The organism is Paracoccus sp. S4493, assembly GCF_000967735.1.
GTDB classification, from domain to species: Bacteria; Pseudomonadota; Alphaproteobacteria; order Rhodobacterales; family Rhodobacteraceae; genus Paracoccus; species Paracoccus marcusii.
The window spans coordinates 1-54,781 of record NZ_JXYF01000022.1 but is presented as its reverse complement, the minus strand read 5'-3'; the positions used below and the strand labels follow the sequence as shown (position 1 = coordinate 54,781).

The following is a 54,781-nucleotide window of genomic DNA, read 5'->3' as shown; positions in this document are numbered from 1 at the left end:
GGCGGGAACTGGGTCGCGGATGATCACCTTTGACGATTTCCTGAAGGTTGACATCCGCGTCGGCACCATCACCCGCGCCGAACCCTTCCCCGAGGCGCGCAAGCCCGCGATCAAGCTGTGGCTGGACCTGGGCGATCTGGGAGAGCGCAAGTCCTCGGCCCAGATCACCCGTCATTACGACCCCCAGACGCTGGTCGGCACGCAGGTGCTGTGCGTCGTGAACTTTCAGCCCCGCCAGATCGGCCCCGTCATGTCCGAGGTGCTGGTCCTGGGCGTGCCCGACCCCGACGGAGAGGTCGTGCTGATCCGCCCCGACCTGACCGTCCCCAACGGAGGCCGCCTGTATTGAAGGTTCTTGTCACCCGCCCGATGACCGACCGCGCCACCGCCGCCATCCGCGCGGCCTGCGACGCGACATTCCGCGACAACACGCCCCTGACCCTCGATCAGGCGGGCCAGGCGATGCGCGATTATGACGCGATCATCCCGACGCTTGGCGACGCCTTCGGGGCCGAGGCCTTCCAGGGCGATCTGCGCTGCAGGCTGCTGGCCAATTTCGGCGCGGGGTTCAACCATATCGACATCGCCGCGGCCCGCGCCGCCGGTGTGGCGGTCACGAACACGCCCGACGTGGTGACCGACGCTACCGCCGACATTGCGCTGACGCTGATGCTGATGGTGCTGCGCCGCGCGTCCGAGGGCGAACGCCTGCTGCGCGCAGGCGGCTGGACCGGGTGGAACCCCACGCAGCTGCTGGGCGCGGAGATGTCGGGCCGCACCGTGGGCATCGTCGGCATGGGCCGGATCGGTCAGGCCATCGCGCGGCGCGCGCATCTGGGCTTCGGGATGGAGGTCGTGTTCTTCAACCGCTCGACCGTCGCGGGGCTGGACTTTCCGGCCCGCCAGATCGGCGATCTGCGCGCCATGCTGGCGGCCTCCGACGTGGCGGTGATCGCCGTGCCGGGGGGTGCGGCCACGCGCGGCCTGATCGGCGTGGCCGAACTGGAGGCCCTGGGCCCCCAAGGCGTGCTGGTCAACATCGCCCGCGGCGACGTGGTGGACGAGGACGCCTTGATCGCAGCCCTGGTGGACGGCCGCATCGCGGGCGCAGGCCTGGACGTCTATGCGCAAGAGCCTCATGTGCCCCAGGCCCTGCTGGATGCCCCCAATGCCACGCTGCTGCCGCATCTGGGAACGGCCACCGACGACACGCGCACCCGCATGGGCCTGCGCGCGCTGGCGAACCTGCAGGCCCATATCGACGGCGGCGTGCCGCCCGACCTTGTCCGCTAGGAACCTGCCACGGCTGCGGGCGTTATTCCGGCATATGAACGTCTGAAAAGGAGGCGGAAATGAACTGGGATATCATCGAAGGCAAATGGAAGCAGCTGAAAGGCGCGACCAAGGTCAAATGGGGCGAACTGACCGACGACGAGCTGGATCAGATCGACGGCAACAAGGACAAGCTGGCCGGCAAGCTGCAGGAAAAATACGGCTGGACCAAGGACCAGGCCGACCGCGAGATCGACGATTACTATCGCGACAAGTGATCGCGCTGCCGCAACGGTTGATCAGAGGCGTCCCATCCGGGGCGCCCCTTTCCACATCCGCTTGATCGTTTGTCCGCGGTAGGGCACCACGGGGGCGAACCGACCGGAGCGTCGCATGTATTACGCCTATTCCATCGAGAACGGTCGCCTGGTGCGCCTTGCCGCAGAACGCGATGTCGCGGACGCGGCATGGATCGACCTGATCCAGCCGAACGACGCCGAGATCGCGCAGCTGCGCGTGCTTGGCGTGCCTGTTCCCAGCCTGGCCGAGATGGAGGAGATCGAGCTGTCCAACCGCCTCTATCGCGAGGACGGGCTGGACTACATGACCGCGATGCTGCCGGGAGAGCGCGCCGGGGGTGACCGGATCTCGATGCCGGTGACGTTCATCCTGTCGACGGACCGGCTGGTGACGGTGCGCCACCATTCGCCGCGGCCGTTCCTGACCTATCCCGAACGCGCCGAACGCTCGACCTTGGGCTGCGGCACGCCCGACCGCCTGTTCCTGGGCCTTGTCGAGGAGATCATCGCCCGGCTGGCCGACATCCTGGAAGGGGCGGGCCGCACGCTGGACCAGACCACCGCCGCGGTGTTCGAACGCCGCGCGGTCGCCGCGGCCTCGGACCGGTTGCAGGCCGCACTGCAAGATGTCGGACGCGAGGCCGAGACGATGGCACGCGTCCGCCTGGCGCTGCTGACGGTCGAGCGGATGCAGGCGTTCTATACCGCCACGCTGGAGGACCGCCCCGAGGAGGGCCGCCTGCGCGCCGCCACCCGTGCCCAGATGCGCGACATCCAGGCGCTGGAGGTGCATGCCGATTTTCTGGGCGGGCGGGTCAGCCTGGCGGTGGACACCACGCTTGGCCTGATCAACCTGCAACAGAACAACACGGTCCGCATCCTGTCGGTCGTCGCGGCGTTGTTCCTGCCGCCGACGCTGATCGCCAGCGTCTATGGGATGAACTTCACGAACATGCCAGAACTGGACGAACCCTGGGGCTATGCCTTCGCCCTGATCCTGATGGGCGGGACGACCCTGGGGACGTGGCTGTTCCTGCGTTGGAAGGGCTGGATCTAAAGATCGTCCAGCAGGTCTAGCATCTCGGGGGGCATCTGGCCCTCGGAGAGGGTGATGGCGTGCGGGCCGGTCGCGTCCGTCACGGTGATCGCATAGCGCATCCGATCCGGGCAGCCGGGACAGGGGGTGGCCGCCATGTCGGCCAACGCCTTGGGGTGGAAGGCCGCGCACAGTTCCTGCGCCCGGGGTTCGGGTTGGGCGTCGGTGTCGATGCGGCGCGAGGTGGCGGCAGTGATACCGCCAAAGCCGCCATGGCTGCGGATCTCTATGATCATGCGGTCCTCCGGTCCGCGGATCATAGGATCAGACCGCGATTCCCACAAGTTTCCACGCGCGCCGCAGCAGCAGCGCCTGTTGGCTGCCCGCGCCCGCCAGTGCCGCCGCGCTGCGCAGGGTCTGGTCGGCAAAGTCGGAAAAGCTGGCCATCGGGTTGTTCAGGTCCTGCAGCGTCCGGTACCAGATGCGGCCCGGCAGCTCCCACGCGTTGCCGCCCAGATAGCTGCAGAACAGGTAGAAGGCGTGGTTCGGAATGCCCGAATTGATGTGCACGCCGCCATTGTCGTCGGTCGTGGTGTTGAACTGATCCATGTGCCAGGGCTGGGGGTCGGTGCCCAGCAGGTCGTCGGCATAGGCCGTGCCCGGTGCCTTCATGCTGCGCAGCGCCACGCCGTTGATGCCCGCGCCCAGGATGCCGCGCCCGATCAGCCAGTCGGCCTGATGCGCGGTCTGGCCAAGCACGCGCTGTTCGGCCAGCGCGCCGAAGACGTCGGCCACATGTTCGTTCAGCGCACCGGACTGGTTCTCGTAGATCAGCCCGCCGGAATGCTGGATGACACCATGGGTCATCTCATGCGCGATGACCGACAGCTGCAGGAAGGTCCGGAAGATCTTGCCGTCGCCCGTGCCATAGGCCATCTGCTGCCCGTCCCAGAAGGCGTTGTTGTAGTTGCGGCGGTGCTGGACCGTCGCCACCAGCGGCATGCCGCGTCCGTCCAGCGAATTGCGGCCGTATTCCTCGGCGAACATCGCGAAGACCTGGCCGGCGCTGTCATAGGCCAGGTCGGCATCCGCGATGCCGGACGGCGCGTCGCCTTCGGCCCGGACCAGGCGGCCGGGAAGGGCGGCGCGGAATTCGCCGTCATGGATGCGGCGGTCGGGGCAGCACAGCTCGGGATCGGGGACGATGCCCTGCAGCGCGGGCGGCAGGCTGGCCCAGGCCGCGCGCTCCTCGCGCAGCTGTTCGTCATGGCGCAGCAGCGTGCGCGCCATGTCCGCCGTCGCGGGGTCACCCCGCAGCGCCAGCACCCGCAGCATATAGGGCGGCACGATGCAGGCGATGGGATTGTGGTGAGAGCAGCCGAACGACAGGCACATGGGGCGACCTTTCCGCGTTGGTTCACCCCAAGGTAGCACGGAACGCCCGACCCGCAAGGGTCGGATGTTCACGTTTCATTCTAGTCAGTCCATGCGCTTGCCGCTGACCTTGTCAAACAGGTGCAGCCCGCCGGGGCGATAGGACAGGCGCATGTGATCGGACAGGGGGGCATCGGACGGCAGGGTGATGGTGATGCGGGCATCGCCGGTCTTGCCGTGGACCAGCCGCTGCGCGCCCAGTTCCTCGACCGCCAGCACCGACATCTCGATCGGGCCGTCGGCGGTGACGCTCAGATCCTCGGGGCGGATGCCCACATGGCCCGCATGCCCGGTTCCGGGCAGGTGCGGGACGGCGCTGGCCTCGATCAGGTTCATGGCCGGACTGCCGATGAAGCTGGCGACGAAGGCCGATGCCGGGCGGCGATAGACCTCCAGTGGCGTGCCGATCTGTTCGATCTGCCCGCCGTTCAGCACCACCAGCCGGTCGGCCAGCGTCATCGCCTCCAACTGGTCGTGGGTCACATAGATCGAGGTCGTGCGCAGGCGCTTCTGCAGCTCCTTGATCTCAAGGCGCATGGCGACGCGCAGTTTCGCGTCCAGGTTCGACAGCGGCTCGTCGAAGAGAAACGCGGCCGGTTCGCGCACGATGGCGCGGCCCATGGCGACGCGCTGACGCTGGCCGCCCGAAAGGGCGCGCGGCTTGCGGTCCAGGAACGGGCCGATCTGCAGGATGTCCGAGGCGATTCCCACGCGCCGCTCGATCTCGGCCTTGGGGGTGCCGCGGTTCTTCAGGCCGTATGCCAGGTTCTGGCGCACCGACATGTGCGGGTACAGGGCATAGTTCTGGAACACCATGGCGATGTCGCGATCGGCGGGCTCGATCTCGTTGACCACGCGGTCGCCGATGCGGACCTCGCCCTCGGTGATGCTCTCCAGCCCCGCGACCATGCGCAGCAGGGTGGATTTTCCGCAGCCCGACGGGCCGACCAGGACCAGGAATTCGCCATCCGCGATGTCGATATTGACGCCGCCCACGGCGCGGGCGCCGCCGGCATAGACCTTGCCGACATTGTTGAGGGTGATGGATGCCATCTTATTTCTCCGTCTCGACAAGACCTTTGACGAACAGGCGCTGCATGGCGACCACCACGATCACGGGTGGGATCATCGCCAGCATCGCGGTCGCCATGACCAGGTGCCATTGCGGCAGACCGTCCACGGCATCCGCCATGCGCTTGATCCCCGCAACGATGGTGTAATAATCCGAACTGGTCGTGATCAGCAGCGGCCAGAGATACTGGTTCCAGCCATAGATGAACAGGATCACGAACAGGGCTGCGATATTGGTGCGCGACAAAGGCAGCAGGATGTCGCGAAAGAACTTCATGGGCCCGGCGCCGTCGATGCGGGCGGCCTCGGTCAGCTCGTCCGGGATGGTCAGGAAGACCTGGCGAAACAGGAACGTGGCCGTGGCCGACGCGATCAGCGGGATCGACAGGCCGGCATAGCTGTTCAGCATGCCCAGATCGGCGACCACCTGGAAGGTGGGCACGATGCGCACCTCGACCGGCAGCATCAGCGTGATGAAGATGCACCAGAAGGCCAGGCCGCGCAGCGGAAAGCGGAAATAGACCACCGCGAAGGCCGACAGGACCGAGATGACTATCTTGCCGATGGCGATGGCCAGCGCCATGATCAGGCTGTTCAACATCATCACGCCGACCGGGGGCGTGCCGCTGGTGGACACGCCCGCGCCCAGCATCTGGCTGTAGTTCTGGATCATCTGGTCGCCCGGCCACATCGGGATGGTGCCCGACATGAAGGCGGTCGCGCTGTGGGTCGAGGCCACGAAGGCCACCCAGACCGGCAGCGCCACGACGCAGACGCCCAGGATCAGCGTCAGGTGGGCGGCCAGGTTCAGGAAGGGACGGTTCTCGATCATCAGTAGGCCACCTTCTTCTCAACGAACCGGAACTGGATCACCGTCAGCACCAGGACCAGCGCCATCAGGACCACCGACTGCGCGGCGGACGAGCCCAGGTTCTGCCCGACGAAGCCGTCGAAATAGACCTTGTAGACCATGATGTTGGTGGCCTGTGCCGGGCCGCCCTCGGTCGTGGCGTCGATCACGCCGAACGTGTCGAACATCGCATAGACGATGTTGACCACCAGCAGGAAGAACGTCGTCGGCGACAGCAGCGGAAAGGTGATGTCGAAGAACCGCCGCACCGGACCCGCCCCGTCGATGGCCGCGGCCTCGCGCAGGCTGGCCGGGATCGCCTGCAGCCCTGCCAGGAAGAACAGGAAGTTGTAGCTGATCTGTTTCCACGCGCTGGCGATGACGACCAGCGTCATGGCGTCGCCCTTGTCCTGGATGTGGTTCCAGTCATAGCCCAAGCCCCCCAGCAGATAGGGCATGATGCCGATGGTCGGGTTGAAGATGAACCACCACAGGATGCCCGCGACCGCAGGCGCCACCGCATAGGGCCAGACCAGCAGCGTCGTATAGACACGCGTGCTGCGGATCATCCGGTCCACCGCGATCGCCAGCAGCAGCGACAGCCCCATCGACAGCACCGTGACCGAGATGGCGAAGACCGCTGTCACCTGCAGACTGTTGAGATATTCGGGGCTGCCCCACAGGCGGGCGAAATTCTCCAGCCCTACAAAGGTCGTCCGGGTGCCGAAGGCATCCTCGCGCAGAAAGCTTTGACGGATGGCCTGACCGGCGGGCCACAGGAAAAAGATGAAGGTGATGATCAGCTGGGGGGCCAGCAGCAACCATGGCAGCAGCTGGTTTCGGAAAATGGTGCGCTTCATCGCGGGACCTTGGGCGAAAACGGGAAAAGACCGGGGCCGCGCGTGATGCGCGGCCCCGGCCGAATGGGGTGGGGCGGTTACTGGTTCTGCGCCTGGAACTCTTCCAGCAGCGCGTCGCCGCGGCTGACGACCGCGTCCAGCGCGCCCTGCGCGTCCTTGTCGCCCGACAGCAGCTGCTCGAACTCCTCGTCGATGATGCCGCGGATCTGGACATAGCTGCCAAAGCGCAGACCCTTGGAGTTCTCGGTCGGCTCGTTCAGGGTGATCTGGTTGATGCCGGTGTCGGCGCCGGGGTTCTCGGCATAATAGCCGGCCATCTGCTCACGCGCGGCGGCGGTGATGGGCAGGTAGCCGGTGAAGGACGCCCAATCGGCCTGCACCTCGGGCTGGGTCAGGTATTCCAGGAATGCGGCGGTGGCCGCATATTCCTCGTCCGTCTTGCCCGACAGCACCCACAGCGAGGCGCCCCCGATGATCGAGTTCTGCGGCGCGCCCTCGACGTCGTCGTAATAGGGCAGCATGCCATAGCCGACCTCGTACGCGGTCGAGTTGGCGATGACGCCGGCACGGCTGCCCGAGCTGCCCATCAGCATCGCGCATTCCTGCGAGTACAGCATCGGCCCCGCATTGTCGGCGCCCACCGGGCCACCGTACTTGAAGATGCCCTCGTCGGACCAGCGCTTGAGGTTCTCCCAGTGCTTGACCTGAACGGCCCCGTTCAGCGACAGGCGCGCATCAAGGCCACCCATGCCGTTCTCCAGCGTGCCGATCGGCTGGTTGTGCCAGGCCGACAGGTTCTCGGTCTGGATCCAGCTGATCCATTGCGTGGTGAAACCGCAGGTCGCGGCGCCCGATTCCATGATCTGCTTGCTGAACTGCTCCAGCTCGGCCCAGGTCTTGGGAGGAGTGTTCGGGTCCAGGCCCGCCTTCTCGAACACGGTCTTGTTGTAGTACAGGATCGGGGTCGAGCTGTTGAAGGGCATCGACAGCATGTTGCCGTCGGAATCGGTGTAATAGCCGACGACGGCCGGCAGGAACGCCGCCTGGTCGAAGGCCTGGCCGTGCTGCTCCATCAGTTCGTGGACCGGGACGATGGCGCCTTGGGCGGCCATCATGGTGCCGGTGCCGACCTCGAACACCTGGACGATGGCGGGCTGCTGGTTCGCGCGGAACGCGGCGATCGCGGCGGTCATCGTCTCGGGGTAGGTGCCCTTGTAGGCGGGGGTGACGGTGTATTCGTCCTGGCTGTCGTTGAAGCCTTGGGCGATCTCCTCCAGCTTCGCGCCCAGCTCGCCGCCCATGGCGTGCCACCATTCGATGTTCGTTTCTGCCTGCGCGGCAGTCAGCGACGCCACCAGCGCCACCGCGGATGCGGTTCCGTATCGGATCATGTTGTCTTCCCTCCCTTACAGAGTTGCGATGCTGACCCCGCCTATCGGCGGTTCACGACAGCATCGCAACGCTCATGTGACAGTCTTGTGACGTCGGGAGGTTTGGGTCAACGGGTTTCGTTGGCGTTCGGTTTTTTACGAAGTTGCGCGAATGCCCCCATCACCGCGCCGATGATCGGGTTGATGACCTTGGTCGCCACCGGCAGCAGGGCCAGTCCCAGGATCAGGCCGATGACGCCGTCGCAGAAGGCGGTGACGACCCATGCGACCACGCCGGGGGCGGCGGGCACGGCGGCGGCGGCGGCCTCGGCCCAGTCATGGATCAGGTGATAGGGCGCGCCCCAGCCCAGTTGCTCCAGGCCGTGCACGATGATCTGCCCGCCGACCCAGATCATCGCGGCGGTGCCGACCACGGTCAGCGTCTTCATGAAGCCGGGCATGACCTTGACGATGCCGCGGCCCAGGGCGGCGACGGCGCCGGTGCGGCGCTGTGCCAGGTGCACCCCGACATCGTCGGCCTTCACCACCAGCGCCACGAACCCATAGACCGCGACGGTGATCGCCACGGCGACCAGCGCAAGGATGACGGCCTTCATCAGCAGGCTGTCGTCGGTCGGGATGGTGGACAGGGCGATTGTCATGATCTCGGCCGACAGGATGAAGTCGGTCTTGATGGCGCCTGCGACGCGGGCCTCCTCCAGCGCGGCACCGTCGGTGTCGGGATGGGTGTGCTTTTCGCTGTCATGGGTGTCGGTCTTGTGGAACAGGTGCGCGACCTTGTGCGCGCCCTCGTAGCACAGATAGGCGCCGCCCAGCATCAGCAGGGGCGGAATGGCCCAAGGCGCAAAGGCCGACAGCAGCAGCGCGACCGGCAGCAGGATCACCAGCTTGTTGAACAGCGATCCGCGGGCGATCTTCCAGACGATGGGGATCTCGCGGCTGGCGTCGAAGCCGTGGACGTATTTCGGCGTCACCGCCGCGTCGTCGATGACCGCGCCCGCGGCCTTGGCGCCCGCCTTGGCCGCCTGGCCCGCCACGTCGTCGATCGATGCCGCCGCCACCTTTGAAATTGCCGCTACGTCGTCAAGAAGCGCGATCAACCCGCTCATGCAGTGTCCCTTCGGAAATTGGCCCGATGCGGCGCCGTGCCGCAGCCCATCAGCACCCGGCAACGCGCGTCGAGGCAAGCGGTTTCACCATCACCCACGGATCGGCATGCAAAAAGGCCCGCGCAGAGGGGACTGCGCGGGCCATGACCTGCCTGTCGGGGGACGGCAGGTCCTGCGGGGCGTCTTAGGACGCCGGCAGCAGCACGGTGTCGATCGAGTGGATCACGCCGTTCGACTGGTCCACGTCGGGGATCAGCACGGTGGCGACGTTGCCGTTCTCGTCGGTGATCTGCAGGGCGTTGTCGCTGGTGCGGATGCTGGCGGTCAGCGAGCAGCCACCCACGGTCTCCAGCGCGGCCGAACCGCCGCCCTGCTGGATCATGCGGCCCACGGCGGACGACATCGCCTCGGTCGGGACGACGTGGCATGTCAGGATGGTCTGCAGGGTCTGCAGGCTCTCGGGCTTCAGCAGGTCCTCGACGGTGCCGTCGGGCAGCTTTTCGAAGGCCGCGTTGGTGGGGGCGAAGACGGTGAAGGGGCCGGGGCCCGACAGCGTCTCGACCAGGCCTGCGGCCTGCACGGCGGCGACCAGCGTGGTGTGGTCGGCCGAGTTCACGGCGTTTTCGACGATGTTGCGGTTCGGGAACATCTCGGCGCCGCCCACCATGGTGTTCTGGGCAAAGGCCGGTGCGCCAAGCGCGATGGTGGCAGCGATGATCGAAGCGCCGACTTTGGTAAAGCGGGTGGTCATGGACTTCCTCCGGTTTTGGTTCTGGGCGGCATTTCTGCGCCCGACAGTCCCAAACACGCGGCAGGCGCGGGTTAGTTGCGCAACCCCCCGGTCAATCCGCGATCACAAGGACGTGAGCGGCGCGATGGCCACGACCGGCCCGGTCGCCTGGCCGGTCGGCGATCCGCCCGCCGGTTCGTCCGACAGCGCGATCTGGATGTCGGCCGAGGGGTCCAGCCCGTCCGGCAGTGTCATGCGCAGGGTGCCGTCGCGCGGGACCAGCCCGATCGATACCGGGGCCGAGCCGTCGGGTTTCACCCACCAGATCTCCCAGTCGCGGTCATCGGGGGCGGTGCCGCTTTCCAGCGCGATCTCCATGTCGCGCCCGTTGATGCGAGCAGCGACGCGCAGGGCCTGATCCTGGGTCGCAAGCTGTGCCTGATAGGCGGGCGCCGCGGGCTGCTGCAGCCCGGGCAGCCACAGGAATGCGGCGGTCGCGGCAACGACCAGCAATCCGGCCAGCGCGCCCATCGGACCGCGCCACCAGGCCCGCCGTTCGGTCGGGTCGTTGGCCAGGGGCGGGGTGACGTGGCCCAACCGTTCGCGGATCGCTTGGCGAGCGCGGGCAGGGGCCATGACCGGGGTCAGCGCCTCGGCGATGCCGGCCATGCGTTCGTACCAGTCGTGGACGATGCGGGCGAAATCCGGGTCGGTGGACATGCGGGCCGTCGCGGCGGCGGCCTCGGGTCCGTCCAAGAGGCCAAGCGCCAGCTCGGCCGCCAGCGCCTGGTCTTCCTGGGACGGGGTCAGCGGGGCGTCGTCGGTCATTGGCTTACGCAATCCTTCAGTCGCAGCAGGCTGCGGCGCAGCCAGCTGCGCACGGTGTTGATGGGCAGCCCCTCGCGCGCGGCCAGGTCGGCATAGCTGACCCCCTCGAGGTAGACGGCACGCACGGCGCCCGCCTGCGCCTCGGCCAGCCTGGCCAGGCAGTCGTCCAGCATGCGGCGTTCCTGGGCCATGATCGTCGCCGATTCGGGACCCGGCGCGCTGCAGGCGACGAAGGCCGCGGCATCTTCGGGCGCGGTCACCGGTCGTGATCCGCGGGCGCGCAGCCTGTCGATGGACCGGTTGCGGGCGATGGTGATCAGCCAGGTCATCGGCGACAGCCCGTTCGAGGCATAGCGCGCGGCGCTTTGCCACACGCGGATATAGACCTCCTGCAGGGTCTCCTCGGCCTCGGGGCGGTCCTTGAGAACGGACAGGCACACGGCGTGCAGCTTGGCCGATGTCGCGTCGTACAGGCGGTCAAAGGCGTCGCGATCACCCATGGCGGTACGGGCGATCAGGGTTTCCAGTTCGGAACGGCGTGCGTCTGTCAAAACCGGGGCATCCTTCCAAGGGTTGTGGGCACCTTATGAAGCACACCCTCGCGCGTCAACGCGCGCACGGGGTGGCGGCCGCCCGCGCCGTGCCTTGCACCCGTTGCTCGAATGCGCGATCAATGCGCCGATGTGATGGAAAGGGCTAGGGCCGATGCTGGACATGAACGCGAAACCCACCGAAGAGATCGACCTGCGCGAGGTGTTCGGTCTGGACAGCGACATGAAGGTCAAGGGCTTTGCCGACCGCACGGATCGCGTCCCCGAGATCGACAGCACCTACAAGTTCGATCCCGACACGACGATGGCGATCCTGGCAGGCTTTGCCTACAACCGCCGCGTCATGGTCCAGGGCTATCACGGGACGGGCAAGTCCACCCATATCGAACAGATCGCGGCGCGCCTGAACTGGCCCTGCGTGCGCGTGAACCTGGACAGCCATGTCAGCCGGATCGACCTGATCGGCAAGGACGCGATCAAGCTGGTCGACGGCAAGCAGGTCACCGTGTTCCACGAGGGCATCCTGCCTTGGGCGCTGAGGAACCCGACCGCGATCGTCTTTGACGAATACGACGCGGGCCGCGCGGACGTGATGTTCGTGATCCAGCGCGTACTGGAGGCCGATGGCAAGCTGACGCTTCTGGACCAGAACGAGGTCATCACGCCGAACCCCTATTTCCGCCTGTTCGCCACCGCCAACACCGTGGGCCTGGGCGACACGACCGGCCTCTACCATGGCACCCAGCAGATCAACCAGGGCCAGATGGACCGCTGGTCGCTGGTCGCGACGCTGAACTATCTGCGTCACGACGCCGAGGCCGCGATCGTGCTGGCCAAGGTGCCGCATTACAACACCGAGAAGGGCCGCAAGACCATCAACCAGATGGTGACGCTGGCCGACCTGACGCGGACCGCCTTCATGCAGGGCGACCTGTCCACCGTCATGAGCCCGCGCACGGTCATTTCCTGGGCGCAGAACGCGCGCATCTTTGACAACGTGGGATACGCGTTCCGCCTGACCTTCCTGAACAAATGCGACGAGTTGGAGCGTCAGACCGTAGCAGAGTTCTATCAGCGCCTGTTCGACGAGGAATTGCCGGAAAGCGCAGCCGCCAAGGCGGGCTGAGGCCCGCGCGGCCAAGGGGGCCATCCGCAGATGAAGAAATCCGACAACCCCGCCGACCCGTTCAAGAAGGCCCTGACCGAGGCGACGCGCGCGCTGGCGGGCGAACACGAACTGAACGTGACCTTCAGCGCGGACCCGGCCGGGGTTGCGGGCGACACGATGCGCCTGCCGCAGATCAGCCGCCGCATGGGCCGCGACGAGGTGCTGTTGGCGCGCGGCACGGCCGACGCGCTGGCCATGCGGATGCGCCACCACGATGCGGGCACCCATGCCCGCTATTCCCCCGCTGGCCCGATGGCCCGCGAGCTGTACGAGGCGCTGGAAACCGCGCGCTGCGAGGCGCTTGGTGCGCGGGACATGCCGGGGGCGCTGTCCAACATCGACGCCAAGATCGGCGCCGAGGCCGACAAGAAGGGCTATGCCCAGATCAAGGCCCCGGCCGATGCGCCGCTGTCGGTGGCGGCGGGTTACATCCTGCGCCAGGCGGCGACCGGGCGGGCGCTGCCTGCGGGCGCGCAGCATGTCGCCGACCTGTGGCGGCCCTTTGTCGAGAGCCAGGCCTCGGGAGCGCTGGCGGACGTGAACGACGCGCTGGCGGATCAGGCCGCGTTCTCTCGGCTGTCGCGGCGGATCATCACCGACCTGGGCTATGGCGACCAGCTGGGCGAGGATCCGGATCAGCCCGAGGATGATGACAGCGACGAGAACGCCGAGCAGGACGAGGAATCCGGCGACAGCGAATCGCAGGATCAGGACGACAGCGAGGAGAGCGACGCCAGCCCCGAGCGCAGCCAGGAGCAGACCCAGGACAAGCGCCAGGCCCAGGTCGGCATGGACGACACCGCCGAGGACGAGATGGCGGACGAGGCGGAGATGCCCGATCAGGACAGCCCGCCCGACCTGCCGCCCCCGGTCAGCGAGGCCAGCCCCGATTACCGCGTCTTTGCCCAGACCTGGGACGAGGAGATCCGCGCGGAGGATCTGGCCGACATCGCCGAGCTGGAGCGCCTGCGCGCCTATCTGGACAAGCAGCTGGAGCCCCTGCGCGGGGCCGTCAGCCGCCTGGCCAACAAGCTGCAGCGCCGCCTGCAGGCCCAGCAGAACCGCAGCTGGGAGTTCGACAAGGAGGAGGGCGTCCTGGACGCCGGCCGCCTGGCCCGCGTGGTGGCAAACCCGACCATGCCGCTGTCCTTCAAGATCGAGAAGGACACCGAGTTCCGCGACACGGTCGTCACGCTGCTGATCGACAATTCCGGGTCGATGCGCGGGCGTCCGATCAGCATCGCGGCGATCTGCGCCGACGTGCTGGCCCGCACGCTGGAGCGGTGCAACGTCAAGGTCGAGATCCTGGGCTTTACCACGCGCGCCTGGAAGGGCGGGCAGTCGCGCGAGGCGTGGCTGGCCGCGGGCCGTCCGGCCCAGCCCGGCCGCCTGAACGACCTGCGCCACATCGTCTACAAGTCCGCCGACGCGCCCTGGCGCCGCGTCCGTCCCAATCTGGGGCTGATGATGAAGGAGGGGCTGCTGAAGGAGAACATCGACGGCGAGGCGCTGGAATGGGCGCACAAGCGCCTGACCCGCCGCCCCGAGGCACGCAAGATCCTGATGGTGATCTCGGATGGCGCGCCGGTCGATGACAGCACCCTGTCGGTCAACCCTGCCAACTTCCTGGAACGCCACCTGCGCGACGTGATCGCCATGGTCGAGAAGCGCCGCGCCGTCGAGCTGCTGGCGATCGGCATCGGCCATGACGTCACCCGCTATTACCAGCGGGCCGTGACGATCACCGATGCGGAGCAGTTGGCCGGGGCGATCACCGAGCAGCTGGCGGCGCTGTTCGACAGCGATCCGCGCAAGCGGGCGCGGGTGCTGGGCATGGCGTCGATCCGGCGAGGCTGATTGCGTCCCGCGACGCCGGGGGGCGCTGCCCCCCGGACCCCCCGAAGGCGTCGCTGATCCGTGACCTAGTCCCGCAGCAATCGACGGATTGTGTGGCGCAGCAGGCGATCACCCCCGGGTTGCCATCCGGCGCCGATCAGTGCCGTGCAGTCCGGTACGCGCAGGCGTGACACATCGGCGCGCGGGGGCAACGGGTGACGGCTGCCGGTGGCGTCGCGGACGATCGCCAGCAGGTCGTGATGATCCAACACAAGATCACTGCAATTGACAGTGGATGGCAGCACCCCCGTCGACAGAAGCAGGACCAGCGCCCGGGCGAGGTCGGCAGCGTGGACCTCGGTCGCGATGCGCGAGTCGATGGGGCGACCGGACAGGTAGTCGGCGAACAACGTCCGCCATTTATGCGCGGGGCCGGGACCATAGACGCCGGTCGCGCGGATCGCGCAGCCGGCCAGCGGCAGCGATGCCAGACACGCCTCTGCCCCGGCCTTGACCTGGCCGTAGAGCGTGGTCGGCGCGGCGGGCAGGTCGTCGGGCAGGCGCATCCCCGGCGGATGACCGTCATGCACCGCGCGCGAGGACAGGAACAGCACCCGCCCCACCCCCTGCCGCACGGCTTGATCGAACAGGGCACGCGTGCCGTCCAGGTTGGCAGCGATGAAGGCCGCGGGGTCATCACCCTCTCCGCCGCGATAGCGGCCCGGCGCGTGGGCGAAGGCACAGTGGATCAGGGCGTCATGGCCCTGCAGCGGCGCAGGGTCGCCCAACGCCCAACCATGGGCCCGGTCCAGGGGCGTGACGTCGTGGCCCGCCCGGCCCAGGGCGCGCGCGGCATAGCGACCGACGACCCCGGACGCGCCGGTCAGGGCCACGCGCATCAGACGGGCGGGCCGGGCAGGGCGTTCAGGTCGGGCAGGGGTCCGCCTGCCGCGATCTGGCGCCAGAGGTCGATCAGCGGGTGCAGACTGTCGGCCTTGGGGTGATCCTGCCACGGCTTTTCGTACTGGAAATGCAGGATGCGGATCTGGGTCCAGTCCCAAAGCTGCGGCATGTGCGTCCAGACGTATTGCAGCAGGTTATGGTGGATCGACAGCCCCTGCCAGTCGGGAAAGTACTCTTGCAGGAAGGTCTGGTCCGTGCGCCGCCAGAAGGCGCCCGGCCGGTCCAGACGGGCCATCATCGCGGCGAAGGTCGCGGGATCGGGGCGTGCGGTGAAGACGCCCGAATTCATCCGGCCGAACCCGTCCAGCCCGTCATAGACGTTGGGCGCGGCGCAGAATTCCGGGAAATCGAACAGCTTGTCGACCGGGCGCAGCACGATCGCGTCGGCGTCGATGAAGACGCAGGCGTCGTAGTCCAGCTGCCACAGCCGCAGCTTGATGAAATTGTCCAAGGGGGTATGGAAATCCGGCTTTCCGCCCTTGAGGAATGCGGCCCGTGCATGCAGCGCGTCGCGGGCGTGGGCCTGGTCGAAGGCGTCCGACGTGGGCAGCAGGTCGGCGCGGATCAGCCTGGCCCCAAGCGCCGACAGGCGGGCCTGCGCATCCGCATCGAGGCCGCGGTGCATCACCGCCAGATCGGCGGAGGTCCCGGTCAGCCTGAGGGAACGCAGGAGCGCCTCGGCGCCGGGCAGGTAGGCGGCATTGCTGACCAGGGTGACGAAGGCGCGGCGTGCTGTCGCAGGTCCGTCCGCGACTAGTCCGGGGGGGAGCGTGGGATCGGTCATCGGCGCGGGTCCTGATCGGGGCGTGTGTCGGGCCTTCATGGCAGACGGGCGCGGGGTTTGCCAAGCTGTTGCGGAACCGCCCACCCCCGGCCACGTTTCCTTGCGAGTCCAACAGGAAAGTGATCCCATGTCCCACAACCACGAGCCGGAAAAAGCCGCGCGCAACCACAAGCCCGCGATCATCGCCATCATCGTCGCGCTGGTCGTGGCGGCACTGGTGTTCTTCGTCTTCACGCCCGGCGTGGACGAGCAGGAAGACGGCATCGCTACGACCGCCCCGCCCGCCGACACGCCGATCAGCGATGCCGAGGGTCTGGGCGAGGATGTCGGCGAACCCACCACGCCCGGCGCGGATACCCCGGCCGACGCCACGACCGCCCCCACCGGCACCGCCGACCGGCCCGCAGGCGACGACGCCCCCGCCCCCGCGAACTGAGCCGCGCCCACATCCCGCATTCCCCGCGCCCGGACCCGAAATGGTCCGGGCGTTCTTCTGACGCAACCGTGACCGGCTTGGGCCGATGACATTGCCTCACGGGTTTGAGATAACGGCCACAGAATGGCGCGCAAAGCGCCGCGGGCGGTATCTTCGGACAGAAGAAGGGGCAGGCATGAAATTTCTGACAAAGCTGTTGCTGGGGTTGGCGGTGGTGACATTCGCCGTCTCCTGCGGACGGACGCCGCCGCGGGGGCAGGCGCCCGGTGGCTACCAGGTCGCGCCCGGACCCGGGGCGAACCCGCAGCTGGGCGACCGCGCGCCGCACCAGTGGCGCAACGGCGCGCCCTATGGGCATGCGGTGCACGGCATCGATATCTCGCGCTGGCAGGGGGACATCGACTGGAACCGGGTGCGCGGCGCGGGCATCAGCTTCGCCTTCATCAAGGCGACCGAGGGAGGCGATCACGCCGACCCGAACTTCCGCCGCTACTGGTACGAGGCCGCGCAGGCCCGGATCCCGCGGGGCGCCTATCATTTCTACTATTTCTGCCGATCTGGCGCCGAGAACGCCTATTGGTACATCCAGAACGTCCCGCGCGAGGCCGGATCGCTGCCGCCCGTGCTGGACATGGAATGGACCAATTCGCGCAACTGCCCCCGCCGCCCCCCGGCCGCCGAGGTCCTGCGCGAGGCCGAGGTCTTCATGCAGATCGTCGGCCGTCATTACGGCCAGCGCCCGATCATCTACACCACCGTCGATTTCTATCGCGAGAACCAGATGGGCCGCATGAACGCCGAGTTCTGGCTGCGCTCGGTCGCGGATCATCCCAGTGTCACCTATCCGGGCCAGCGCTGGACGTTCTGGCAGTATACCGGCACGGGCATCGTTCCGGGCATCCGCGGGGACACGGACATCAACGCCTTTGCGGGCTCTGCTGCGGATTGGGCGCGATGGTTGCAGGCGCGTCTGGTTCGCTAGCCCCGCGGCGCTGGCTGCAGGTCGAGTTCGCGGCGCTCTATGTCGGGGCGCCGCTGGCCATCGCACTGTTCCTGCCGCCCGATCAGCTGTTCACCGCGCTGGCGGTGTTCAGCTTGGCCGGAATGGCGCTGCTGTGGATCACCGGCGGGTTCCGCTGGCGCGTGCTGGTGCGGGGCTGGCGGCGGATGCCCTGGCAGGAGCTGGCGGGCATCGCGCTGGCGACGCTGGCGGCGGGCTGGCTGATCCTGGTCTGGATGCGCCCCGAAGCGCTGTTCTCGATCCCCCGCAACCGGCCCGAATTCCTGCTGGTCATCTGGACCTTCTATCCGATCCTGTCGGCGCTGCCGCAGGAGCTGATCTTCCGACCGCTGTTCTTTCACCGCTACGGCGCGATCCTGCCCCAGGGGCGGGCGGCCATCGCGCTGAACGCGGCCATCTTTTCGTTCGCGCATCTGATGTACTGGTCCTGGATCGTGGCGATCATGACCTTCGTGGGCGGCTGGTTCTTTGCCCGCGCCTATCTGCGGCACGGCTTTCCGGCGGCCTGGGCGCTGCACGCGGTGGCCGGGAACGTGCTGTTCGCCGCCGGCATGGGCGTCTATTTCTACAGCGGCAACGTGGTGCGGCCGTTCTGAAGGCCCGCTCTAAGAGGTTGACTTCCCGCCCGGCCCGCGCTTTGTGCGGGGGCTGAAAAACTGGGGAAAACGCTCATGCACGCCTATCGCAGCCATACCTGCGGCGACCTGAAGGCCGCCGATGCCGGAACCACCGTCCGCCTGTCGGGCTGGGTCCACCGGGTCCGCGACCACGGGGGCGTGCTGTTCGTCGACCTGCGCGACCATTACGGCATGACGCAGGTGCTGGCCGACAGCGACAGCCCGGCCTTTGCCGCGATGGACAAGCTGCGGGCAGAGACGGTCATCCGCATCGATGGCCGGGTCAAGATGCGTGACGCGTCGCTGGTTAACGCCAAGCTGCCCACCGGCGAGATCGAGGTCTATGCCACCGAGATCGAGGTGCTGGGACCCGCGGACGAACTGCCCCTGCCGGTCTTCGGCGATCAGGACTATCCCGAGGAGACGCGGCTGGCCTATCGCTTTCTGGACCTGCGCCGCGACAGCCTGCACAACAACATCATGCTGCGGTCCAAGGTGGTGCGGTCGATCCGCAACCGCATGTGGGACCAGCACTTCACCGAGTTCCAGACGCCGATCATCACCGCCAGCAGCCCCGAGGGCGCGCGCGACTTCCTGGTGCCATCGCGGCTGCATCCGGGCAAGTTCTATGCCCTGCCGCAGGCGCCCCAGCAGTTCAAACAGCTGATCATGGTCGCGGGCTTCGACAAGTATTTCCAGATCGCCCCCTGCTTCCGCGACGAGGACCCGCGCGCCGACCGCAGCCCGACCGATTTCTATCAGCTGGACATGGAGATGTCCTTCGTCCGCCAGGAGGACGTCTTCGCCACCGTCCAGCCGGTCATCCAGGGCCTGTTCGAGGAGTTCGGTGGCGGCCGCCGCGTGGACGCCGACTGGCCGCTGATCCCCTATGCCGACAGCCTGCTGAAATACGGCACCGACAAGCCGGACCTCCGGAACCCGATCGAGATGCAGGTGGTCAGCGATCACTTCCGCGGGTCGGGCTTCGGCATCTTTGCCAAGCTTCTGGAACAGGAAGGCACGCAGGTCCGCGCCATTCCCGCGCCCACCGGCGGCAGCCGCAAGTTCGCCGACCGCATGAATGCCTTTGCCCAGAGCCAAGGCCTGCCGGGCATGGGCTACATCATCTGGCGCAAGGCCGAGGATGGGTCCACCGAGGCCGCCGGTCCCATCGCCAAGGCGCTTGGCGTCGAGAAGACCGAGGCGATCCGCACGCAGCTGGGCTTGGCCGAGGGTGATGCGGCCTTCTTCCTGGGCGGCCGTCCCGACCAGTTCGAGGCCGTCGCGGGCCGCGCCCGCACGGAAATCGGCCGTGAATTGGGCCTGATCGACGAAAACCAGTTCAAGTTCGCCTGGATCGTCGATTTCCCGATGTACGAGAAGACCGACGACGGCAAGATCGACTTCAGCCACAACCCCTTCAGCATGCCGCAGGGCGGGATGGAGGCGCTGAACGGCGACCCGCTGGAGGTGTTGGGATACCAGTACGACCTGGCCTGCAACGGCTATGAGCTGATCAGCGGCGCGATCCGGAACCACAAGCCCGAGATCATGTTCAAGGCGTTCGAGCTGGCCGGCTATCCGGCATCCGAGGTCGAAAAGCGGTTCGGGGGCATGGTCAAGGCGTTCCGCTATGGCGCGCCGCCGCACGGGGGCTGTGCCGCGGGCATCGACCGCATCGTGATGCTGCTGGCCGACGAGCAGAACATCCGCGAGGTCATCATGTTCCCGATGAACCAGCGCGCCGAGGACCTGATGATGGGCGCCCCGTCAGAGCCCACCAACGAGCAGATGCGTGACCTGCGTCTGCGCGCGTTGCCGAAAGAGTGACCTGACCCCGGGCGGCGGGCATGGCATGATGCTGCACAGCAGCACCAGCCGGAGCCTGTCGCCCGATGCCGTCCTATGCTGAAATCGCCGCGATCCGCCTTGGCTTTGGCCTGTCGCCGCGCCTGACACCGCCGGCCGACCCGGCGGGAATGGCGGCATCGGTTGCGGCGGCCACGCGGTTCGGCCCGCAGGCCGTGACGCTGGACAAGGTCCGCGCCTGGCAGGACAAGGGCCTTGACCTTGGCGCCGCCGCCCGCGCCGGCGATCCTGCCGCCCGCGATCGCGATGTCGCCTATCGGCGCAGGCTGGGCGGCATCTATCGTGCGGCGATCCAGAACCGTTTTGCGCGCGCAGTCGATGACCGTTCCGGCTTTGGGGAACGTCTGGTCTGGTTCTGGGCCGATCATTTCACCGTCACCGGTGGCACGGTCTATTGGAACCTGATGACCGACGCCTTTGTCCAGGATGCGATCCGTCCGCATCTGACCGGTCGGTTCGCCGACATGATGCTGGCGGCCGAAATCCATCCGGCGATGGTGCGCTATCTGGATCAGGACCGGTCGGTCGGCCCCAACTCGGCCCGCGCGCGCAGAAATCCCGACAAGCCGTTGGGATTGAACGAGAACCTGGCGCGCGAGATGATCGAACTGCACAGCCTTGGCGTGGGGGCCGATTATTCCCAGCAGGACGTGACGCAGCTGGCCGAACTGCTGACCGGACTGGCCTATCACCCCCGGCAGACGGGCATCTTCCGTCCCGGCCAGTCCGAACCGGGGGCCGAGACGGTTCTGGGCGTCCGCTATGGCGGGGGGCGCGCCAGTCTGGACGACATTCGCGGGGTCATCGCCGACCTGGCCCACCATCCGGCGACCGCCCGGCATATCGCCCGCAAGATGGCTGTGCATTTCGTCGCGGACGAACCGCCGCAGCCGCTGGTCGACCGGCTGGCGGCCGTGTTCGCCGATACCGGCGGCGATCTGGGCGCGATGAACCTGGCGCTGGCAGAGGCGCCGGAACTGCGGCAGCAGTTCCGCCAGAAGATGCGGCAGCCCTTCGACTTTCTGGTGGCCGCCCTGCGCGGCCTTGGCGTCGACGGGCGGCAGGTCCGCGACATGAAGCCGGGCCAGCTGCAGCGTCTGTTGCTGCAGCCGATGACCGCGATGGGGCAGGCCTGGGGCAGCCCCCTGGGGCCCGACGGCTGGCCCGAGGATCAGGCGGCCTGGGCCAGCCCCCAAGGTCTGGCGATGCGCATCACCTGGGCGCTGAGCGCGCCGTCGCGGCTGACCGACCCGCTGCCCGACGCGCGGCAACTGCTGCGTGCGGCCTTGGGCGACACCGCGTCCGAGGCGCTGTCCTGGGCGGTCCCGCGCGCCGAAAGCCAGGCCGAGGGCGTGGCCCTGATCCTGGCCTCGGCCGATTTCAACCGGAGGTGACGCGATGCTCTCTCGGCGGCTGTTCCTGAAATCGACGGCGCTGATCGGCTGCTCGGCCGCCGCGCATCCGCTGCTGTCGTCGGCGACCTTCGCGGCGGCGCCGGGCGACAATCGCCTGGTCGTCATCATCCTGCGCGGCGCGATGGACGGGCTGGACGCGTTTCAGCCCTATGGCGACCCCGCACTTCGGGGGCTGCGCCAGACCCTGTCGCTTGGACCCGATCACGGCGCCACCGATCTGGACGGGTTCTTTGCGTTGCATCCGGGCCTGTCGGACCTGTTGCCGCTGTGGCAGGCAGGGCAACTGGCCTTCGCGCCTGCCGTCTCGACGCCCTATCGCGACAAGCGCAGCCATTTCGACGGCCAGACCATGCTGGAGGCCGGCACGGGCACCGACCTGGACCTGGATGCCCAGCAGGACGGCTGGCTGAACCGGCTGCTGCAGGCCATGCCGGGGCAGGCGTCGGAGACCGCCTATTCTGTAGGGATCTCGCAGATGCGCATCCTGCAGGGGCAGGCCCCGGCCAAAAGCTGGACCCCCAAGGCGCAGATGGACCTCAGCCCGCAGGCCGAGCAGCTGCTTACACGCATCTATCACGATGACCCGCTGTTCCGCGACGCCAGTGCGCAGGCGATGGAGATCGTGGCCAGCCTGTCGCCGGACCTTGCCACCGGCAAGCCGGGTCAGGACCACCTGGAGATCGCGCGTTTTGCCGCGGACCGCCTGAACGGCCAGACGCGGATCGCCAGCTTTTCAATCGGCGGGTGGGATACCCATGCGGGGCAGGCGGGGACGCTGCCGTGGATGCTGGGGCGGCTGGCCGACACGATCCTGACGCTGAAGGCGGATCTGGGCGCGAACTGGGACCGCACCACCGTCATGGCGATGACAGAGTTCGGACGCACCGTCCGCGAGAACGGATCGGCGGGGACCGATCACGGCACCGGGGGCACGCTGCTGGTGGCGGGGGGCGCAGTGCACGGCGGGCGGATGATGGGCGATTGGCCGGGTCTGGCAGAGGGCGATCTGTACGACGGGCGCGACCTGATGCCGCTTCGCGACATTCGCGCCTATGCGGCCTGGGCGATGCACGCCAAGTTCGGCATCGATCGTGCCACCCTGGAGGGGTCTGTCTTTCCTGGACTGGACATGGGGTCCGATCCGCGGATGACCGCCTGATCCTACATCTCGGCCACGCGGGACAGGCGGTCCTGAACCATGCCGCTGATGCGGGCCAGATCCGTCGCAAGCGCGTGGCCCGCGTTATAGTCGCGTGCAAGTGCGGTGGCCGCAGCCTCCAGCGCGGGGTCGTGCGCCGAGCGGGCCACGCCGGCCAGGAAGCGGGCGATATAGTCGATCTCGGTCGTGTCATGGGCGCTGGACAGCACCTCGGCCACATGGGCCAGGTCGTCGCGCAGGCCCGAGGGGTCGGGCTGGATCACGTCGTCGGGCAGCGCCCGCAGCGTCATCGCCCCGGTATCGGCGGGCAGCACCCGCAGGATCGCCTGCTGGAACACCGCCAGGCTCTCGACCGGCTTGGGCAGGAACCCGTCCGCACCCGCCGCCAGCGCCTCGGACGCGCGGTCGGGATCGCCGGACATCGCCAGGATCACCGGCACCCGCAGTTCGGCGGCGTGCAGTTCCGCGATCAGCGCGACCCCGTCGCCATCGGGCAGGCCCAGGTCGATCACCACCACCGCAGGACGATAGCTGCGCAGATGACGCGCCGCGGACCGCAGGCAATCCGCGCGGCGAATCCGCGCACCGGACTTGAGACACAGCAGCCGCACGGCCTCGCTGGCAAAGCGCGAATCCTCGATCACCAGCACCGTCAGGCCTGTCAGTGGTCTGTTGGGCAGCGACAAACGCCATTGCGGCAAGGGCTTGGGCGTGTCGGCCGTGATATCCGTCAGCATGTCTGTGTCCCCATCCACGTCTTCACGCCCAGTTAAGCCCCGATTCGCTAAGAACCGGTTAACGGCGATGCTTTTCCTTTCCCGCGGCGCGCCCAAGGCTTAGAACCGCCTGAAACGGAGGATGTGACGATGATCGGTCGCCTGAACCATGTCGCCATTGCCGTCCCCGACCTGCAGGCGGCGGCGGCACAGTACCAGACCACCTTGGGGGCCACCGTCGGCCCGCCGCAGGACGAACCCGACCACGGCGTGACCGTGGTGTTCATCGAACTGCCGAACACCAAGATCGAGCTTTTGTACCCTCTGGGCGACGACAGCCCGATCCGCGGGTTCCTGGACAAGAACCCGTCGGGCGGCATCCATCACATGTGCTTCGAGGTGGATGACATCATCGCCGCGCGCGACCACATGAAGACACAAGGCGCCCGCGTGCTGGGCACCGGAGAGCCGAAGATCGGCGCCCATGGCAAGCCCGTGCTGTTCCTGCACCCCAAGGATTTCAACGGCTGCCTGATCGAACTGGAGCAAATCTGATGAACTTGACCGGCGGTATCGTTCTGTTCGCCTCGCTGTGGTTCCTAACCCTGTTCTGCGTCATGCCCATCGGGCAGCGCAGTCAGGCCGATGCCGGAGAGGTCATTCCCGGCACCCATGCGGGCGCGCCGTCGGGCGTGAACTGGCGGCGCAAGCTGATCTGGACCACGGCCATCACCAGCGCCATCTGGGCCGTTCTGGCGTGGATCATCCTGGGCGGCGTGATCACGCGCGCGGATATCTCGAACCTGGACCAGTGGATCCGCTGATCATCTGGAACAGGTGAGTGAAGGCCGCCGCCGCCAGCAGCGGCACGGCGATGTTGACCACGGGGATGACCAGGCCCACCGCGACCAGCACGCCCGTCAGGGTCACGCGCGCCGAATGGGCGCGGCGCAGGTCGCTGGCCGGGCCTTCGTCCAGGTGGCGACGGGCGGCCATCTGAAAGAACTCGCGCCCCAGCAGCCAGCCGTTCGCGCCCAGGAACAGCAGGGGCGCAAAGGGGCCGATGAAGGGCGTCAGGAGCAGGCTGATCACCAGCACCCCCAGGACCGCCAGCACGACCGCCACGGATTCCAGCAGCCCGTCGAAGAAGTCCAGCGACGTGCCGCGGCGGTCCGGGTAATGGATCGCCTCGACCTTTTCGGCAACGGTTTCCGCGAAGAGGCCCGCAAAACCGGCGGCGACCGGGGCCATCAGGAAGATCCCCATCACCGGAAACAGCGCCAGCGATCCCCAGGACAGCACCTGACCGAACTCGATCTGGCCCAGCCAGGGCAGCGTGACCCCGCCCGGCAGCCACAGCCGCAGCGCCCAGAAGATCGCCGCCTGCAGGGCCACGAACAGCACCAGCGTCAGCCCGATGCCCAGCAGCACCAGCCGTAGCACCGATGGGCGCAGCAGGTCGGCCCAACCCCGCAGCAGGGCACGAAGGGGCATCATGGACGCCACTCGGTCTTGGCGGCGATGTCGGGGCGCGGGCGTTCCGGGGGCGGCGCGCCGCGGGTGCCGATATGGATCAGCCCCGCGACGCGCTCATGCGCCGCGATGCCCAGATGCGCCTGCGCGAAGGATTGGTCCAGCGCCGCAAAGCCCGTCAGCCAGGCGGCGCCCCAACCGGATGCCAGCGCCGCGTTGACCAGCCCCAGGCACAGCGCGCCCGTCGACAGGACCTGTTCCCATTCGGGAACCTTGGGGCTGTCGACCGGGGAGAAGACCACTGCCACGATCACCGGCGACGCCATGGCCGAGGCCGCCTTGTCCGCCGCCGCCTGATCCTGCCCCGCGGCCAGGACCGCGTCGCGCAGCCGCGGCGCCATCGCCTCCAGGGTCTGGCGACCCAGCACGACAAAGCGCCACGGCTCCAGCTTGCCATGATCGGGAACGCGGGCCGCCAGGGTCAGCAGATCGGCCAGCTGGTCAGGGTCCGGGCCCGGGCCGGTCATCATCTTGGGCGGGTGGGACCGGCGGGTGGCCAGAAACTGCAGGGCGGCGTCGTTGCGGTGGTCCATGCGGATCTCCTGTAAGATCAGGGGCGGAGGCCGAGAGGCTGGCCGCGGGCGGGCGGTCAGCCTTCCTTTTCGATGCGGTAATTGCCCTCGGGCAGGTTCAGCGCAAGGCGCAGTTCGGTCAGCTGATGCATGGACAGGGTAATGCGCACGACCTCTTCGCCGTCATCGCTCATCTGTTCCAGAATCACCCGGTCGTCAAAGCCCAGGATGACGACGTCCTCGTTCAGAGGGCGTGTCTGGGCCTCGGCCTCGTCGATCAGGGTGATCACGGTCGCGTCGAAGTCGTGTTCGATGGTGAACATCCGAATCTCCTTGGGAAAGGCCCGACAATCGCGTGAAAGGGGGGCTGCGGCAAGCGGTCGGGGTTTACGCCGGACGGGCAGGGGGTATTCTGCGCCGACAGGATCGCGCCGACGCCGGGGCGGCGCAACAGGGCAGGGACGATGGGACAGATGATGGCGCGCAGCTGGCTGGCAGGGTTGATCGCGGCAGTGGCCGTCGCGGGCTGTGCGCCGCTGCCCGCACCCGGCACCGCCACCATGCCCGCGCCCGTCCCGCAGGTCCCGGTCCTGCCGGCCCCGTCGGCCCCGCACGCGGCGACGCCGGACGGCGCTGCGCGCAGCTTTGTCCAGGTGATGCGCCGGATGGAGCCGGCCGTCCGCCAGGACTGCCTGAACCGCCGCACCGCGCCGATCAGCTGCGATTTCCTGTTCGTCGTCGACGACCGCCCGGGGCTGGAGCCGAACGCGTTCCAGACCGTCGACCGCAACGGGCGCCCGGTCGTGGGCTTTACCCTGTCACTGATCGCGCAGACCCAGAACCCGGACGAGATCGCCTTCGTCGTGGGGCACGAGGCCGCGCACCACATCCTGAACCACCTGGATCGCAAGTCCGGGGCGGCCACCGCCGCGGCCGTCGTCCTTGGCAGCCTAGCCTCCGCCTATGGCGGCGACACCGGCGCCATCGCCCGCGCGCAGGAGATCGGTGCATCGGTCGGCGCACGCTACTATTCCAAGGAATGGGAGCTGGAGGCGGACTATCTTGGCGCGATCATCACGCTGAACGCAGGCTATGATCCGATCTCCGGTTCGGGCCTGTTCCAGCGAATCCCCGATCCCGGAAACCACGTCCTGGGCACCCACCCGGCACGCGCGCAACGCCTGGCGCAGGTCCGCCGCGCGGTCGCCGACGTGCAGGCGGGGCGCATCCGCTAGGGCTGGTGGTGGGGTTGTGCCTGCGCCGCAACGCGACAACCTCCGGCTGCAATAAAATTCACGTGGTGAAAGGAAAAAGCTGGCATACCGGCGGTTTTCTGCTTTAGTCGGCAAAGGTTTGCACAAGACAGATCCTTGAATCGATACCATCCGGCGCTTCGGCGCCTTTTCTATGAAGGGGCGCCCATGATCGGGGTTGTCGTATGGAGCAGCGGGTCGCGTGAAAAGGCGATCATCTGGTGCGAAGATCAAGCAACGCTGGCCTATCTGCAGGGAACCGCGAATTTCGCCGGGCCCGGCGAATGGCCCCAGCCCGGTGATCTGGTCGAACTGGAAACCCGGACCGTCGGCAACCTGCGCCATGCCCTGAACGTGACCATGCTGTCGGAGAAAAGCTGTCTGCAGCTGCCGCGGATCCTGGCCGATTCGCAGCAGCAGCCGTCGCGGCCAGCCCTGCGCGTCGTGGCGCATCAGGATGCGGTCCCGAGCGGATCCGTGGCGTCGTCCACGCGGCGCCCGGCGACGACCTATGCGCGACCCCGCAGCGGGGCCGCACGCTAAGGGGGCGATCAGGCGCCGCGTGACAGTGCGGCGACCCCTGTGCGCGCCAGGTCGGTCAGACCTAGGGGACGCATCAGATCGGCAAAGGCCTCCAGCTTGGACGGCGTGCCGACCAATTCGAAGACAAAGCTTTCCAACGTTGAATCGACCACGTTCGCGCGAAAGATCTCGGCGATGCGCAACGCCTCGACGCGCTTGTCGCCGGTGCCACGCACCTTGAACAGGCCCAGTTCGCGTTCCACCACCGGCCCCTCGACCGTCAGGTCGTGGACCTCGTGGACGACCACGATGCGGCCCAGCTGCGCCTTGATCTGCTCGATCACCTCGGGGGTGCCGCGCGTGACCACCGTGATGCGCGAGCGGTGGCCGCTGTGGTCGACCTCGGCCACGGTCAGGCTGTCGATATTGTAGCCGCGCCCTGCGAACAGGCCGATCACCCGGGCCAGAACGCCCGGCTCGTTCTCGACCAGGACGGCCAAGGTATGGCTCTCCTCGCGCGGGGCGTGCGGATCGCGCAGGTCGTAGGCCGAATGGCTGGACATGCCCTTCTGGATGTTCAAAGCGTTCATGGTTCTGCTCTCTTTCCGGCCGGTCTCAGACCAGCACCGCGCCTTCGGATTCGATGACGCCCTGCGTCTCGGCCTCGCCCAGCAGCATCTCGTTATGCGGCTTGCCCGAGGGGATCATCGGGAAGCAGTTCTCGTGCTTCTCGACCAGCACGTCCAGGATGAAGGGGCCGTCGTAATCGATCATCTGCTGGATCGCGGCGTCCAGATCCTTGGGGTCGCGCACCTGCGCGCCGGCGCAGCCGAAGGCCTCGGCCAGCTTGACGAAATCGGGCAGGCTGTCGGACCAGGACTGGCTGTAGCGTTCGCCGTGCAGCAGCTGCTGCCACTGCCGCACCATGCCAAGGCGCTCGTTGTTCAGGATGAACTGCTTGACCGGCAGGCGGAACTGCACGGCCGTGCCCATCTCCTGCATGTTCATCAGCCAGCTGGCATCACCGGCGACGTTGATCACCAGTGCCTCGGGGTGGGCCATCTGCACGCCGATGGATGCAGGCAGGCCATAGCCCATCGTGCCCAGACCGCCCGAGGTCATCCAGCGGTTCGGCCCTTCAAAGCCCAGGTACTGTGCCGCCCACATCTGGTGCTGGCCGACCTCGGTGGTGATGTAGCGGTCGTGGCCCTTGGTCAGCGCCTCAAGCCGTTCCAGCGCGTGCTGCGGCTTGATGATCGTGTCGCTAGGGCGATAGGCCAGGCATTTTCGGGCCCGCCATTGCTCGATCTGGCCCCACCATTGCTGGACCGCGGCGCTGTTCGTCTTGCGGCCGCGCGATTTCCAGACCTTCAGCAGATCCTCCAGCACATGGCCCACGTCCCCGACGATCGGCACGTCGACGCGCACGACCTTGTTGATGGACGACGGGTCGATGTCGATATGCGCCTTGACCGATCCGGGGCTGAAATCCGCGATCCGCCCGGTGATCCGGTCGTCGAAGCGCGCGCCGATGTTGATCATCAGGTCGCAGCCGTGCATGGCTAGGTTCGCCTCGTAGGTGCCGTGCATCCCCAGCATGCCCAACCACTTGTCGCCCGATGCCGGATAGCAACCCAGCCCCATCAGCGTCGAGGTGACCGGAAAGCCCGTCGCTTCGGCCAGCTCGCGCAGCAGTTGGCTGGCGCCGGGACCCGAATTGATGACACCGCCGCCGGTATAGAGGATCGGACGCTCGGCCTGCTCGATCAGTTCGACCAGGCGGGTGATCGCGCCCAGATCGCCCTTCTTCGTCGGCTGATAGCGGCCGGTGTCGACCTGCTTTGGCCCGACATAGGTGCCGGTCGCGAACTGCACGTCCTTGGGGATGTCAATCAGCACCGGACCGGGACGGCCCGAGGTGGCGACGTGGAAACCCTTGTGGATGGTCGCGGCCAGCTTGTCCGTGTCCTTGACCAGCCAGTTGTGCTTGGTGCAGGGGCGGGTGATGCCGACCGTGTCGGCCTCCTGGAAGCCGTCGGTGCCGATCATGAAGGTCGGGACCTGGCCCGACAGCACGACCAGCGGGATCGAATCCAGCAGCGCGTCGGTCAGGCCGGTGACCGCGTTCGTGGCGCCGGGGCCCGACGTGACCAACACGACGCCCGGTTTCCCGGTCGCTCGGGCATAGCCCTCGGCCATGTGGACGGCGCCCTGTTCGTGGCGGACCAGGACGTGGGTGATGTCGTTCTGCTGAAAGATCTCGTCATAGATGGGTAGGACGGCCCCGCCCGGATAGCCGAATACGGTATCGACGCCCTGATCGCGCAGCGCCTCGACCACCATTCTCGCACCCGTCATTGTTCGGGACATCGTCTTGCTCCATCCATCAAAAACACCCGCAAAGCGCACCCGTCGCGGCCCCGCGTCGGCGCAACCTAGGGTCAGGTTCGGACAGGGTCAATGGCATTTGGTGGAGAAAGTGACGCAGGCACGCCGACAATTGAAACTTTATTTCGCGGTTTGACGGACGCTATCGGTCGAATTGCGGCAGCGCGATACGGGCGACCTGTTCGACGATCGGATCGACGGACAGGGGATGCGCTTCGTTCGAATGATCCTCGGGGTTGCCGATATCCTGCCAGACGCCACCCTTGTAGATCTCTAGCGCGCTGAAGCGGGCCTTGTAGTCCATCTTGCGGCTGCCCGGCACCCAATAGCCCAGATAGACATAGGGCAGGCCCGCGGCCCGCGCGATCTCGATATGGTCCAGGATGATGTAGGTGCCCATGCTGGCCGGCCGCAGCAGCGGATCGTAGAAGCTGTAGACAAGGCTCAGCCCGTCATCCAGCACGTCGGTCAGGCACACACCGGCCAGGTGATCGTCGCCCTGCGCCAGCGCCGGCATCGCATCGTCGCTGCACCGGTATTCGATGACGCGGGTCTTGACCGGCGTCTCTTCGATCATCGCGGCGAATTCAAAGATGTCCATGTCCGCCATGCCACCATCCGCATGGCGGCTGTCCAGATAACGGCGGAACAGTTCGAACTGATCCTCGGTCGCCCAGGCACTGGTGGCCAGGCGGCGCAGGGCGGCGTTGCGGGTGGTGATGCGGCGCTGCGTCTTGGAGGCGCGGAAATCGGCCACCCGGATGCGCGCCGACATGCAGGCCACGCAGCTTTCACAGCTGGGTCGGTAAAGCACGTTCTGCGACCGGCGGAATCCTTGCCGCGACAGCGCGTTGTTCAGTTCCGCCGCATTGTCGCCCTGCAGCGCGGTGAACAGCTTGCGTTCGGCCCGCCCGTGCAGGTACGGGCAGGGTTGTGGCGCGGTCACATAGAACTGCGGCGCATGGGGCAGCGTATGGCGCATCAGGTGCGCCCCTTGCAGCATCTGGTCAGGTCGCGACTGATCATGCGGGCGCAGAAGGTTCCGTATCGCGGGTTGGTGTGCGCGAAAGCCTAGCAACGATTTCCCGGCAGGCCAAGCGTGGAAAGCAGCGGGCCCGCCGGTTCCGCGCAACATGGTTTACCGCGCGTTGCGTTGACGGGCCGGGGCGACCCCGGCAAGGTGGCGCGCATGAGCTTTCAGACCCGCATCACCCGCCTTCCGCTGCCTGTCGACGCCGCCCGCGGGGCGGATGCGGCGGCGCTGTTCCCGACCCTGTCCGACCGGATGCGCGACCTGATCGCCGGCGCCGCGGGCAGCAGCCCCTATCTGGCTGGCCTGCTGCGGTCCGAGGCCGACTGGCTGCCCGATGCGCTGGACCATGACGACGTCGTCGCGCGCGAGACTGCGGGCCTGCAATCGCTGGACGCGGATGCCCTGGGCGTGGCGCTGCGCCGCGCCAAGCGGCGGGTGGCGCTGCTGGCGGCGTTGGCCGATCTGGGCGGCGTCTGGACGCTGGAGCAGGTGACCGGCGCGCTGTCCGACCTGGCCGACCGGGCCGTCGATCTGGCCCTGCGCGCCCATGTCGCGACCGAGATCCGTCGCGGCAAGCTGCCCGCCACGGACGCCGATGCGGGCGGCATCTTCGCGCTGGCGATGGGCAAGGGTGGCGCGCGCGAACTGAACTACAGCTCCGACATCGACCTGATCGTCCTGTTCGACGAGACCGCCTATGCCGAGGCCGACCAGATGGAGGCGCGTGCCGCCCTGATCCGGGCCACGCGGCGGATGGCCGCGACCCTGTCCGACGTGACCGATCACGGCTATGTCTTTCGCACCGACCTGCGGCTGCGGCCCGACGCGGCGGTGACGCCGGTCTGCATCTCGACCGCCGCGGCGCTGGCCTATTACGAGGCCGAGGGGCGGACCTGGGAACGCGCCGCCTTCATCAAGGCGCGCGCGGCGGCGGGCGACATCGCCGCGGGCGAACGGCTGCTGCGCGAATTGCGGCCGTTCGTCTGGCGCAAGCACCTGGATTTCGCGGCCATTCAGGACGCCCATGACATGCGGTTGCGCATCCGCGAACACAAGGGTCTGGGCGGGCGGCTGGAGGTGGCGGGCCACAACCTGAAACTGGGCCGCGGCGGCATCCGCGAAATCGAGTTCTTCACCCAGACCCGCCAGCTGATCGCGGGCGGGCGCGACCGCGACCTGCAATGCCGCGACACGGTCGGCGGGCTGGCGGCGCTGGCGGCCAAGAACTGGATCCCCCGGGACGTCGCAGAGGAACTGACGGCGCATTACCGCGACCATCGCGACATCGAACACCGCATCCAGATGGTGAACGACGCCCAGACCCACAGCCTGCCCAAGGACGATCAGGGGTTGGCCACGATCGCCGCCCTGATGGGCGAGGACGATCTCCAAGCCTGGTGCGCCCGGCTGAAATCGCGGCTGGAACGCGTGCATGCGCTGACCGAACGGTTCTTCGCCCCGACCGAACCGACCGAAAGCCTGCCCGACCTGTCGGACGAATCGCGGGCGGTGATCCAGCGCTGGCAGACCTATCCCGCGCTGCGGTCCGACCGGGCGCGCCAGATCTTTCGCCGGATCGAGGCGCCGCTCTTGTCGCGCATGGCCCGCGCGGGCCACCCGGCCGAGGCGTTGGCCCGCTTCGACAGTTTCCTGTCCGGCCTGCCTGCGGGGGTCCAGCTGTTCTCGCTGTTCGACGCCAATCCCCAGCTGATCGACCTGATCGTCGACATCTGCGGGACGGCGCCCGCGCTGGCCGCCTATCTGGCGCGCCATCCGTCCGTTCTGGACGGCGTGCTGGCAGGCAGCTTCTTCGCACCCTGGCCGCGGGAGGCCGGGTTGATTCAGGAACTGGACGCGGTCCTGCAACGGGCCCTGAGCCAGCCTGGCGGTGGCTATGAACGGGCGCTGGATGCGGCGCGGCGGTGGGCGCATGAATGGCAGTTCCGCATCGGCGTCCATCACCTGCGCGGCCTGATCGGCGCGGACGAGGCGGCGGTGCAATACGCGGACCTTGCGGGCGCCTGCGTGGCGGCGCTGCTGCCGGTGACCGCCGCAGATTTCGCGCGCCGCCATGGCCCGCCGCCGGGCCGTGGCGCGGTCGTGGTGGGCATGGGCTCCCTGGGCGCGCGGGTGCTGAACGCCGGGTCGGACCTGGACCTGATCGTGATCTATGACGCGGATGGGGTCGATGCCTCGGACGGGCCGCGCCCGCTGGCCGCGCGCCCCTATTACGCCCGGCTGACGCAGGCGATGGTCACCGCCCTGTCCGCGCCCACCGCCGAAGGCCGGCTGTACGAGGTCGACATGCGGCTGCGCCCGTCGGGGCGGCAGGGGCCGGTGGCGACCTCGATCGACAGCTTCGGCACCTACCAGATGACCGAGGCCTGGACATGGGAGCATCTGGCCCTGACCCGCGCGCGCTGCGTCGCGCAGATCGGACCCGATGCGGATATGCTGTGCCAGCAGATCGAGACCCTGCGCCTGAAAGTGCTGGCCGAACGCGGCACCGATCCGCGTGTTCTGCCCGACACAGGCCAGATGCGTGACCGCCTGTTCGCCGCGAAGCCGCCGGGCGGGGCCTTCGACGTGCGACAGGGGGCCGGGCGGCTGCAGGACATCGACCTGCTGGCGCAGAGCTGCGCCTTGCGGGCGGGCGATCCGGCGCGGTCGACGCTGGCGCAGTTGCGGGCGGGTCGCCGGGCGGGGCTGCTGACGACGGAACAGGCGGATCGCCTGTCGTCGATCTGGCGGGGATTGTGGCGCGTGCATGCCGCCGCCCGCCTGTTGACGGACAGGGCGCTGGACATGGACGTGATCGGGCGCGGAGGCCAGGATTTCCTGCTGCGCGAGGTGGAGGCCGACAGCCCCGATACCCTGCGTGATCGGCTGTCCGACGATTTCGCCACGGTGCAGGCCCTCGTCCAGGGACATCTGTCGGACGAAAGTCCGCCCGACTAGCCGCTGGCGGCGCGGTCCTGAGGATAGCGCATGGCATCCGGTTCGACTGCCGGCGCATCGATCTGGACCAGGTTGGGCTGTCCCGCGGTGGCCTGTCCGGCGCTGCTCTGCAGGTCCGCCGCCACCTCTGCCAGGGACCGGCCGCCGATCTGGCCCAGGACCGGGATCGAGACCATGCCCGGTGCCAGGGGGATGACGGGGGCATCCGCCGCCTCGACGAACAGGCCGTGGGCGGTCTTGTCCCAGTAGAAGGGCTTGGCCACGACCTCGTAGATGGCCTTCCATCCGGCCAGGCATCCAAGCGGAAAATAGAGATGGAGCGTTGGCACCCAAGGCATCAGATGGCGGTGCTTTGCCCCACTGACCGCACGCATGCCGACGAAGATGCTCAGCGCCTCGGACGCGACGAACAATCCGAACAGGCCGACGATCGCCCAAGAGCCTACCCCGGTTTCCAGCGGTGCGCGCAGCGGATGCGGCAGGCCAAAGGTCAGCAGCCAGAAGCTCCACAGGATCGGTGCCAGAAGGTATTGCGACAGCGCCCCCAAGAACTGGACCTGAAAGCCCCAGAAGCGCCACGCCCCCAGATCGCGGTAGAGCGCCGCAGGATCGCGCATGTGCACCGTCCAGGTCATCGCGTATCCCTTGAGCCAGCGCGACCGCTGCTTGACCCAGGGCAGGGCGCGGCAGTTCGCTTCCTCATCGGTCGTGGTCTCGATGATCTCTGTCCGGTATCCGCGCCGGGCCAGGCGGACGCCCAGATCGGCGTCCTCAGTCACGTTCCATGCATCCCATGCGCCGACCTGTTCCAGCAGGTGGCGGCGAAAGAACAGGGTGGTGCCGCCCAGGGGCACGATCAGCCCAAGCCGCGCGACCCCCGGCAGCAGGATGCGGAACCAGCTTGCGTATTCGATGGTAAAGCACCGCGCCAGCCAGTTGGTGCGCGGGTTATAGTAATCCAGCGCGCCCTGCAGGCATGCGACGTCCGCAGGCGCAACATGAAAACGGCGCGCGACCTTGTGCAGCTGATCGGGATCGGGTCGGTCCTCGGCGTCCCAGATGCCCACGATCTGGCCGCGGCAGAAGTTCAGCGCATAGTTCAGCGCCCGGGGCTTGGTCTTGATCGGCCCGTCCGGCACCCGCACGACGCGGATCCAATGCGGCAGGCGCACGCCGTCCAGCGCGCCCTCGGTGATCTCGTCGCTGGCCTCGATCACCAACAGGATGTCGGTCAGTTCCCGCGGATAGTCCAGACGTGCCAGCCGTGCGACCAGCTTGCCCGCGACGTCCTTTTCGTGAAACAGCGGCACCATGACCGAGATCAGCGGCAGCGCAGCCTCCATCAGCGGGGGGACGGGATGACCCTGTCGAATGGCCAGCGCATGGGCATCCTGCTCGCGCAGGGCCCGCCGCGCCGCCAGGAACGACGCCAGCTTCAGCCCGCTTTGCGTCAGCAGGGTCAGCACCGCCCAGAAGGTCAGAAGCCCCACGATCAGCGTCGGGATCAGGATCAGGCCGGCCGCGGTCAGGGCCAGCGCCGCGATCGCCAGGCGTGCCGTCCGGGCCTGATCCTGCGTGCGACAGCTTTCGATGGCGGGGACGCGCGTCTCCGCCTCGCGGATCAGGCGGGTCCGGCGGGAGTTCAGCACCCCGCCCTGGGCCTGGTCCGCACTGCACAGCAACATGCGGACCTGGCCGAACTGGCGCGGCAGCAGGGGCAGCACGGCCGCAAAATCATCGGGCCGCGCCGTCGCGATCCAGGTCACCCCGCCGATTCGCCGCCAAGGCAGCAGCCCGTGCGTCAGGCAGAACCCAGCCCCTGCGTCGTCGATCAGCCGCGGGTCGGCGGGCGTCACGTCGGGGTCGATGGCGGTGGTGCGCCACTGCCGCGACAGCGCGCGGGCCAGGGCGGCGGGCTGGACCATCCCTTGGGCCAGCAATACCTGGTCCAGCCGCAGGCTCAGCTTTTGCTGGATCACCGTCGCCTTGAGCAGGTCCCCCGCGTCGACCGCCCCGTCTTCCAGCAGGATCTGCCCAAGCGACCGGCGGTCGCGCGGCGCCAGCGTCGGCCCGCACAGGACCGCGCTGCCGGCGGTGGCCGGATCGGGCAGGTTGGCAGGCCGGGGCAGGGGGGCAGGCTGCGCCATGGTCGTTTCCCATCAGGATCGACCTGTCTTGGCACGTGATGCGTTAACAGAAGATTAAGCGATCCCGCGCGACCGGCAAAAACCGGTCGCACGGGACGAATTCGTCATCAGGCGCGGCGCGCGCGCATCGAATCGGTGAACCTCTTGAACAGGTACAGGCTGTCCTGGGGACCGGGTGAGGCCTCGGGGTGGTGCTGGACCGAAAAGACCGGCTTGTCCTGCATGCGGATGCCGCAGTTGCTGCCGTCGAACAGGCTGACATGGGTCTCGATCACGCCGACCGGCAGGCTTTGCGAATCGACGGCGAAACCGTGGTTCATCGAGGTGATCTCGACCTTGCCGGTCTCGACGTCGCGCACGGGGTGGTTTGCGCCGTGATGGCCGTGGCCCATCTTGACCGTCTTGGCACCAAGCGCCAGCGCCAGCATCTGGTGGCCCAGGCAGATCCCGAAGATCGGCATGTCGCGGGCCAGCAGGTCCTGGATCATCGGCACGGCATATTCGCCCGTGGCCGCCGGATCGCCGGGGCCGTTCGACAGGAACACGCCCTCGGGCTCGTGGGCCATCACCTCCTCGGCGGTGGCGGTGGCGGGCAGGACGGTGACGTCCGCGCCATGGGCCACCAGAGAGCGCAGGATGTTGCGTTTCGCACCGTAATCCAGCGCCACGACCTTGAACGGCTTGTCGCCGGGTGCGGTGCCGAAGCCTGCGCCCCATTCCCACGACCCCTGATCCCACCGATAGCTTTGCGCGCAGCTGACGCCGCGGGCCAGATCCAGGCCGACCAGGCCCTGCCAGTCGCGGGCGCGGGCGATCATCGCCTCGATATCGAAATTGCCGTCGGGATCATGCGCCAGGACGACATGGGGTGCACCCTGCTGACGGATCGCGCGGGTCAGTCGGCGGGTGTCCACGCCGCCGATGCCGATGCGGCCACGGCGGGCCATCCAGTCGGTCAGTTCGGACGTGCTGCGCCAGTTCGACGGCTCGGTCGGGTCCCACCGCACGACGATGCCGCTGGCGACCGGATCGGGCGCCTCGTCATCCTCCGGCGTGACGCCGGTATTGCCGATATGGGGAAAGGTGAAGGTCACGACCTGGCTGGCATAGGACGGATCGGTCATGATCTCCTGATAGCCGGTCATCGCGGTGTTGAAGACCAGTTCGGCGACGACCTCGCCGGGGGCGCCAAAGCCCATGCCATAGAAGACGGTCCCGTCGGCAAGCGCCAGGCAGGCGGTCGGTTTAGCAGCCATGTCGGCACCTCTGGAATGAAATCAGCCGGTGAATAGGGGGCGGACGCTCCAAGGTCAACCCGCAGCGGCCGGGGAGCCGCGCTTGAAACGCAGGCGCCGGGGGGCTAGATGCGGTTCTTTCGGGCGCATCCCGCGCCTTGGGTTGGAGACGAAGATGGATCTGCGCGCCAAGCTGCAAACCGCCACCAAAGAGGCGATGAAGGCCCGCGACAGCGCCCGGCTGTCGACGCTGCGCCTGATCGCCGCCGCCGTCAAGGACCGCGAGATCGCCGCGCGCAGCGGGGACACCGACGGCACCCTAACCGAGGGCGACCTGGTCATGATCCTGTCGCGCATGGTCAAGCAGCGCCAGGAATCGGCCAAGGCCTATGAGGAGGGCGGCCGTCTGGAGCTGGCCGCCAAGGAGGAGGACGAGATCGGCGTGATCCAGGAGTTCCTGCCGCGCCAGATGAACAGCGTCGAGACGACCGCCGCGATCGACGCGGCCATCGCCGATCTGGGTGCCGAGGGCATCCGCGACATGGGTCGCGTGATGGCCGCGCTGAAGGAGCGCCATGCCGGCCAGATGGATTTCGGTGCGGTGGGTCCGGCCGTCAAGGCGCGCCTGCTGGCCTGAAACCCGCGCGTCGCATCACGCGTTGTGCGGGCAGGAGGTGACCCCATGCCCGCACGATCCAAAGCCCAGCAACGCGCCGCAGGCGCCGCCCTGTCCGCCAAGCGCGGCGAGACGAAGGTCGGCGACCTGCAGGGCGCGTCCAAGGACATGTATCACAGCATGACCGATGCAGAGCTGGAAGACATTGCCAAGACCGACCACGACGACCTGCCGGACCGCGCCGACGACGACTAGCGCAGCCGCGCTAGCCGCCGCATCAGCTCGTCGCACAGGTCGCGGCGTTCATCGGGGGTCAGGAACGCGCCCAGCTCGATCTCGCGCTGGCCGTCGGACAGGGTCAGATAGGCCTCGACCGGACCATTGCGCAGGCCCGGGCGCACCCAATAGCTGTTGGTCTGCCACAGGCGCTCTGGACGTCCCGGATCGTTGCGCCGGATCTGCAGGCGGCTGCGGTCCATGACCAGCTCCTCTCGCGTCTGTCCGGTGCGATAGGTCTGGCGCAGGGCAATCCAGACCCCCCCCACCGTCAGCATCATGAAGGGCAGCAGCCCCCACAGCACCTGCGTCCCCAGAACCGCCAGGATCGGCAGCAGCAGCAGTGTGGCCGTCGTTCCGATGAACCAGACGAAGCCTCGTTTGGGCAGCGACCGGTGCGGCCACAGGGTCACGGTTTGCAAAAAGGCCCCGGACGTGTCCGGGGCCGTTTCTGTCCAACGATAGGGCATCGAGGGATGTGCCTCAGTGGGCCGGGCTGCGGTCCCAGTCCTCGCGCTTGGGCAGCTGCTCGAACGTGTGCTCGGGCGGGGGCGAGGGCAGGGTCCATTCCAGCGTGTCGGCGTACTCGTTCCAGTAGTTGTTCTGGGTGACGCGCTTGCCGGCGAACAGGGTGTAGAACATCACGCCGATGAAGAAGATGAACGACGCGAAGGACAGATAGGCGCCCCACGAGCTGATCGCGTTCCAGAAGGCGTATTCCACCGGATAGTCGATGTAGCGGCGGGGCATGCCCTGACGGCCCAGGAAGTGCTGGGGGAAGAAGGTCAGGTTCGCACCGATGAACATCGCCCAGAAGTGCAGCTTGCCGGCCCATTCCGGGTACTGGCGACCCGACATCTTGCCGATCCAGTAGTAGATGCCCGCAAAGATCGCGAAGACCGCGCCAAGCGACATCACGTAGTGGAAGTGCGCCACGACATAGTAGGTGTCGTGATACACGCGGTCCAGCGGTGCTTGGCTCAGCACCACGCCGGTCACGCCGCCGACGGTGAACAGGAACAGGAAGCCGAAGGCCCAGAGCATCGGCGTCTTGAACTCGACCGAGCCGCCCCACATCGTCGCGATCCACGAGAAGACCTTGATGCCCGTAGGCACGGCGATCGTCATCGTGGCCAGCATGAAGTAGCTCTGCTGGGTCAGCGACATGCCGACGGTGTACATGTGGTGCGCCCAGACGACGAAGCCCAGGATCCCGATCGCGGCCATCGCCAGTACCATCGGCAGGTAGCCGAAGATCGGCTTGCGCGAGAAGGTCGCGATGACGTGGCTGATGATGCCGAAGCCGGGTAGGATGATGATGTACACTTCCGGGTGGCCGAAGAACCACAAGATGTGCTGGTACAGCACCGGGTCACCGCCGCCGGCCGGGTTGAAGAAGTTCGTGCCGAAGTTGCGGTCCATCAGCAGCATGGTGATGGCGCCGGCCAGGACGGGCAGGGCCAGCAGGATCAGCCAGGCGGTGATGAACACCGACCAGGCGAACAGCGGCACCTTGAACAGCGTCATGCCGGGAGCGCGCATGTTCAGGAAGGTGGTGATGATGTTGATGGCACCGACGATCGACGAGGCGCCCGAGACGTGAACCGCGAAGATCGCGAGGTCGGTCGAATAGCCGCCCTCGGTCGTCGACAGCGGCGGGTACAGCACCCAGCCGATGCCCGAACCGGGCTGCTGGTTGCCGCCCGGTGCCAGCAGCGAGGCGATGCCCAGCAGCAGGCCCGCGACATAGAGCCAGTAGCTGAGGTTGTTCATCCGCGGGAAGCTCATGTCCGGTGCACCGATCTGCAGCGGCATGAAGTAGTTGCCGAAACCGCCGAACAGCGCCGGAATGACGACGAAGAACATCATCAGCACGCCATGATACGTGATCATGACGTTCCACAGGTGACCGTTGGGGGTGCATTCGGCCGCGGCATTCGCGAAGAATCGCGCGCCTTCCATGCACATGTACTGCACACCCGGCTCGTGCAGTTCCATCCGCATGTAGACGGTGAAGCTGACCGAGATCAGGCCCGCCAGGCCGGCGGTAAAAAGATAAAGAATACCAATGTCTTTGTGATTGGTGGACATGAACCAGCGGGTGAAGAACCCGCGTGTGTCATGATGGTCGTCGTGGCCGTGTGCGGCTGCGTCTGCCATACCCGAACTCCCTCAAGATGTCGTCGATCCGGCCTGTCGACCGTCATTATCACGCATTCTTTAGACCACCTGCGGGCACCGGGCAATGCGTCACAGTGGCCCCGGAGGCAAACGCCCCGGCCGGGTCCGAAAAACCCGGCCGGGGCGCCAAGGCGGCACGGGGCCGCGTCAGAGGGTCATTCGGCAGGCGCGTCCGGCGAAACCGAGGCCAGATAGGCCGCGACGTCCGCCTGGTTGCGGTTCAGCTTGAAGGTCATCTTGCTGCGGGCCGAATCGTCGCCCGACTTTTCCTTCACCCAGGCCGTTGGGTCGGTCACGTAGGCGACCAGCTCCTCCTCGGTCCAGACCATGTCCGGGTTGGCTTCCTTGGCGGCCAGCAGGCCGTCGCCATAGTTGAAGCCTTCCATATGGGCGATGGGCGCGCCGACGATGTTCCACAGGTTGGGACCGGTGGCACCGCCCTTGACGATGTCGGTCCCGCTGTCGTCCTGGATCATGTGGCAGGCGCGGCATTTGCGGAATTCGCCCTCGCCCGCGGCGGCGTCGCCCGCTTCCTGCGCGACGGCGGGGATGGCTAGGGTCGCGCCCAACAGGGCGCCGACAATGGCTGATTTCATGCGTAGTTCCTCGCTGGGCCCTGGAGGGGCCGTGGTCTCCCGAAGGGCACCGTAGGGCCAACGCGCCCCGGAAATCCAGCCATCGAAAGGTCGCATGGAAAGAATTGATCGCCGGCCTAGCCGAATGTGCGCGCAAAACCCTGGCGCAGCGCCACGTCCAGATCGGCCATCCCCACCGGCAGCCCCAGATCGACCAGCGAGGTCACGCCGTGCCCGCTGATCCCGCAGGGCACGATCCCGCCGTAATGCGACAGGTCGGGGTCCACGTTGACGGCGATGCCGTGAAAGCTGACCCATCGGCGCAGCTTGACGCCGATGGCGGCGATCTTGTCCTCGCGCATCTGGCCATCGGGCAGGGGGGGCTTGTCGGGACGCGGCACCCAGACGCCCACGCGCCCCTCGCGGATCTGGCCTGACACGCCGAAGCCGGCAAGCGCGTCGATCACCCACCCCTCCAGCTGTCCGACAAAGGCGCGCACGTCGCGGCCACGCCGGTTCAGGTCCAGCATGACATAGGCCACGCGCTGGCCCGGCCCGTGATAGGTGTACTGACCGCCCCGCCCGGTCTGGTGCACCGGAAAGCGCGCGTCCAGCAGGTCCTGGGGGCGGGCGCTGGTCCCGGCCGTGTACAGGGGCGGGTGTTCGACCAGCCAGACGGCCTCGAGGGCCTGGCCTGCATGGATCTGCGCCACGCGATCCTCCATCAGGGCCACGGCGTCGGAATGCGCGGTCAGGCCGCTGCTGATGATCCATTCAACCATGGTTGCGATGTGGCCTCTTCGTCCGTCCCCGTCAACATCCGTCGGCATCCGCAGAAACCGCTTTTCTTTGCAATCGGCCTCGGCTATCAGGCGCGCACTGCCCGGATGCGGCCGTGGCGGAATTGGTAGACGCGCAGCGTTGAGGTCGCTGTTCCTTAACCGGAGTGGAAGTTCGAGTCTTCTCGGCCGCACCAACTTCATTCGATTTTTCTCGCCAATTCAGTTGGTTGAGGGATGATTAGGTAAGTTGTTACACACCTAGTTCCACATAGTTGCGTGCGGTGGTGCCTCCAGCGGTGCTGATCTCAAAGCAATGCTACGCATCGTGGAGTCACTCCCCCCCCCCTGCATTGACTTCTGATATCTGGCCGTCTGTAAGGACTGGAATGCTCGTGTCACCGCCCGATACACCTGCTAGATCAAGAAATAGTCTTCCCATCTTCGCGTAAGTGTCAGCAACGACGTCGAGGGTGTCCTTTATGTTAGCGTCGCCCATCACAATGGGCTTGATGTAAACGAAGTGGCCGTTCAGACCTTCTACTTTTTCGATCCGACCAAGCTGTTCGTCCGCGTGTGAACCGTAAGGTCGCTTGTGTACTAGCGTGTTTCGTAGGTTAGAGACTTGCTCCAACCAGCCGGACACTTTGCACTTAGTTGATCCGTCTTTTCGCGCGAGGCATCCTTCTGATACGAGCTTGAGGATCAAGGGATCGATCGAAACGCTATCCCAATCGAGATCTTCGACTAACCGATTCATTCCATTAATTTTGTCGCGAAGGTTTAAGCGTCGTGCAATTAATAGCGCGAGATAATCCCTCGCTGCTCCAACATGAATAAAAAAAGAATGTACGTTCGCAATAAATGGTAAGTCCGCAGTAGTGGCGACGCCCGTACCTGGTTGCTGCTTGGATCTTATGGCGGCGATAAGAGCTTGGTGGTAATAACTGCAAATCGCGCCGACACAAATGTCCATTGAACGTAAGCTGTCACTTATATAATCAGCGTATCTTTCGTCAAATGTGGTTTTCGGTTTTTCCTTTTTTATTTCCGAAAAATTTGCTTCAGTACGCTCGCAGCGATAGCGTCTGATACGGTCTCGACCAATGTTCTTAGATATGTTGTGCCATACATCTGCGGGCCCTATTGAAACATCACTTTGCCCAGCACTCGCGCTTCGTAGAAACGTCGTTGCAATGCCACCCGAGACGTTGGTATTTTCGTATTGAACTGGACTAATACCAAGATGAGAAATGGCTGAGCGTAGCTCGCTATCAGAAAGGCTCGCAATAATGGTGGGGGCGCCAAAATATTCAATTGGACCTAGAGACCACTCGTTGTGATCTAGTTTCCAGGCCTTTATCCCGCCGGTGAAATTAAGACTTATCGCGTAATAATCGCTATCTGCCTCAATAAACTGATATTCAGTGATCGGCATTATATACCTCAGTATGAACGCGCAGGTAGCGTAACATGCATCACCGGCTAATCTAGCGCTGTATGAAGGTCCGGTTCCGCTTTTTGCCACTCGTAGCGCTTGCTAGTGTGAGCATCTCCGAGCCGGTACAGCGCAAAGCCGCTGGCGTACCCCGCATTGATGATGCCGAAACCCGTGCCGTTCAATGCCCTGCGCAATCGAGACATCGCGACCTTGAGCGCAAGGTAAGCCGCGCGTGGGTCGGTTGGGTAAGCGTCCACGTCCCGAAACATTGACGCCAGGATCTGCCGATTGCGCACGGGCTGCTTGCGGCCCCACAACGCGGCAATAACGCGAGCCTGCTGTTCAGGGATGCTGCAGCCCACAACTAGAGCCTCGCGTGTGATGTCGGATGGGGTCAGCCAGCGCCCACAGCAGGAGCAGGACAGGCCTTTGGCGCTCCCGGCAGGCTGCACCGCCTTAGCAAGCTTCAGGCGCCAGCCGATGCCATATCGCACCACCTGGACGCCTGGCAGCTTCCACATGATTTCGTCAACAGCCTTGCGCACGATCCGGAGCCCCTGATGATAGTCCGGCTGATCGACGTCGGCCCATCCGGTCGCAATCGCGTCGAGCAGTTGAGGGGTGGTTAGCCAAGATCCTCGGGCTCGCGCCAATGCATTGAGGACATCCTCCCCCTCCTCGCTGATCTGGCAATCGATGATCAGGTCCGGGAGCGGGGCAAGCGTCATCTCGCCTTGGCACATGGGACATCTGGACGTCATCACCGATAGCCGCGGCGCTTGGCTTCTGCGATCGCGCGCTGGATCGTCCGGGGATCGTTTCCTTGACCGGTACCGCGCAGCCAGGCTGAAACCTTGCCGCCCATCTTGGCGTCGAGATCTGTGACCAGGCGCCGCGCCAGATCGACATCGGCATCGGTGACACCTGCCTCGATCAGCTGATCCGTGGCCCGAGCACGATCGATTTCCAGCCGCTCAGGGTCGACGGCACCGAAAGTCGTATTGCCCTGCGCCTCGCGGGTCAGGTCCATGATCACCCGGACGTCCTCGGGGTCCATGGCGCTGTCGCGGAAATCGGACGCCAGCACCTCCCCCGCAGCGCGCCATTCCTCCGCTTGGGCAGCGTTGCCACCGGCATGAGCCGCCACGGCCCAGGGCTCGAACGTCGATGCGACGGCAGCCGCAGGATCGGGCAGTGCCTCAGTCGGGAACAAGCTGGAGGCGGACGCAGGATCAGACGCAGGTTTGGACTGCGGCGCCATGGTCACTGGCTTGGCGATCGGTCCGCTGCTGAATTGCTTAGGGGGGACCGCCCCTTGAGGCACGTCGGCAGGGAACAGCGAATGAGCGTGATCCGGGTCCATCATGCAACCTCGTTGCTGTCAGAGGTTTCCAGGAGGTCTAACCAGCCGGCGCGACAAATGTCAGCGGTCGATCGAGGCGCGCTTGTCCGGTTGCCCGTGGCGATGCGCTGAAGATTGCGCAGCGCGTGCCCTACAGCGTCCTGCTGGCCGACGCGGACAGAATTAAGGATACCCCCGGCAATGCGGGCCTTTTCACGCGTCGCGTCCTCGGATGCCTGCAAGTCGGCCAGGGCAGCGATAAGATCGGCCATCAGGCTATCGACACGCGTCGCCTTTGCGATGGTGTCGGCGGCATGAACCGCGGCGGCCGCGCGTGCCTCGGCCCGACGCTGGGCCTCGCCGCTGGCCTTGTCCTGTTGCTCTCGACGCTGGGCCGCGATCAATGCATCGACGAAAACGCTGCGATCTTTCTTAAGGTGCTTGATCTCCGACAGCACTACAGCGAGGGCTTCAGCCTTCTCCGGGCTCTCGACAGCCGCTAGCGCCCCCTGTTCTGCCTCGACCTGCTTGGCGGTCAACAGGCGATCGACAGCGTCCAGCTGCGCCTGCAAGCTCTTGGGTGTCGTGCGTTCCATCACAGTCCCACCGGGTATGCTTGGCCCGCCAGTCCGGCGAGTGTCTTGCCGGTCAGTTCAGGACCAGGCTGAATGAGGCTCTGCGCCAGGCTAGACAGCCGCACGGCACCCGGAAGGTGGTCGCGCAGAGGTTTGCCAGTGGCAATCAGTTCGCGGCGGATATCTGCCTCAGCGGCGTTGAGCCTCGTCAGCATCGGCCGAAGGTTCGCGATGGCGGTGTCTACCTGGGCCGCCGCCGTCATGAGTTCGGTTCGTTTCTCTGGGAATGGCATGATGAATTATCCTGTTGATGACGGAAGGTTCAGTCGTGGTTCGTCTGGTTGGGTTCAGGGGAGGTCATAACTACCGCCCGTCGGGTCGTACTCGCATTCCACGAAATCCACCCCGCGCGAGGACGATCGCGGCAGCACCGGGCGATAGTCGACGAAAGGCGCAGGAGGGGCGGGCGGGACGAAGGCTGCAGGCTTAGGCGCAGGTGTGGCTTGCGGTGCCGGTGGTGGAGCCGGACGAGTATCGACCGGAGGCGCGGCATCCATCAGCTGCGGGTTCTCTGCGATGTGCAGTGCCTCTGCCGCCATGGCGCGCTGCAGACGCTCTGCAAGGCCGGGGACGACCTCAGATGCCTGGGCGACCGCATCCAGGCGGGCCCGGATCATTCGCCATTCCAGTTCGACGAGTGCGTCAGGATCTGCCTCGATCGGGCGGTAGCGTGGGGCCATGTACGGTAGGACGGCGGCGTGGCAGTCCTTCTGCAGCGATGGGTCATCGGAGTTCTCGGCCAAGGCAATAAGGGCCTCGATCGGGCTATATGTCGGAAACCGCTCCCGGGCTCGGGCGACAAGTTCCGTCGCGGCGATCGTCCTAAGGTTCTGGGAGCCTTTCGGGCGTCCTGCGTTGGGTCGTGCGCCGCCTGAGGGCATGGTGAAACCTCATACATCTATCTGAAATCAAGAATCGCATGACAACCAGTGTAGCGTCAACCGATTGTTTTCGTTGTGAAATCCGCAACACAATTGGTGCGATACCCGCATCAAAAATTGTTTGTGGAGCGCAACCAAGCCAACCTAATCCATTGACCGAAAACACATCTTATGCGTGCATATCGGCAGGAAATTCCCTATTAGGTGATATCGAATGCGTGCTATTTTACTCTCTGCATTGCTCAGCTGGATGCCTGTCCATGCTGCCCAAGCCTATTGCTACGATCCCTCCTTTTCCGGGAGCGAGCCTAGCGGGCCGTTCTCGAAACCGAGCGTGCCGTACTGCTTGTCAGGTTACGGCTACAGCCGGGAGCACACGTGCGACGCTTGGGAGATCCAGGCGTATCAGGACGAAATCGATCGTTACATTCGAGATCTTCAATCCTATTCAGATGAAGCGTCAGACTTCGCAAACGAAGCGATCGACTATGCGAATGCCGTCACTGAATTTGCAGTCTGCCAGGCCAAGGAAGTCGCGGCGCAGCATGAATGATCAGCCACCACTGTAGCCTACAGGTGTCGACAAGTGTCGAGCCTGCTAAAACCGTCCCCACCTTGAACACCCCGTCTCTGGCTCATGGGTGATACCCCCACCCCACCCCCACACCCCTTAGGAAGGTGGTGGTGGGGGTGGCGGCAGTGGGTTATTTCACCCCCACCTCCCCACCTTGCCCCACCACGCGTTTTGAGGTGGGGAACATCGCAAGAGAAAACCCGACGCGGGGCCGGGTCATCACTTATGACTGGGGAAATCTGTGCTAGGTGGCTGCTAGTCCTCAACAGCCCACTCTCCTACAGCAATCACGGGGCGATCGTGCCCCTTCCCATCCTGCACTCGTTCTATTTTCAAGGCGCCGGTTGAAATCCACGTCTTGATCATCCTCTTGATCCTAGCCTTGTCGGTCTTATCGTTCGGATCGAGATCCAGCAGTGGACCGATAACATACCCCGCCCATTCATTAGCCTGGACGTTTTCCCTAAGCGCTTTCTGGTCAATGGCGTTCTGGACCCGCAGCAGATCTGCCACGGTGATGCCGTCGAATGTGTCTGGCGGTGTCCAGCTATCCGCTACTGCAACGAAATCCTCAGGACGATCGTCTGTCGAGTTGCCCAGTGCTTGGCCGGAAAGACGGAACCACCTTGCGGCTGATGCGGGAGCAAGGTTTGCCTTGGCGTCATCGACACGCACATAAGACCGGCGCTCATCACCAGAGATACCAAAGACCTCGGCTGTCTCAGTGTTCATTACATTGAGAACACGAGCGGCGCGAACCGCCCCGGCGATTGCTGACCCGCCCCGCGCGGCGTCGATGTCCGCATCAGCACCGTTCAGTTTGCGGCTGTGGTGCACCAGGTCGATCGCACAGCCCGTCCGGTCGGCGATCAGCGCGAATGCCTTTACAGCTGCGTCCATGGCCCCGTTGTCGTTCTCCGGCATGGAGTGAACTGAGACGAAGGGATCGACGATCAGCACGTCGATCTTTCGGGACCGAAGCGCCTCGATCAGTGCTGAAACGACCGGCTCAGCAATCATGGGTCCGGCAGGTGTCGCCTGTCCGATCTTGATCGGCATATCGCGACCGCTGTCGATGAACAGACGCCCATCGACATCTTCGGGCCCGATCCCATGGAATTCCATTGCAGCGATCATCCGACGCTCGAGTTCGACTGTCGGATCCTCACCGTTCCACAACCAGACCCGCAGCGGGCAATGGGGTTTGAGCCCAATGAGAGTGCGCCCTGTCGCCATAGCCAGAGCATCGGTGACGGTCAGTGTTGTCTTGCCGACGCCACCAGGTGCGATGGTCGCAGATGCGTACTGCCTGCAAAGGTGATGACCGTACAGCCATTCGCGTGGAGGCAACTTCGAGGGTGCGCGGTACACAAACGGCTTCGGATTGATAGATAGCAGGGGCCCGTTATTGATCATCGCACCTCGCACCTCGGCGCCATCGCATTCCAGGCTCGCGCCAAGTTGCGTCATGTGTCGGTGACGATCGCTCCAATGATCGCGCGCTGGAGCTTCCTGCTGGGCCTGCCACACAGCTTCCCAGTCATCGGGGGTCATGTCCTGGGCCATCACAGCGCCCCCTTGGGCTTCTTACGCCAGACGAAGAACAGCTGGCCGGCAACAGTCTGCCCAGGACGGAGAGAGAAGCCGGTGGCCTCCACAGAGCCGCCGACAGCGACTAGGTTTCCTGCCACGATGGCGTCAGGGGTCGGGAACGGCATCGGCCTATGCCCGCTCTGGGCAAGATGGGGGCAGCCTTCTGCCGCGATCTCTGCGCAACGCTTGTGGTTCGGAGCATTGAATGTCGCAAACCCCCAGTGGGACCCATCCTGCCTTTGCAGGCTGGGCTCACCAAGGCCGAACCAAAATCTGTCAGATGGATCAGTACTCTTCCCACAGATAGGACACAGCCATTGCGCCACGGCTCGGCGCGACCTTACAACGTGGAGATCCTCGAACAGCGGCTTTCCGGTCCCGGGAGCATGGCGTTGCCACAGCGCGGGCTTATTACCAGCCCATCGGCACGGCCGTACCTCGTATTGATTTTCGCCCTCCCAGGCCACCACGAATGGCACCACTGGTTGCGATGCACGCTTATCAGCCATGGTCGCACCCTCCGGCGATCAGTGCCTTGGACACTGGGTTGAGCGTTGCCTCCAGCCGATCGAGGTAGACGGACACGGAATGCAGGAAGCCGATCGCGTCGTATACCTCCTGCCGGCCATCCCGCACCTGGAAGCGCCCTTGCACCTCGTCGAACGAAGGGAACGTCCCAAAGATCGGCAGCAGGTACTTGTGTGACCAGCGCGAGGCGATGCCGCCGGACGCCTTGCGAATGACGATCGCTAGCAGGTCGGTAAGATCCTGGAGCATGATCACGTCACGGTCTGTGAGTTCGCCAATTTCTGCCGCCGTGTCGATCAGCGCGGCGATGCGAGCCTGCTGGAGCAGGTACTCGGGGTGCCCGTATGCCGATACAATCTGGGGCATGGTCATTTGTCCGAAATGCCGCGGAAACCTGATTTCCGGCATGGGGATAAGGTGTCGGTTCATCGGCAGGACGCGGATTGTGCGCCCATCAGTCGGGTCACGTTCAACTGGGCCATGCGGCAGCCGGACAGGAAGGGGAGCGAAGATTGCCATGTGCGCAGCCTTTTGTTGCGCGGGCGGCCATGCGGTGCTAAATTCACAACAGCGACGAAGTGAGTAAGCCCAACCGCCCTCGGTTCTGGAAACAGCGCCGGGGGTTTTGTTTCCCGGCTGGACGGTCAAGCGGCAGCTTTTCGTGCCGCTTTGGCATTCTCGATCACGGCAAGGATCTCGGAACGCGGCCAGCGGGATAGAGAGCCCAGCTTGACAGGCTTCGGAATGATCCCGTCACGCACCCAGCGCCACCAAGTGGGCTTCGCGATACCAAGGATTGCGCAACCTTCCTTATCGGTCAGAAGCGGATCGGCATGTTCGTATTGAGCGGTCATGATTGCCTCCATTCATCTGAAGGGATCATGCGGTATCGCTCCGTACTGGAGCAGTGGCGTTAATTTGGTCAGATTATAGGAGATATCAGGGAGGTGGTCAGGATAGTCTCACCTCGCCGCTGCATCTCGCGCGACCATGCATCCCAAGCTTCATTCCGACGGACACGAGCCTTGAGCCGTTTCTGGTGACGTTCCTCACGTAGGACTGCCCCAACTGCACGAGCTTCGATCTCCTCCCGGGTCAAGGTCTTTCGTCCACGACTTTTGACGGTTCCAGCTTCCTGCATAGCGACAGCAATCCTCAGAATGGCTGCCGCTTCACATAGCGGCCAGTGAGGGCGGCATAAGCTAACAGCGTAAGCAAACGATGCAGCATCCTCTGTGCAGATCGCCGCGCTGAATTTGTCAGCGATCCTCTTTCTCGCTGCCTTCTTTTCCAGCGTCCCGAATAGGCGGACAAGCCTCGCTGCATGCTCAGCACCGAACTCGGGAGTAAGTATTGTATCTTGACGACCCTCAAGAGATGGAAGCGCCACGTTGCTGATCCAGCGTGCAGCCAATGCGACGTCGCTAGCTTGCAAGCGGACTTCCCGATGATTGGCACGCCCCATTTCAGGCTGCTCCTTCTCGCAGCGTCACAACCTCAGCACTTGAGGGGATCTCTGCCGACCTGTCCCTTCCCGTCGTCACGAACCGGGCCCAGCGCTCCAGCCAAGGGCGGCGCACAGCCAACAGGTCTGATCGCTGGTAGGACGCCTCGACCTTGCCCATGACCGAGTGGGCCAGGATCATCTCACCCACGTCTCGGGGGCAGCCGTTCTCGGCAAGGTACACGCGCAGGCTCGATCGGAACCCATGAGGGCGCGCTTCCATTTCACGGCGCTCCATGAGGCGAGACAAAGACATGTCGCTCAGAACGCCGCCCCGGGGGCTGGGGAACAGCAAGCCGTCACGGGCCTGACGTTTGGCCTCCTCGATCAGCATCATCGCTTCAGGCGCCAGGGGAACTCTGAAAGGCTTGGCATCGCCCTTTCTACCTTTCATCAGATCTGCCGGCACTGTCAGCACGTCGCCAACGACATGTTCGACCCGCATCATTCGAACGGGCGCAGACCGCAGACCAGTCAGGATCAACAGGCGCAGTGCGAGATGGGTTGTTGAGCCGTCCGACAGCGACAAATAGAAAGCTGGCACATCCTGCCAGGATAGGGACGGGATGTTTTCGACCTGGTGGCCTTGCCCACCTAGCAGCGCCTTTGCCTTAAGGCAGGCTTGGATGTCTACCGGATAGCCCAGTGCCGCTGCATGGTTCATCACGATAGTGAGACGCTGCAGCGCCTTCTCAGCTGTTGCCGCCTTGGTTTTCCAGATCGGCTTGAGTGCATCTCGAATTGCAATCTGATCGATGTTTGAAACCGGATACTTACCCAGCTTCGGAAGAACATGGATCTCAAGAGGGCTGAACCACCGGCCTGCTTTGCCTTCGCCCTTGAGGTCCGCTTTCCTGGCCTCAAAGGCGTCGGCCGCGACGTCTGCCAGCAAGTGCAGGTTTCGTCCAGCTTCACGCCGCTGACGCTCTCGCTCTTGAATGGGGTCGAGGCCTTCTCTCGCGACCGTGCGCCACTTTGCGGCAGCAGCGCGCGCTTCTGCCAAGGAAACATCTGAGATCGAGCCTAGGCCCATATGCCGCAAACGACCATGAACGGACACTCGAAACATCCAACTGCCGACGTCCTTATCCTTCTTTAGCAGCCACAAACCTCCGCCGTCTCCGTACTTGCCGGCAGGCGATTGTCGTACATGAACCGCACTCAGCTTGTCGCGTGCCATACCACTCTCCGTTACACACTAGGTTCCACACCTGCAACGTATACGGGACGATAACACCTGACAATCGAATACACGGTAAGCACATAAGAATGCTGGATTTCTGAAATTCAGAACGGTGCGTAAGCAGATGCAATAACGGCTGATACGGGGTGCTTGTTCTAGTCGGTGTTTCTCGGCCGCACCAACCCCCCCTTTCATCGATGCCTTGACCCCGATAGCGTTCGGGTCATTCTGTCCCCCGACAACCGGGGATGGTCATGGCCACGTATGCCGCCACAGCGCGCGACCACAGATTTCGCTTTGACAGCCTGGCTGCGGTGATGGCCGCGGCCTCGCCGGAACGGTCGGGCGATCAGCTGGCCGGGATCGCGGCGGGCAGCGCGCTGGAACGCGTGGCGGCGCGGCGCGTGCTGATGGACCTGCCACTGTCCACGTTCCTCTCCGATGCGCTGGTTGCCTATGAGGATGACGAGGTCACACGCCTGATCATCGATGGCCACGACCGCGCGGCCTTTGCGCCGGTCGCGTCGATGACCGTGGGCGATCTGCGCGACTGGCTGCTGTCACCCGCCACGGACGGTGCGGCCCTGGCCGCCGTCGCCCCCGGCCTGACGCCGGAGATGGTGGCCGCGGTCAGCAAGCTGATGCGCAACCAAGACCTGATCCGCGTGGCGCGCAAGGTGCGGGTCGTCACGGCATTCCGGAACACCATCGGCGGGGCGGGGGTGCTGGCCTCGCGGCTGCAGCCCAACCATCCGGCGGATGACCCGCGCGGCATCGCGGTCGCGGTGCTGGACGGGCTGTTGCAGGGGGCGGGCGACGCGGTGATCGGGATCAACCCGGCGTCGGACAACTTGGTCAATTGCCACACCCTGCTGACCGCCCTGGACGAGATGCGCCAGGCGCTGGACATCCCAACGCAGACCTGCGTTCTGACCCATGTGACCAACGCCCTGACCCTGCTGGAGCGGGGCGCTCCGGTGGACCTGATTTTCCAGTCGGTCGCGGGCAGCCAGGCCGCCAACGAAGGTTTCGGCATCACCCTGTCGATGCTGGAGGAGGCCCATCAGGCGGGATTGGCGGCGGGGCGGGGCACGGTCGGCCAGAACGTGATGTATTTCGAGACGGGGCAGGGGTCCGCCCTGTCGGCCGACGCCCATCACGGTGTCGATCAGCAGACGATGGAGGCCCGCGCCCAGGGCGTCGCCCGCGCCTATGCGCCGCTGCTGGTCAATACCGTCGTGGGCTTCATCGGGCCGGAATACCTGTTCGACGGCAAGCAGATCATCCGTGCGGGGCTGGAGGATCATTTCTGCGGCAAGCTGCTGGGCCTGCCGATGGGGGTCGATGTCTGCTATACCAACCATGTCGAGGCCGACCAGGACGACATGGACACGCTGTCGGCGCTGCTGGCGCAGGCGGGGGTCAATTTCGTGATCGCCGTGCCGGGCGCCGACGACGTGATGCTGGGCTATCAAAGCCTGGCATTCGAGGACATCGCCTATCTGCGCGAAACCACCGGCCTGACCCCGGCACCCGAATTCGCGGCCTGGCTGGATGCGTTCGGCCTTGCGGGCGGGGCATTGCCCGATCCCGGCGCGATGGCCCGCCGCCTTGGGCTGTCCGCATGAGCGCGCCGGACCTGCGCCGCCTGTCCGCCCTGACACCGGCGCGGGTGCGGCTGCAGGCGGGGGCCGGGCCGACCGCCCTGCCGGACCTGCTGCGGTTTCAGCAGGACCACGCGGCGGCGCGCGATGCGATCCACGGGCAGGTGGATTGGGACGCGCTGGCGCAGGACCTTGGCCCGCTGCCGGTGCTGCGGGTGGACAGCATGGCGACCGACCGCGCCACCTATCTGCGCCGCCCCGACCTGGGGCGGCGGCTGGCGCCCCATGACCTGCCCCGGCTGGACGCGCCGCTGCAGGTGGTGATCGGGGACGGGCTGTCCGCGCCCGCGGTCATGGCGCAGGCCGCGGGCGTGGTGCGCGCGCTGCTCGCCTGCCTGCCGGAACTGGCGGGGCGTCCGGTGATTCTGGCGCAGGGCGCGCGGGTGGCCTTGGGCGATGCGATCGGGGCGGCCACGCGGGCGGGCATGGTGCTGATGCTGATCGGCGAACGGCCTGGACTGTCGGTGGCCGACAGCCTTGGCGCCTATCTGACCCATGCGCCTCGGATCGGGCTGCGCGACAACGCGCGCAACTGCGTGTCGAACATTCATCCGAACGGGGGGCTGTCCCATCAGGCCGCCGCCGAACGGCTGGCCTGGCTGGTGATGCAGGGGCGTCGGATCGGCGCGACGGGCATCGCGCTGAAAGACGAAAGCGGCGGCAGCGCCCTGCTGCCGCCACGGGCTTAGTCGGCGATCCGCGCCACGGCGGCACCGGCACCGGTCGCGATCTGCAGCGCGGCCCACTCCTTGGCGGCGTCGTTGCGGGCCGATGCGGCCTGCAGGCGTGCCGCCGCACGCTGGCGGTCGGCGTCCAGCAGATCGACCAGCGGCAGGGCGCCCGCCTCGAAGTTCGTGCGCGCCAGGGCATAGGCCCGGTCATAGCTGGCCGCCGCGCGGTCCAGCGCATCGACGCGCTGGCGCAGGCGGCGCAGGTTCGACTGGCTGGTCTGCACATCCTCGACCGAGGCCGCGACCTGACTGCGCCATGCCAGATCGGCCTGGCGCGCCTCGGACACGCGGCGGGTGCGGGTCGCGCCCAGGATGCCCTGGTTGGCCACCGGCAGGCTGATGCGCGGGCCAAAGCCCCAGCCCGTCGCCCCGCCCGTGTCGCTGACCGTGCCGGTCAGCGAGAGCGAGGGCAGCATGTCCGCCGTCGCGACCCCCACTGCCGCCAGCGCCTGCACCAGATCCTGCTGGGCCGCGCGCACGTCTGGACGGTTGCGCAGCAGTTCGGCCGGTACCCCGGTGCCGGGGCCGGGCGGGATGCGCAGCGCGCCCGATCCGCCCTGCATCTGCGACATCAGCGGCCCGGCCTGCTGGTTCAGCAGCGTCGACAGGCGATAGACCTGCGCGTTGAATTGCGCCTCGAAGGCGGGAAGGTCGGCCTGCGCGGTCTGCAGCAGAGCCTCGGTCTGGGCGATGTCGAAATCGGTGGCAAGGCCCAGGGCCTGGCTGTCGCGGGTGACGCGCAGGGTGGCCTGGCGCGCCTCGATCGTGTCGCGGGTCAGAGCCAGCGCCTGCTGGTTGTAGCGTGCGTCGGAATAGGCGCTGATGACCTCGGCCAGCCATGCCAGCCGGGTGACCTGGGCCAGCGCCTCGGCCGATGCGACGCCCGCAGCGGCCCCTTCGCGGGCACGGCGCGCGCCCCCGAACAGGTCGAACACGAAGCCCGCCGACAGGTTGGCGCTGCTGGAATAGCCGGTCGCCTGACCGTCGCCGCCCGACCGCACGCGGCTGGCCGATGCGGGCTCTCCGCTGATCTGGGCCGCAAGGGGCTGGGTCGCCTGAAGGTCGGCCGCCGCGGCACGGATGCGTTCGTTGGCGGTGATGATGTCCAGGCTGGTGTCCAGCCCGTCCGCGATCAGCCGCGACAGGGTGCGGTCCTGATAGCCCGACCAGAAGGCCGTGGTGCCGACCTGGCCCACGGGGCCGCCGCCGCCTTCGGCGAAGGCGCCCTGGACGCGGGTGTCGGGCAGGGCGGTGGGGTCGGGCCCCACCGCCGCGCAGGCGG

59 protein-coding genes and 1 tRNA gene (1 of these 60 cut by a window edge) are annotated in these 54,781 nt (G+C 66.2%); 24 read left to right on the top strand and 36 right to left on the bottom strand.

The features are described from left to right. The 5 genes from proC to TW83_RS04775 all read left to right on the top strand — a co-directional run. Positions 1-23, top strand: the final stretch of a protein-coding gene (proC, locus tag TW83_RS04795; protein WP_045981629.1) for a pyrroline-5-carboxylate reductase. Its footprint begins 787 nt before the window's first position; 23 of the gene's 810 nt are visible here — the last part of the coding sequence; its start codon lies off the left edge, out of view; its stop codon occupies positions 21-23. Then, positions 20-349 (top strand): tRNA-binding protein, encoded by a 330-nt coding sequence (locus TW83_RS04790; protein ID WP_045981628.1) that lies wholly within the window; start codon positions 20-22, stop codon positions 347-349. The genes proC and TW83_RS04790 overlap by 4 nt, the downstream gene beginning before the upstream one ends. Continuing rightward, positions 346-1,293 (top strand): D-glycerate dehydrogenase, encoded by a 948-nt coding sequence (locus tag TW83_RS04785; RefSeq protein ID WP_045981627.1) that lies wholly within the window; start codon positions 346-348, stop codon positions 1,291-1,293. Before TW83_RS04790 ends, TW83_RS04785 begins: the two co-directional genes overlap by 4 nt. 59 nt (positions 1,294-1,352) lie before the next feature. Next, positions 1,353-1,550 carry a CsbD family protein gene (locus TW83_RS04780; protein ID WP_045981626.1) on the top strand — a complete coding sequence of 66 codons (198 nt, stop codon included), beginning with the start codon at positions 1,353-1,355 and terminating at the stop codon, positions 1,548-1,550. 115 nt (positions 1,551-1,665) lie between these two features. Then, on the top strand, positions 1,666-2,628 hold the full coding sequence (locus TW83_RS04775) for a magnesium transporter CorA family protein (protein ID WP_045981625.1): 963 nt from the start codon (positions 1,666-1,668) through the stop codon (positions 2,626-2,628). Here TW83_RS04775 and TW83_RS04770 read toward each other — a convergent pair. From TW83_RS04770 to TW83_RS04725, 10 genes are all read right to left on the bottom strand, one after another. Continuing rightward, positions 2,625-2,903, bottom strand: a complete 279-nt coding sequence (locus tag TW83_RS04770) for a protealysin inhibitor emfourin (RefSeq protein WP_045981624.1) — start codon at positions 2,901-2,903, stop codon at positions 2,625-2,627. The two genes, TW83_RS04775 and TW83_RS04770, sit on opposite strands and share 4 nt — an antisense overlap. 28 nt (positions 2,904-2,931) lie before the next feature. Continuing rightward, positions 2,932-4,002 (bottom strand): M4 family metallopeptidase, encoded by a 1,071-nt coding sequence (locus tag TW83_RS04765; RefSeq protein ID WP_045981623.1) that lies wholly within the window; start codon positions 4,000-4,002, stop codon positions 2,932-2,934. An 84-nt stretch (positions 4,003-4,086) separates the two neighbouring features. Continuing rightward, positions 4,087-5,094, bottom strand: coding sequence for a sn-glycerol-3-phosphate import ATP-binding protein UgpC (locus TW83_RS04760; RefSeq protein WP_045981622.1), 1,008 nt, complete (start codon positions 5,092-5,094; stop codon positions 4,087-4,089). Between the two features lies 1 nt (position 5,095). After that, positions 5,096-5,944 carry a sn-glycerol-3-phosphate ABC transporter permease UgpE gene (ugpE, locus tag TW83_RS04755; RefSeq protein WP_045981621.1) on the bottom strand — a complete coding sequence of 283 codons (849 nt, stop codon included), beginning with the start codon at positions 5,942-5,944 and terminating at the stop codon, positions 5,096-5,098. Further along, on the bottom strand, positions 5,944-6,822 hold the full coding sequence (gene ugpA / locus TW83_RS04750; RefSeq protein ID WP_045981620.1) for a sn-glycerol-3-phosphate ABC transporter permease UgpA: 879 nt from the start codon (positions 6,820-6,822) through the stop codon (positions 5,944-5,946). The genes ugpE and ugpA overlap by 1 nt, the downstream gene beginning before the upstream one ends. Positions 6,823-6,899: 77 nt before the next feature. After that, complete coding sequence (gene ugpB, locus TW83_RS04745; RefSeq protein ID WP_045981619.1) at positions 6,900-8,213, bottom strand: sn-glycerol-3-phosphate ABC transporter substrate-binding protein UgpB; 1,314 nt, start codon at positions 8,211-8,213, stop codon at positions 6,900-6,902. 107 nt (positions 8,214-8,320) lie between these two features. Next, the gene (locus TW83_RS04740) at positions 8,321-9,322 is read right to left on the bottom strand and encodes a DUF808 domain-containing protein (protein WP_045981618.1); all 1,002 of its coding nucleotides are present in this window, start codon (positions 9,320-9,322) and stop codon (positions 8,321-8,323) included. Between the two features lie 184 nt (positions 9,323-9,506). Then, the gene (locus tag TW83_RS04735; RefSeq protein WP_045981617.1) at positions 9,507-10,073 is read right to left on the bottom strand and encodes a fasciclin domain-containing protein; all 567 of its coding nucleotides are present in this window, start codon (positions 10,071-10,073) and stop codon (positions 9,507-9,509) included. A 102-nt stretch (positions 10,074-10,175) separates the two neighbouring features. Next, a complete protein-coding gene (locus TW83_RS04730; protein WP_045981616.1) occupies positions 10,176-10,880 on the bottom strand; it encodes an anti-sigma factor in 705 nt (234 codons plus the stop codon). After that, positions 10,877-11,431 (bottom strand): sigma-70 family RNA polymerase sigma factor, encoded by a 555-nt coding sequence (locus TW83_RS04725; protein ID WP_045981615.1) that lies wholly within the window; start codon positions 11,429-11,431, stop codon positions 10,877-10,879. The genes TW83_RS04730 and TW83_RS04725 overlap by 4 nt, the downstream gene beginning before the upstream one ends. 154 nt (positions 11,432-11,585) lie before the next feature. On the opposite strand from TW83_RS04725, the gene cobS reads away from it, so the two are divergent. Further along, complete coding sequence (gene cobS / locus TW83_RS04720; protein WP_045981614.1) at positions 11,586-12,557, top strand: cobaltochelatase subunit CobS; 972 nt, start codon at positions 11,586-11,588, stop codon at positions 12,555-12,557. 30 nt (positions 12,558-12,587) lie between these two features. Beyond that, the gene (cobT, locus tag TW83_RS04715; RefSeq protein ID WP_045981613.1) at positions 12,588-14,456 is read left to right on the top strand and encodes a cobaltochelatase subunit CobT; all 1,869 of its coding nucleotides are present in this window, start codon (positions 12,588-12,590) and stop codon (positions 14,454-14,456) included. 65 nt (positions 14,457-14,521) lie between these two features. Here the strand turns inward: cobT and TW83_RS04710 are convergent, their stop codons facing one another. Then, positions 14,522-15,334, bottom strand: a complete 813-nt coding sequence (locus TW83_RS04710) for an NAD(P)-dependent oxidoreductase (protein WP_045981612.1) — start codon at positions 15,332-15,334, stop codon at positions 14,522-14,524. Beyond that, the gene (locus TW83_RS04705) at positions 15,334-16,182 is read right to left on the bottom strand and encodes a glycosyl transferase (RefSeq protein WP_045981611.1); all 849 of its coding nucleotides are present in this window, start codon (positions 16,180-16,182) and stop codon (positions 15,334-15,336) included. The genes TW83_RS04710 and TW83_RS04705 overlap by 1 nt, the downstream gene beginning before the upstream one ends. A gap of 127 nt (positions 16,183-16,309) precedes the next feature. Here TW83_RS04705 and TW83_RS04700 point away from each other — a divergent pair, with 127 nt between their 5' ends. The 6 genes from TW83_RS04700 (at position 16,310) to TW83_RS04675 (ending at position 22,699) form a co-directional block, all read left to right on the top strand. Then, positions 16,310-16,618, top strand: a complete 309-nt coding sequence (locus tag TW83_RS04700; protein ID WP_045981610.1) for a tripartite tricarboxylate transporter TctB family protein — start codon at positions 16,310-16,312, stop codon at positions 16,616-16,618. A 175-nt stretch (positions 16,619-16,793) separates the two neighbouring features. After that, positions 16,794-17,600, top strand: a complete 807-nt coding sequence (locus TW83_RS04695) for a GH25 family lysozyme (RefSeq protein ID WP_139598450.1) — start codon at positions 16,794-16,796, stop codon at positions 17,598-17,600. Further along, positions 17,573-18,235 (top strand): CPBP family intramembrane glutamic endopeptidase, encoded by a 663-nt coding sequence (locus tag TW83_RS04690; RefSeq protein WP_045981609.1) that lies wholly within the window; start codon positions 17,573-17,575, stop codon positions 18,233-18,235. The genes TW83_RS04695 and TW83_RS04690 overlap by 28 nt, the downstream gene beginning before the upstream one ends. Positions 18,236-18,310: 75 nt before the next feature. After that, entirely contained in the window at positions 18,311-20,086 is a 1,776-nt protein-coding gene (gene aspS, locus TW83_RS04685) for an aspartate--tRNA ligase (protein WP_045981608.1), read from the top strand. Positions 20,087-20,151: 65 nt separating this feature from the next. Continuing rightward, positions 20,152-21,519, top strand: a complete 1,368-nt coding sequence (locus TW83_RS04680; protein WP_045981607.1) for a DUF1800 domain-containing protein — start codon at positions 20,152-20,154, stop codon at positions 21,517-21,519. A gap of 4 nt (positions 21,520-21,523) precedes the next feature. Then, the gene (locus tag TW83_RS04675; RefSeq protein WP_045981606.1) at positions 21,524-22,699 is read left to right on the top strand and encodes a DUF1501 domain-containing protein; all 1,176 of its coding nucleotides are present in this window, start codon (positions 21,524-21,526) and stop codon (positions 22,697-22,699) included. Positions 22,700-22,701: 2 nt separating this feature from the next. On the opposite strand, the gene TW83_RS04670 is transcribed toward TW83_RS04675, so the two are convergent. Beyond that, positions 22,702-23,436, bottom strand: coding sequence for a response regulator (locus TW83_RS04670; RefSeq protein ID WP_081994695.1), 735 nt, complete (start codon positions 23,434-23,436; stop codon positions 22,702-22,704). A 129-nt stretch (positions 23,437-23,565) separates the two neighbouring features. Between TW83_RS04670 and mce the strand changes: the two genes are divergently transcribed. Together mce and TW83_RS04660 are read left to right on the top strand one after the other, a co-directional pair. Then, positions 23,566-23,970 (top strand): methylmalonyl-CoA epimerase, encoded by a 405-nt coding sequence (gene mce, locus TW83_RS04665; protein WP_042246072.1) that lies wholly within the window; start codon positions 23,566-23,568, stop codon positions 23,968-23,970. Next, positions 23,970-24,239, top strand: coding sequence for a DUF1467 family protein (locus tag TW83_RS04660; protein ID WP_045981605.1), 270 nt, complete (start codon positions 23,970-23,972; stop codon positions 24,237-24,239). Before mce ends, TW83_RS04660 begins: the two co-directional genes overlap by 1 nt. Here TW83_RS04660 and TW83_RS04655 read toward each other — a convergent pair. The 3 genes from TW83_RS04655 to TW83_RS04645 are packed head-to-tail and all read right to left on the bottom strand — an operon-like array spanning position 24,196 to position 25,783. Continuing rightward, the gene (locus tag TW83_RS04655) at positions 24,196-24,909 is read right to left on the bottom strand and encodes an EI24 domain-containing protein (protein WP_045981654.1); all 714 of its coding nucleotides are present in this window, start codon (positions 24,907-24,909) and stop codon (positions 24,196-24,198) included. The two genes, TW83_RS04660 and TW83_RS04655, sit on opposite strands and share 44 nt — an antisense overlap. After that, the gene (locus TW83_RS04650) at positions 24,909-25,481 is read right to left on the bottom strand and encodes a nitroreductase (RefSeq protein ID WP_045981604.1); all 573 of its coding nucleotides are present in this window, start codon (positions 25,479-25,481) and stop codon (positions 24,909-24,911) included. The genes TW83_RS04655 and TW83_RS04650 overlap by 1 nt, the downstream gene beginning before the upstream one ends. Positions 25,482-25,537: 56 nt before the next feature. Further along, positions 25,538-25,783, bottom strand: a complete 246-nt coding sequence (locus TW83_RS04645; protein WP_042246064.1) for a hypothetical protein — start codon at positions 25,781-25,783, stop codon at positions 25,538-25,540. Positions 25,784-25,924: 141 nt separating this feature from the next. Between TW83_RS04645 and TW83_RS04640 the strand changes: the two genes are divergently transcribed. Both TW83_RS04640 and TW83_RS04635 read left to right on the top strand, forming a co-directional pair. Further along, positions 25,925-26,695, top strand: a complete 771-nt coding sequence (locus TW83_RS04640) for a M48 family metalloprotease (RefSeq protein WP_239441284.1) — start codon at positions 25,925-25,927, stop codon at positions 26,693-26,695. A gap of 186 nt (positions 26,696-26,881) precedes the next feature. Further along, entirely contained in the window at positions 26,882-27,256 is a 375-nt protein-coding gene (locus tag TW83_RS04635) for a hypothetical protein (protein WP_071209467.1), read from the top strand. Positions 27,257-27,264: 8 nt separating this feature from the next. Here the strand turns inward: TW83_RS04635 and ilvN are convergent, their stop codons facing one another. The 3 genes from ilvN to TW83_RS04620 all read right to left on the bottom strand — a co-directional run bounded on the left by ilvN (position 27,265) and on the right by TW83_RS04620 (position 30,605). Then, positions 27,265-27,825: an acetolactate synthase small subunit gene (gene ilvN, locus TW83_RS04630; protein WP_045981603.1), complete on the bottom strand. Its 561-nt coding sequence runs from the start codon at positions 27,823-27,825 to the stop codon at positions 27,265-27,267. A gap of 25 nt (positions 27,826-27,850) precedes the next feature. Next, positions 27,851-29,605 (bottom strand): acetolactate synthase 3 large subunit, encoded by a 1,755-nt coding sequence (locus TW83_RS04625; protein ID WP_045981602.1) that lies wholly within the window; start codon positions 29,603-29,605, stop codon positions 27,851-27,853. A gap of 160 nt (positions 29,606-29,765) precedes the next feature. Continuing rightward, positions 29,766-30,605 carry an arginyltransferase gene (locus TW83_RS04620; protein ID WP_045981651.1) on the bottom strand — a complete coding sequence of 280 codons (840 nt, stop codon included), beginning with the start codon at positions 30,603-30,605 and terminating at the stop codon, positions 29,766-29,768. A gap of 207 nt (positions 30,606-30,812) precedes the next feature. On the opposite strand from TW83_RS04620, the gene TW83_RS04615 reads away from it, so the two are divergent. Further along, on the top strand, positions 30,813-33,614 hold the full coding sequence (locus tag TW83_RS04615) for a bifunctional [glutamine synthetase] adenylyltransferase/[glutamine synthetase]-adenylyl-L-tyrosine phosphorylase (RefSeq protein ID WP_045981601.1): 2,802 nt from the start codon (positions 30,813-30,815) through the stop codon (positions 33,612-33,614). Here the strand turns inward: TW83_RS04615 and TW83_RS04610 are convergent. Both TW83_RS04610 and carA read right to left on the bottom strand, forming a co-directional pair. Beyond that, a complete protein-coding gene (locus TW83_RS04610; RefSeq protein ID WP_071209466.1) occupies positions 33,611-35,761 on the bottom strand; it encodes a glycosyltransferase in 2,151 nt (716 codons plus the stop codon). The two genes, TW83_RS04615 and TW83_RS04610, sit on opposite strands and share 4 nt — an antisense overlap. A gap of 107 nt (positions 35,762-35,868) precedes the next feature. Further along, positions 35,869-37,017 (bottom strand): glutamine-hydrolyzing carbamoyl-phosphate synthase small subunit, encoded by a 1,149-nt coding sequence (carA, locus tag TW83_RS04605; RefSeq protein ID WP_045981600.1) that lies wholly within the window; start codon positions 37,015-37,017, stop codon positions 35,869-35,871. Positions 37,018-37,171: 154 nt separating this feature from the next. Between carA and TW83_RS04600 the strand changes: the two genes are divergently transcribed. Then, positions 37,172-37,633 (top strand): GatB/YqeY domain-containing protein, encoded by a 462-nt coding sequence (locus tag TW83_RS04600; RefSeq protein WP_045981599.1) that lies wholly within the window; start codon positions 37,172-37,174, stop codon positions 37,631-37,633. 45 nt (positions 37,634-37,678) lie between these two features. Further along, on the top strand, positions 37,679-37,867 hold the full coding sequence (locus tag TW83_RS04595) for a DUF3008 family protein (RefSeq protein WP_045981598.1): 189 nt from the start codon (positions 37,679-37,681) through the stop codon (positions 37,865-37,867). Here TW83_RS04595 and TW83_RS04590 read toward each other — a convergent pair. From TW83_RS04590 to lipB, 4 genes are all read right to left on the bottom strand, one after another. Then, positions 37,864-38,301, bottom strand: a complete 438-nt coding sequence (locus TW83_RS04590) for a DUF2244 domain-containing protein (protein ID WP_343251962.1) — start codon at positions 38,299-38,301, stop codon at positions 37,864-37,866. The genes TW83_RS04595 and TW83_RS04590 overlap by 4 nt on opposite strands. Before the next feature lie 70 nt (positions 38,302-38,371). Beyond that, a complete protein-coding gene (locus TW83_RS04585) occupies positions 38,372-40,048 on the bottom strand; it encodes a cytochrome c oxidase subunit 1 (RefSeq protein WP_045981596.1) in 1,677 nt (558 codons plus the stop codon). 176 nt (positions 40,049-40,224) lie between these two features. Beyond that, complete coding sequence (locus TW83_RS04580) at positions 40,225-40,665, bottom strand: cytochrome c550 (RefSeq protein ID WP_045981595.1); 441 nt, start codon at positions 40,663-40,665, stop codon at positions 40,225-40,227. 116 nt (positions 40,666-40,781) lie between these two features. Further along, on the bottom strand, positions 40,782-41,426 hold the full coding sequence (gene lipB, locus TW83_RS04575; protein WP_045981594.1) for a lipoyl(octanoyl) transferase LipB: 645 nt from the start codon (positions 41,424-41,426) through the stop codon (positions 40,782-40,784). A gap of 107 nt (positions 41,427-41,533) precedes the next feature. On the opposite strand from lipB, the gene TW83_RS04570 reads away from it, so the two are divergent. Next, positions 41,534-41,620, top strand: a tRNA-Leu gene (locus TW83_RS04570). A 137-nt stretch (positions 41,621-41,757) separates the two neighbouring features. On the opposite strand, the gene TW83_RS20445 is transcribed toward TW83_RS04570, so the two are convergent. From TW83_RS20445 to TW83_RS21790, 6 genes are read right to left on the bottom strand one after another with little or no spacing between them, the layout of a single operon-like run. Continuing rightward, positions 41,758-42,861 (bottom strand): hypothetical protein, encoded by a 1,104-nt coding sequence (locus TW83_RS20445; protein ID WP_157001342.1) that lies wholly within the window; start codon positions 42,859-42,861, stop codon positions 41,758-41,760. Between the two features lie 47 nt (positions 42,862-42,908). Further along, positions 42,909-43,592 carry a hypothetical protein gene (locus TW83_RS19230; RefSeq protein WP_157001340.1) on the bottom strand — a complete coding sequence of 228 codons (684 nt, stop codon included), beginning with the start codon at positions 43,590-43,592 and terminating at the stop codon, positions 42,909-42,911. Positions 43,593-43,624: 32 nt separating this feature from the next. Then, positions 43,625-44,230 carry a hypothetical protein gene (locus TW83_RS04560; protein WP_157001338.1) on the bottom strand — a complete coding sequence of 202 codons (606 nt, stop codon included), beginning with the start codon at positions 44,228-44,230 and terminating at the stop codon, positions 43,625-43,627. Beyond that, positions 44,227-44,802: a hypothetical protein gene (locus tag TW83_RS04555; RefSeq protein ID WP_045981592.1), complete on the bottom strand. Its 576-nt coding sequence runs from the start codon at positions 44,800-44,802 to the stop codon at positions 44,227-44,229. The genes TW83_RS04560 and TW83_RS04555 overlap by 4 nt, the downstream gene beginning before the upstream one ends. Further along, on the bottom strand, positions 44,802-45,074 hold the full coding sequence (locus TW83_RS04550; protein ID WP_045981591.1) for a hypothetical protein: 273 nt from the start codon (positions 45,072-45,074) through the stop codon (positions 44,802-44,804). The genes TW83_RS04555 and TW83_RS04550 overlap by 1 nt, the downstream gene beginning before the upstream one ends. Before the next feature lie 54 nt (positions 45,075-45,128). Further along, the gene (locus TW83_RS21790) at positions 45,129-45,458 is read right to left on the bottom strand and encodes a hypothetical protein (protein ID WP_204245718.1); all 330 of its coding nucleotides are present in this window, start codon (positions 45,456-45,458) and stop codon (positions 45,129-45,131) included. A 478-nt stretch (positions 45,459-45,936) separates the two neighbouring features. Here TW83_RS21790 and TW83_RS04540 point away from each other — a divergent pair, with 478 nt between their 5' ends. Then, complete coding sequence (locus tag TW83_RS04540) at positions 45,937-46,275, top strand: hypothetical protein (protein ID WP_045981589.1); 339 nt, start codon at positions 45,937-45,939, stop codon at positions 46,273-46,275. A gap of 276 nt (positions 46,276-46,551) precedes the next feature. Here the strand turns inward: TW83_RS04540 and TW83_RS04535 are convergent, their stop codons facing one another. The 4 genes from TW83_RS04535 to TW83_RS04525 all read right to left on the bottom strand — a co-directional run bounded on the left by TW83_RS04535 (position 46,552) and on the right by TW83_RS04525 (position 51,101). After that, the gene (locus TW83_RS04535) at positions 46,552-47,862 is read right to left on the bottom strand and encodes a helicase RepA family protein (RefSeq protein ID WP_052714626.1); all 1,311 of its coding nucleotides are present in this window, start codon (positions 47,860-47,862) and stop codon (positions 46,552-46,554) included. Positions 47,863-48,390: 528 nt separating this feature from the next. Further along, positions 48,391-48,936, bottom strand: a complete 546-nt coding sequence (locus TW83_RS04530) for a hypothetical protein (protein ID WP_045981588.1) — start codon at positions 48,934-48,936, stop codon at positions 48,391-48,393. A 125-nt stretch (positions 48,937-49,061) separates the two neighbouring features. After that, complete coding sequence (locus TW83_RS19735; protein WP_084697260.1) at positions 49,062-49,271, bottom strand: helix-turn-helix domain-containing protein; 210 nt, start codon at positions 49,269-49,271, stop codon at positions 49,062-49,064. 612 nt (positions 49,272-49,883) lie between these two features. Continuing rightward, entirely contained in the window at positions 49,884-51,101 is a 1,218-nt protein-coding gene (locus TW83_RS04525; RefSeq protein WP_045981587.1) for a site-specific integrase, read from the bottom strand. Between the two features lie 257 nt (positions 51,102-51,358). Here TW83_RS04525 and TW83_RS04520 point away from each other — a divergent pair, with 257 nt between their 5' ends. Together TW83_RS04520 and eutC are read left to right on the top strand one after the other, a co-directional pair. Next, positions 51,359-52,732, top strand: coding sequence for an ethanolamine ammonia-lyase subunit EutB (locus TW83_RS04520; protein WP_045981586.1), 1,374 nt, complete (start codon positions 51,359-51,361; stop codon positions 52,730-52,732). Beyond that, the gene (gene eutC, locus TW83_RS04515; protein WP_045981585.1) at positions 52,729-53,457 is read left to right on the top strand and encodes an ethanolamine ammonia-lyase subunit EutC; all 729 of its coding nucleotides are present in this window, start codon (positions 52,729-52,731) and stop codon (positions 53,455-53,457) included. The genes TW83_RS04520 and eutC overlap by 4 nt, the downstream gene beginning before the upstream one ends. Here the strand turns inward: eutC and TW83_RS04510 are convergent. Continuing rightward, the coding region (locus TW83_RS04510; protein ID WP_045981584.1) for an efflux transporter outer membrane subunit at positions 53,454-54,781 on the bottom strand (1,328 nt) is incomplete at its 5' end. The two genes, eutC and TW83_RS04510, sit on opposite strands and share 4 nt — an antisense overlap.

Coding starts and splice junctions, on each gene's coding strand:
- TW83_RS04625 (WP_045981602.1), bottom strand. CDS start 29,605: ATGTCCCGAACAATGACGGGTGCGAGAATGGTGGTCGAGGCGCTGCGC.
- cobS (WP_045981614.1), top strand. CDS start 11,586: ATGCTGGACATGAACGCGAAACCCACCGAAGAGATCGACCTGCGCGAG.
- TW83_RS04770 (WP_045981624.1), bottom strand. CDS start 2,903: ATGATCATAGAGATCCGCAGCCATGGCGGCTTTGGCGGTATCACTGCC.
- TW83_RS04555 (WP_045981592.1), bottom strand. CDS start 44,802: ATGGAACGCACGACACCCAAGAGCTTGCAGGCGCAGCTGGACGCTGTC.
- TW83_RS04530 (WP_045981588.1), bottom strand. CDS start 48,936: ATGGCAATCTTCGCTCCCCTTCCTGTCCGGCTGCCGCATGGCCCAGTT.
- ugpA (WP_045981620.1), bottom strand. CDS start 6,822: ATGAAGCGCACCATTTTCCGAAACCAGCTGCTGCCATGGTTGCTGCTG.
- TW83_RS04765 (WP_045981623.1), bottom strand. CDS start 4,002: ATGTGCCTGTCGTTCGGCTGCTCTCACCACAATCCCATCGCCTGCATC.
- TW83_RS04700 (WP_045981610.1), top strand. CDS start 16,310: ATGTCCCACAACCACGAGCCGGAAAAAGCCGCGCGCAACCACAAGCCC.
- cobT (WP_045981613.1), top strand. CDS start 12,588: ATGAAGAAATCCGACAACCCCGCCGACCCGTTCAAGAAGGCCCTGACC.
- TW83_RS04535 (WP_052714626.1), bottom strand. CDS start 47,862: ATGGCCCAGGACATGACCCCCGATGACTGGGAAGCTGTGTGGCAGGCC.
- TW83_RS04740 (WP_045981618.1), bottom strand. CDS start 9,322: ATGAGCGGGTTGATCGCGCTTCTTGACGACGTAGCGGCAATTTCAAAG.
- TW83_RS04620 (WP_045981651.1), bottom strand. CDS start 30,605: ATGCGCCATACGCTGCCCCATGCGCCGCAGTTCTATGTGACCGCGCCA.
- TW83_RS04645 (WP_042246064.1), bottom strand. CDS start 25,783: ATGTTCACCATCGAACACGACTTCGACGCGACCGTGATCACCCTGATC.
- lipB (WP_045981594.1), bottom strand. CDS start 41,426: ATGGTTGAATGGATCATCAGCAGCGGCCTGACCGCGCATTCCGACGCC.
- TW83_RS04780 (WP_045981626.1), top strand. CDS start 1,353: ATGAACTGGGATATCATCGAAGGCAAATGGAAGCAGCTGAAAGGCGCG.
- TW83_RS04670 (WP_081994695.1), bottom strand. CDS start 23,436: ATGCTGACGGATATCACGGCCGACACGCCCAAGCCCTTGCCGCAATGG.
- TW83_RS04585 (WP_045981596.1), bottom strand. CDS start 40,048: ATGGCAGACGCAGCCGCACACGGCCACGACGACCATCATGACACACGC.
- mce (WP_042246072.1), top strand. CDS start 23,566: ATGATCGGTCGCCTGAACCATGTCGCCATTGCCGTCCCCGACCTGCAG.
- TW83_RS04705 (WP_045981611.1), bottom strand. CDS start 16,182: ATGACCGATCCCACGCTCCCCCCCGGACTAGTCGCGGACGGACCTGCG.
- TW83_RS04640 (WP_239441284.1), top strand. CDS start 25,925: ATGGGACAGATGATGGCGCGCAGCTGGCTGGCAGGGTTGATCGCGGCA.
- TW83_RS04650 (WP_045981604.1), bottom strand. CDS start 25,481: ATGGACCACCGCAACGACGCCGCCCTGCAGTTTCTGGCCACCCGCCGG.
- TW83_RS21790 (WP_204245718.1), bottom strand. CDS start 45,458: ATGATCCGGGCCCGCCTGGATGCGGTCGCCCAGGCATCTGAGGTCGTC.
- TW83_RS04655 (WP_045981654.1), bottom strand. CDS start 24,909: ATGCCCCTTCGTGCCCTGCTGCGGGGTTGGGCCGACCTGCTGCGCCCA.
- TW83_RS04600 (WP_045981599.1), top strand. CDS start 37,172: ATGGATCTGCGCGCCAAGCTGCAAACCGCCACCAAAGAGGCGATGAAG.
- TW83_RS04660 (WP_045981605.1), top strand. CDS start 23,970: ATGAACTTGACCGGCGGTATCGTTCTGTTCGCCTCGCTGTGGTTCCTA.
- ugpB (WP_045981619.1), bottom strand. CDS start 8,213: ATGATCCGATACGGAACCGCATCCGCGGTGGCGCTGGTGGCGTCGCTG.
- TW83_RS19230 (WP_157001340.1), bottom strand. CDS start 43,592: ATGACGCTTGCCCCGCTCCCGGACCTGATCATCGATTGCCAGATCAGC.
- TW83_RS04730 (WP_045981616.1), bottom strand. CDS start 10,880: ATGACCGACGACGCCCCGCTGACCCCGTCCCAGGAAGACCAGGCGCTG.
- TW83_RS04520 (WP_045981586.1), top strand. CDS start 51,359: ATGGCCACGTATGCCGCCACAGCGCGCGACCACAGATTTCGCTTTGAC.
- TW83_RS20445 (WP_157001342.1), bottom strand. CDS start 42,861: ATGCCGATCACTGAATATCAGTTTATTGAGGCAGATAGCGATTATTAC.
- TW83_RS04560 (WP_157001338.1), bottom strand. CDS start 44,230: ATGATGGACCCGGATCACGCTCATTCGCTGTTCCCTGCCGACGTGCCT.
- TW83_RS04695 (WP_139598450.1), top strand. CDS start 16,794: ATGAAATTTCTGACAAAGCTGTTGCTGGGGTTGGCGGTGGTGACATTC.
- TW83_RS04610 (WP_071209466.1), bottom strand. CDS start 35,761: ATGGCGCAGCCTGCCCCCCTGCCCCGGCCTGCCAACCTGCCCGATCCG.
- TW83_RS04690 (WP_045981609.1), top strand. CDS start 17,573: ATGGTTGCAGGCGCGTCTGGTTCGCTAGCCCCGCGGCGCTGGCTGCAG.
- TW83_RS04635 (WP_071209467.1), top strand. CDS start 26,882: ATGATCGGGGTTGTCGTATGGAGCAGCGGGTCGCGTGAAAAGGCGATC.
- ugpE (WP_045981621.1), bottom strand. CDS start 5,944: ATGATCGAGAACCGTCCCTTCCTGAACCTGGCCGCCCACCTGACGCTG.
- eutC (WP_045981585.1), top strand. CDS start 52,729: ATGAGCGCGCCGGACCTGCGCCGCCTGTCCGCCCTGACACCGGCGCGG.
- TW83_RS04540 (WP_045981589.1), top strand. CDS start 45,937: ATGCGTGCTATTTTACTCTCTGCATTGCTCAGCTGGATGCCTGTCCAT.
- TW83_RS04550 (WP_045981591.1), bottom strand. CDS start 45,074: ATGCCATTCCCAGAGAAACGAACCGAACTCATGACGGCGGCGGCCCAG.
- ilvN (WP_045981603.1), bottom strand. CDS start 27,825: ATGAACGCTTTGAACATCCAGAAGGGCATGTCCAGCCATTCGGCCTAC.
- carA (WP_045981600.1), bottom strand. CDS start 37,017: ATGGCTGCTAAACCGACCGCCTGCCTGGCGCTTGCCGACGGGACCGTC.
- TW83_RS04680 (WP_045981607.1), top strand. CDS start 20,152: ATGCCGTCCTATGCTGAAATCGCCGCGATCCGCCTTGGCTTTGGCCTG.
- TW83_RS04675 (WP_045981606.1), top strand. CDS start 21,524: ATGCTCTCTCGGCGGCTGTTCCTGAAATCGACGGCGCTGATCGGCTGC.
- TW83_RS04525 (WP_045981587.1), bottom strand. CDS start 51,101: ATGGCACGCGACAAGCTGAGTGCGGTTCATGTACGACAATCGCCTGCC.
- TW83_RS04775 (WP_045981625.1), top strand. CDS start 1,666: ATGTATTACGCCTATTCCATCGAGAACGGTCGCCTGGTGCGCCTTGCC.
- aspS (WP_045981608.1), top strand. CDS start 18,311: ATGCACGCCTATCGCAGCCATACCTGCGGCGACCTGAAGGCCGCCGAT.
- TW83_RS19735 (WP_084697260.1), bottom strand. CDS start 49,271: ATGACCGCTCAATACGAACATGCCGATCCGCTTCTGACCGATAAGGAA.
- TW83_RS04790 (WP_045981628.1), top strand. CDS start 20: ATGATCACCTTTGACGATTTCCTGAAGGTTGACATCCGCGTCGGCACC.
- TW83_RS04615 (WP_045981601.1), top strand. CDS start 30,813: ATGAGCTTTCAGACCCGCATCACCCGCCTTCCGCTGCCTGTCGACGCC.
- TW83_RS04735 (WP_045981617.1), bottom strand. CDS start 10,073: ATGACCACCCGCTTTACCAAAGTCGGCGCTTCGATCATCGCTGCCACC.
- TW83_RS04580 (WP_045981595.1), bottom strand. CDS start 40,665: ATGAAATCAGCCATTGTCGGCGCCCTGTTGGGCGCGACCCTAGCCATC.
- TW83_RS04595 (WP_045981598.1), top strand. CDS start 37,679: ATGCCCGCACGATCCAAAGCCCAGCAACGCGCCGCAGGCGCCGCCCTG.
- TW83_RS04760 (WP_045981622.1), bottom strand. CDS start 5,094: ATGGCATCCATCACCCTCAACAATGTCGGCAAGGTCTATGCCGGCGGC.
- TW83_RS04710 (WP_045981612.1), bottom strand. CDS start 15,334: ATGCGCGTGGCCCTGACCGGCGCGTCCGGGGTCGTCGGTCGCTATGCC.